Source organism: Mycobacterium sp. 23 (genome assembly GCF_048287075.1).
Classification (GTDB): Bacteria; Actinomycetota; Actinomycetes; order Mycobacteriales; family Mycobacteriaceae; genus Mycobacterium; species Mycobacterium gordonae_B.
The window spans coordinates 910368-968038 of sequence record NZ_JBLVUX010000005.1 but is presented as its reverse complement, the minus strand read 5'-3'; the positions used below and the strand labels follow the sequence as shown (position 1 = coordinate 968038).

General features: G+C 66.8%; 34 protein-coding genes and 1 riboswitch (2 of these 35 cut by a window edge). Of the genes, 17 read left to right on the top strand and 17 right to left on the bottom strand.

All coding sequences use genetic code 11. The features are described 5' to 3' along the window. Positions 1-2087, bottom strand: the 5' portion of a protein-coding gene (locus ACNQS7_RS05535; RefSeq protein ID WP_418015895.1) for an RND family transporter. The gene continues 1405 nt to the left of window position 1, outside the view; 2087 of the gene's 3492 nt are visible here — the first part of the coding sequence; the start codon lies at positions 2085-2087; its stop codon lies beyond the left edge, outside the window. A gap of 266 nt (positions 2088-2353) precedes the next feature. On the opposite strand from ACNQS7_RS05535, the gene ACNQS7_RS05530 reads away from it, so the two are divergent. Next, a complete protein-coding gene (locus ACNQS7_RS05530; RefSeq protein ID WP_418011767.1) occupies positions 2354-3139 on the top strand; it encodes a phthiotriol/phenolphthiotriol dimycocerosates methyltransferase in 786 nt (261 codons plus the stop codon). A gap of 18 nt (positions 3140-3157) precedes the next feature. Then, positions 3158-4411, top strand: a complete 1254-nt coding sequence (locus ACNQS7_RS05525; RefSeq protein ID WP_418011766.1) for a glycosyltransferase — start codon at positions 3158-3160, stop codon at positions 4409-4411. A 33-nt stretch (positions 4412-4444) separates the two neighbouring features. On the opposite strand, the gene ACNQS7_RS05520 is transcribed toward ACNQS7_RS05525, so the two are convergent. The 7 genes from ACNQS7_RS05520 to pks2 (ACNQS7_RS05490) all read right to left on the bottom strand — a co-directional run bounded on the left by ACNQS7_RS05520 (position 4445) and on the right by pks2 (ACNQS7_RS05490) (position 29359). Further along, positions 4445-5224, bottom strand: coding sequence for a GAP family protein (locus ACNQS7_RS05520; protein ID WP_418011765.1), 780 nt, complete (start codon positions 5222-5224; stop codon positions 4445-4447). A gap of 213 nt (positions 5225-5437) precedes the next feature. Continuing rightward, positions 5438-6271: a glycosyltransferase family 2 protein gene (locus tag ACNQS7_RS05515; RefSeq protein WP_418011764.1), complete on the bottom strand. Its 834-nt coding sequence runs from the start codon at positions 6269-6271 to the stop codon at positions 5438-5440. 101 nt (positions 6272-6372) lie between these two features. Further along, a complete protein-coding gene (locus tag ACNQS7_RS05510; RefSeq protein WP_418011763.1) occupies positions 6373-7635 on the bottom strand; it encodes a glycosyltransferase in 1263 nt (420 codons plus the stop codon). Further along, positions 7632-13898 (bottom strand): sulfolipid-1 biosynthesis phthioceranic/hydroxyphthioceranic acid synthase, encoded by a 6267-nt coding sequence (pks2, locus tag ACNQS7_RS05505; protein WP_418015894.1) that lies wholly within the window; start codon positions 13896-13898, stop codon positions 7632-7634. The genes ACNQS7_RS05510 and pks2 (ACNQS7_RS05505) overlap by 4 nt, the downstream gene beginning before the upstream one ends. Positions 13899-14824: 926 nt before the next feature. Beyond that, positions 14825-16300 carry a condensation domain-containing protein gene (locus ACNQS7_RS05500; RefSeq protein ID WP_411580298.1) on the bottom strand — a complete coding sequence of 492 codons (1476 nt, stop codon included), beginning with the start codon at positions 16298-16300 and terminating at the stop codon, positions 14825-14827. 25 nt (positions 16301-16325) lie between these two features. Next, complete coding sequence (gene pks2, locus ACNQS7_RS05495; RefSeq protein ID WP_418011762.1) at positions 16326-22613, bottom strand: sulfolipid-1 biosynthesis phthioceranic/hydroxyphthioceranic acid synthase; 6288 nt, start codon at positions 22611-22613, stop codon at positions 16326-16328. A 440-nt stretch (positions 22614-23053) separates the two neighbouring features. Next, complete coding sequence (gene pks2 / locus ACNQS7_RS05490; protein WP_418011761.1) at positions 23054-29359, bottom strand: sulfolipid-1 biosynthesis phthioceranic/hydroxyphthioceranic acid synthase; 6306 nt, start codon at positions 29357-29359, stop codon at positions 23054-23056. Positions 29360-30080: 721 nt separating this feature from the next. Here pks2 (ACNQS7_RS05490) and ACNQS7_RS05485 point away from each other — a divergent pair. From ACNQS7_RS05485 to ACNQS7_RS05460, 6 genes are all read left to right on the top strand, one after another. Next, positions 30081-31832: an AMP-binding protein gene (locus tag ACNQS7_RS05485; protein WP_418011760.1), complete on the top strand. Its 1752-nt coding sequence runs from the start codon at positions 30081-30083 to the stop codon at positions 31830-31832. An 8-nt stretch (positions 31833-31840) separates the two neighbouring features. Further along, a complete protein-coding gene (locus ACNQS7_RS05480) occupies positions 31841-32422 on the top strand; it encodes a carboxymuconolactone decarboxylase family protein (RefSeq protein WP_418011759.1) in 582 nt (193 codons plus the stop codon). Between the two features lie 17 nt (positions 32423-32439). After that, on the top strand, positions 32440-33558 hold the full coding sequence (locus ACNQS7_RS05475; protein ID WP_055576191.1) for an NAD(P)H-dependent flavin oxidoreductase: 1119 nt from the start codon (positions 32440-32442) through the stop codon (positions 33556-33558). A gap of 175 nt (positions 33559-33733) precedes the next feature. Further along, positions 33734-33903, top strand: a riboswitch (M-box (ykoK) riboswitch). A 277-nt stretch (positions 33904-34180) separates the two neighbouring features. Further along, positions 34181-34411 (top strand): Rv1535 family protein, encoded by a 231-nt coding sequence (locus tag ACNQS7_RS05470; protein WP_418011758.1) that lies wholly within the window; start codon positions 34181-34183, stop codon positions 34409-34411. Positions 34412-34788: 377 nt separating this feature from the next. Then, on the top strand, positions 34789-37980 hold the full coding sequence (gene ileS, locus ACNQS7_RS05465) for an isoleucine--tRNA ligase (protein ID WP_418011757.1): 3192 nt from the start codon (positions 34789-34791) through the stop codon (positions 37978-37980). A gap of 24 nt (positions 37981-38004) precedes the next feature. Next, complete coding sequence (locus ACNQS7_RS05460) at positions 38005-39225, top strand: peptidoglycan DD-metalloendopeptidase family protein (RefSeq protein ID WP_418011756.1); 1221 nt, start codon at positions 38005-38007, stop codon at positions 39223-39225. Here ACNQS7_RS05460 and ACNQS7_RS05455 read toward each other — a convergent pair. Continuing rightward, a complete protein-coding gene (locus ACNQS7_RS05455; protein ID WP_418011755.1) occupies positions 39209-40219 on the bottom strand; it encodes a hypothetical protein in 1011 nt (336 codons plus the stop codon). The genes ACNQS7_RS05460 and ACNQS7_RS05455 overlap by 17 nt on opposite strands. 132 nt (positions 40220-40351) lie before the next feature. Between ACNQS7_RS05455 and ACNQS7_RS05450 the strand changes: the two genes are divergently transcribed. After that, positions 40352-41314: a dTDP-glucose 4,6-dehydratase gene (locus tag ACNQS7_RS05450; protein WP_418011754.1), complete on the top strand. Its 963-nt coding sequence runs from the start codon at positions 40352-40354 to the stop codon at positions 41312-41314. A gap of 10 nt (positions 41315-41324) precedes the next feature. On the opposite strand, the gene ACNQS7_RS05445 is transcribed toward ACNQS7_RS05450, so the two are convergent. Beyond that, positions 41325-42734, bottom strand: coding sequence for a PE domain-containing protein (locus ACNQS7_RS05445; RefSeq protein ID WP_418011753.1), 1410 nt, complete (start codon positions 42732-42734; stop codon positions 41325-41327). A gap of 268 nt (positions 42735-43002) precedes the next feature. Between ACNQS7_RS05445 and ACNQS7_RS05440 the strand changes: the two genes are divergently transcribed. Beyond that, entirely contained in the window at positions 43003-44403 is a 1401-nt protein-coding gene (locus ACNQS7_RS05440; RefSeq protein ID WP_418015893.1) for a DNA polymerase IV, read from the top strand. On the opposite strand, the gene ACNQS7_RS05435 is transcribed toward ACNQS7_RS05440, so the two are convergent. Continuing rightward, positions 44368-45306, bottom strand: a complete 939-nt coding sequence (locus tag ACNQS7_RS05435; RefSeq protein WP_418015892.1) for an asparaginase — start codon at positions 45304-45306, stop codon at positions 44368-44370. The genes ACNQS7_RS05440 and ACNQS7_RS05435 overlap by 36 nt on opposite strands. Positions 45307-45380: 74 nt before the next feature. Here ACNQS7_RS05435 and lspA point away from each other — a divergent pair, with 74 nt between their 5' ends. Then, the gene (lspA, locus tag ACNQS7_RS05430; RefSeq protein ID WP_418011752.1) at positions 45381-45986 is read left to right on the top strand and encodes a signal peptidase II; all 606 of its coding nucleotides are present in this window, start codon (positions 45381-45383) and stop codon (positions 45984-45986) included. Next, positions 45979-46905, top strand: coding sequence for an RluA family pseudouridine synthase (locus tag ACNQS7_RS05425; protein WP_055576199.1), 927 nt, complete (start codon positions 45979-45981; stop codon positions 46903-46905). Before lspA ends, ACNQS7_RS05425 begins: the two co-directional genes overlap by 8 nt. Here the strand turns inward: ACNQS7_RS05425 and ACNQS7_RS05420 are convergent. Together ACNQS7_RS05420 and ACNQS7_RS05415 are read right to left on the bottom strand one after the other, a co-directional pair. Beyond that, complete coding sequence (locus ACNQS7_RS05420; protein WP_418011751.1) at positions 46888-47670, bottom strand: class I SAM-dependent methyltransferase; 783 nt, start codon at positions 47668-47670, stop codon at positions 46888-46890. The genes ACNQS7_RS05425 and ACNQS7_RS05420 overlap by 18 nt on opposite strands. Before the next feature lie 2 nt (positions 47671-47672). After that, positions 47673-48431 carry a class I SAM-dependent methyltransferase gene (locus ACNQS7_RS05415; protein WP_418015891.1) on the bottom strand — a complete coding sequence of 253 codons (759 nt, stop codon included), beginning with the start codon at positions 48429-48431 and terminating at the stop codon, positions 47673-47675. A gap of 96 nt (positions 48432-48527) precedes the next feature. Between ACNQS7_RS05415 and ACNQS7_RS05410 the strand changes: the two genes are divergently transcribed. Further along, positions 48528-48908: a YciI family protein gene (locus ACNQS7_RS05410; RefSeq protein WP_418011750.1), complete on the top strand. Its 381-nt coding sequence runs from the start codon at positions 48528-48530 to the stop codon at positions 48906-48908. After that, a complete protein-coding gene (locus ACNQS7_RS05405) occupies positions 48874-50127 on the top strand; it encodes an RNA polymerase sigma factor (RefSeq protein ID WP_418011749.1) in 1254 nt (417 codons plus the stop codon). Before ACNQS7_RS05410 ends, ACNQS7_RS05405 begins: the two co-directional genes overlap by 35 nt. 34 nt (positions 50128-50161) lie before the next feature. Here the strand turns inward: ACNQS7_RS05405 and ACNQS7_RS05400 are convergent, their stop codons facing one another. Further along, complete coding sequence (locus ACNQS7_RS05400; protein WP_418015890.1) at positions 50162-50977, bottom strand: AraC family transcriptional regulator N-terminal domain-containing protein; 816 nt, start codon at positions 50975-50977, stop codon at positions 50162-50164. 335 nt (positions 50978-51312) lie between these two features. On the opposite strand from ACNQS7_RS05400, the gene ACNQS7_RS05395 reads away from it, so the two are divergent. Then, positions 51313-52383, top strand: a complete 1071-nt coding sequence (locus ACNQS7_RS05395) for an NAD(P)-dependent alcohol dehydrogenase (RefSeq protein WP_418011748.1) — start codon at positions 51313-51315, stop codon at positions 52381-52383. 4 nt (positions 52384-52387) lie between these two features. On the opposite strand, the gene ACNQS7_RS05390 is transcribed toward ACNQS7_RS05395, so the two are convergent. Further along, positions 52388-53032, bottom strand: coding sequence for an MliC family protein (locus ACNQS7_RS05390; RefSeq protein ID WP_418011747.1), 645 nt, complete (start codon positions 53030-53032; stop codon positions 52388-52390). A 483-nt stretch (positions 53033-53515) separates the two neighbouring features. On the opposite strand from ACNQS7_RS05390, the gene ACNQS7_RS05385 reads away from it, so the two are divergent. Further along, the gene (locus ACNQS7_RS05385) at positions 53516-54532 is read left to right on the top strand and encodes an SDR family NAD(P)-dependent oxidoreductase (protein ID WP_418011746.1); all 1017 of its coding nucleotides are present in this window, start codon (positions 53516-53518) and stop codon (positions 54530-54532) included. Beyond that, entirely contained in the window at positions 54529-55332 is an 804-nt protein-coding gene (locus tag ACNQS7_RS05380) for an SDR family NAD(P)-dependent oxidoreductase (RefSeq protein ID WP_418011745.1), read from the top strand. Before ACNQS7_RS05385 ends, ACNQS7_RS05380 begins: the two co-directional genes overlap by 4 nt. Before the next feature lie 16 nt (positions 55333-55348). Here ACNQS7_RS05380 and ACNQS7_RS05375 read toward each other — a convergent pair whose 3' ends face one another. After that, positions 55349-56926 carry a hypothetical protein gene (locus tag ACNQS7_RS05375; RefSeq protein ID WP_418011744.1) on the bottom strand — a complete coding sequence of 526 codons (1578 nt, stop codon included), beginning with the start codon at positions 56924-56926 and terminating at the stop codon, positions 55349-55351. After that, on the bottom strand, positions 56926-57671 hold the end of the coding sequence (locus ACNQS7_RS05370) for a protein kinase domain-containing protein (protein ID WP_418011743.1). Its footprint extends 1135 nt past the window's final position; 746 of the gene's 1881 nt are visible here — the last part of the coding sequence; its start codon lies off the right edge, out of view; its stop codon occupies positions 56926-56928. Before ACNQS7_RS05370 ends, ACNQS7_RS05375 begins: the two co-directional genes overlap by 1 nt.

Genomic DNA, 57671 nt, shown 5'->3' with positions numbered 1-57671 from the left:
ATCTGCTTAAGTTGGTCGTCGAGCTTGCCTACCGTCTGCGCCAAGGTCTGATATTGATCGGTCTGCTGCAGCGTGACCGCGAACGCTTGGATCGAGCGGAGCAGGCCGTTGTTGCCGGACTCGACGATGGCAGCCAGCTGTCCGCGCGATCGCACACAAGCTGGGTCGGCGTTGCAGGACGGGCTTTCATTGAGGGCCGTCACCATGGGGGCGGCCCATACCGCAGTGGTTTGGGCGTCGCTGACGGTCCCGCTCAAATTGTTGCCGAGCGCCCGCATGCGTGAGACGGCGCCGGACGCCTGGTCGAGTTGCTGGATGGTTTTGTCTCCACCCATCAGCTGCAGCATATTTTCCAACATGCCGACCAGGTCAGCCGAACTGGCCACAGCTTCATTGACCTGCCCGCGGATCTGACCAAGAGCGTCGGCCAATTGCCGGGAACCACCGACCAAATGGTCCAGTTCGCCACCGTGCTCGGAGATCGCGGAGCTTGCCTCGTTGAGCTTGCTGCCAACCTCACCGGCCTGGAATGACACTTTTGTTTCTTTCAAAGGCTCACCGTTTGGCCGAGTCAGGCCACGGACCATGACGATGTCCGGAAGGTCTGCGATCCGGCGGGACAACATCTCCAAGTCTGCCAGCGCGGCGGGTGTGCGCAGGTCGTGCGAGGAGTGGACGAACAAGACCAATGGACTCATCGAATTCATCGGAAAATGGCGGTTCAAGGCGTTGAAGCCTCGGACGCTGTCCATGTCTTGCGGGACGGTCTTGAGGTCGTCGTAGTTAAACCTGATCAGACTCGTACTGCCCGCCAGCGCCAGCAGAATGACCAAGCTGCCGACCAAGTGGATCACCGGCCGCCGGACGATACGCGATCCCGAAATTCGCCAGAAGCGGGTGGTCAAATCGCGGCGGGGCTTGATCCAGCCTCGTCGCCCGACGAGCACCAGGATCGCCGGCAGGAACGTGCACGCGGCCAACAAGGTCACGACGATGGAAATGGATATCGCCGGGCCGACGGCCGAGAACACCTCCAACTTGGTGAAGATCATCGCGAGGAAGGTAACGGCGACGGTGGCTGCTGACGCGGCGATGACCTTGCCGATGGACATCAGCGCCTTCTTCACCGCCACGTCCGAGGTTTCACCATGTCGCACGAAGTCGTGATATCGGCTGATCAGGAAGACTGCGTAATCTGTACCGGCGCCGATCATAACGGCGCTCATGAATACGATGCTTTGCATGTTGACCACGAAGCCCATTTCGGCTAACGCGGAAAGCAAACCCTGTGCACCGACGATCGACACACCGATAGTGGCCAGCGGCATCATCATCGTGACCAGGTTGCGATAGACGATGATCAAGATGACCAGCACGCTGATGATGGTGCCCATCTCGATGATCTGAACGTCTTCTTCGCCAATTTTCTGGACATCCGCGACGGTCGCAACCGGTCCGCTCATATAAGCGTTCAGCGAGGTACCTGCGACCGTTTTCTTGACGATCGCGGTCACGTTCCTGAGAGCTTGTTGGCTCTCAGGAGAGGCCGCTTCACCTGGGAACTGAATAGGTAGGTTCCAGGCCTTTTTGTCCTTGCTTTCGAAGACCTCTCGCGCCTGCGGTGTGCCCATGAAATCCTGCACCGACATCTTGTCTTGAGTGTCGGCGTGCAGGTTGTCGATTAACTTGTGGTAGGTCTCCTCGTCGGCAGCGCTTAACCCTTTTTCATCGGTCAGGATGACAAGCAGCAGGGCGCCACCCTTGCCGCCCGCGGCGCTCGGGCCGGCGTCGCTGCCGCCGCTGCCGCCATTGTCGCCCGTTGGGGCGGGGGCGGCCGCGAAGGCCCGGGCCATGTCTTGCTGGGCAACCATTGTCGGCGCATCGTCAGGGACCTGTTTTGGTTCATGCTTCGAGGCCTGAACCTGCAGGGGAGGAAAGCTCAGGACGAGAACGACCACCACCGCGATCCACGATGCCAGGACGAGCCAGGGCTGCTTGACGACGAAGTCGCCTACGCGGTCGAAGATCCCCCCGACCTTGGCTTCGTCGTGTGATTTAACCTGCCGCGCCACGTAACAACCGTACAGGGGGGAAGGCCGCTCAGGTGGGGGAATGGCAAATCGCTTCGCCTCGTTGGCGTTGGCCCAACTCGGGCATCGCAAACCTGACTTGCGCGGCAAAGATGCAGATCAGGGGTTTTTCCGCCTTCGGGTGGCTGTGATCGGGATTCCCTCGGATGGGAGGGCGGGGCTTCAATTTTAGGGACAAAGTTGCACGGGCGTGCTGATCTCGGCGGCCTCGATGTTGGTGCTTTCGGCCCGCCGGGCCGTGGACTCATGCGACACTTCTCCGCGTGGCTCTGAAATACCGCCTGCAATCCAACCCGCTTGTCGGGAAGATCACCACCAAGTATCTGCTGCCTCTCGGCACCCGCCAAGTCGGCGACGACGTGGTCTTCTTCAACTTCGGGTACGAAGAGGACCCGCCGATGGGCTTGCCGTTGGATCCCTCCGACGAGCCCAACCGGTACTGCATTCAGCTTTACCACCAGACGGCAAGCCAGGTAGATCTCACCGGCAAGAAGGTGCTTGAGGTCAGCTGCGGCGCAGGAGGCGGCGCTTCCTACATCACGCGGGCCCTCAAGCCAGCGTCGTACACCGGTCTGGATCTGAACCCTGCGAGCATCGACCTCTGCCGGAAGAAGCACCGCTTGCCGGGCCTGGATTTCGTCCAGGGCGACGCGCAGAGCCTGCCGTTCCCGGACGAATCCTTCGACGCGGTGGTCAACGTCGAGGCGTCACATCAGTACCCCGACTTCCCCGGCTTTCTCGCCGAGGTGGCACGCGTGCTGCGCCCCGGCGGGCACTTCCTCTATACCGACTCGCGTCGCAATCCGGTTGTCGCCGGTTGGGAAGCGGCGCTGGCCGACATTCCCTTGCGCAAGGTTGCCCAACGGGATATCCAAGACGAGGCCAAGAGGGGGCTGGACGCCAATACCCGTCGGACCCAGGAGATCATCGGTCGCAAGGCTCCGGCATTTCTTACCGGTCTCACCCGTTACGCCGTCAATGTGCTGGATCGTGACCTCAAGCGCGGCGGCGGATTCACCTACCGCATCTACCTTTTCGCGAAGGATTGACGCGGCGCCGCACAGCCTATGAAATTTGTCATTGCCAGCTATGGAACGCGTGGCGATATCGAACCCTGCGCCGCGGTCGGACTTGAGCTTCGGCGCCGTGGACACGACGTCTGTCTTGCGGTACCGCCCAACCTGATTGGCTTCGTCGAGTCAGCCGGGCTCACGGCCGTCGCTTACGGCACCCGTGACTCTCAACAACAACTCGACGAGCAATTCCTGCACAGCGCGTGGAAGATACAGAATCCGGTGAAGCTGGCGCGGGAAGCCATGGCGCCGGTCACCGACGGCTGGTTGGAGCTAAGCGCCATGCTCAGACCGGTGGCCGACGGCGCCGACCTGCTCTTGACCGGCCAGATCTACCAGGAAGTCGTCGCCAACGTGGCGGAGCACTTCGACATGCCGCTCGCCGCGCTGCATTTCTATCCGATGCGCGCGAACGGACAGATCGGCTTCTCCGGCATCCGGTTACCGGGACCGATTGCCCGCTCGGCGTTTGCGACCACCGACTGGCTGTATTGGCGCATGACCAAAGGGGTGGAGGACGAGCAACGCCGTGTGCTCGGCCTGCCGAAGGCGTCAAGTCCTTCTCCCAAGCGCATGGCCGACCGCGGAGCACTCGAGATCCAGGCCTACGACGAGCTCTGCTTTCCCGGGTTGACCGATGAGTGGGGCGGACGCCGGCCCTTTGTCGGTGCGTTGACAATGGGCCTGCCGACCGACGCCGACGACGAGGTCATGTCGTGGATCGCCGGCGGCACTCCGCCGATCTACTTCGGTTTCGGCAGCATGCCCGTCGGATCGCTGCCAGATCTAGTGGAGAAGATCGCTGCAGCCTGCGCACAGCTGGGTGAACGGGCCTTGATCTGCTCCGGCCCGGGTCATCAGACGCATCTACCGGAGTACGACCATGTCAAGGTGGTGCGGGCGGTGAGCCACGCGGCCGTCTTCCCATCATGCCGCGCGATTGTGCATCACGGAGGGGCTGGGACTACTGCCGCTGGGCTGCGAGCCGGCGTCCCCGCGCTGATCCTGTGGATCACTTCCGACCAGCCCTTCTGGGCGGCACAGATCAAGCTGTTGGACGTCGGTCGTGGCCGCCGGTTCTCCAGCGCCACCACAAAATCGCTGGTCACCGACTTGCGAGCAATTCTGGCGCCGGAGTGCATTACCCGCGCGCGAGAAATAGGATCCCGGATGACTAAGCCGGTCGAAAGTGTAGCCGCGACTGCGGATTTGTTGGAGAACGCGGTGCGGGAAAGCTGTTCCAGCTGAGTCGGTTCTAGGCCAACCCCGGGGCCAGATCGATCAGATACCGCCCAGGCCGCTGAACACCAGCATGACACCCATGGCCCCAGCGGTAAGCGGGAGAAACCTCTTGCCGATGTTTCGCAACCAGCCCTGCAGTCGCAGGATGAAGTCCTGAGTTTTCGTCGGCGACAATAGGCAGCTGACCAGCACGACCTCAAGCGTCGCCATCACCACCAGCACAAACATGATCGAAGCGCCGAGTTGCGCGCCGAGGCCCTCATCGGAGGCCATAATCGTGGTCAGCGCCGCTTGATGCTCAACCGGCGGCAGCGCCGTCATGATCCCAGCCACAAACGACACCCTGGGAGATCCGGACCCCAGCGCGTGCCAGACTTTAGCCGTCAGCCGCGAGATCATCGCCGGAGTGACGCGCTGGACAAGGGTGCGGAACTGCTCCAGCAAGGAAGCGCGCGGCTGCAATGCCACGGCCGACGGGCTGACGGCGTCCATCGCCACGCCCACCGGCTGACGACGCAGCATCTGTGCTGCGATCCTCGCCGCAAACAGCAGAGCGACGATGCCGAGGGCGATGCGGACATACCCGCCGGTTAGATCCGACACGGTGGACGTCACAGTGCGCATAATCGGTGCCGCGATATCGCGCAGGAAGAAGATAACGGCGATGCTGCTGACGATGCCGCCGCTGACACCGCCCACCCAATAGGCGACCAGGTTTGGCAGTGGCCGTTCGCGGGTTACCAGGAACGTAGCGATGACTAGGCGCATCGGGTCGTTCACTGCCATCCACAGTGCAAGCATCAGAACCGTCGCCCACATGCCTCAGGACGCTACCGTGTTGAGACGAATGTTGTTGCAAAACGAAAAAATTCGGCGATTTTCGTAAGCCAGTACCATTTTCGCAGGCTGCGCGCGTGTCTGCCCGTACGCGGATGCGCCGCGGGCTGTATTCGCGCAGGTAGGCAGGTCGACACGCCGGTATGAGCTCGATCGGGTGGCAGATCGCTGACGCGCAGGTGAAGTACCCGCGAATCAGTGATCAGTGAGAAAACGCAAGATTCCGTATTTGCGTAGCAGGTACATCGACGCCTTGTTCACCCACTTCTGGCGATTCTTGCCGCGCACGTCGACCTCGTGGTGGACGACTTCGATGCTCGGATCGAACTGGCGACCGACCCCGAGTTTCTCCAGACGTATTGCGAGATCCTGAGCTTCGTGGGCGCGTAGTACCGGGTCGTAACCACCCATTGATTTGAACAAAGTGGAGTTGACGAGCATGTTTCCTTCGTGCACCCAGTACACCGGGGTCGGAGCCGGCGGCTCGAGGATGTTCGGCCAATCCTTGACGATCGGTCCGGCCGCTCGCCGGACTGCCCGTGCCATCTTGGGGTTCTTCTTCCGCAGGCTGTCGATCAGCAGCTGGACAACGGCAGTGGAATTACCCCAAAGCGAGAATACGGCGCCGAAATTGTCGAGTTCCTGGCTACCGTCCAATCGTGTCACCAGTCCGCCGACCAGTCCGACGCCCCGGTCTGCGTATCGACCCATCACTTCCCTCGCGACTGTCGGAGTCTCGTGTGTCGCTAGGTCCATGTCCGCGTCGATGAAGTGGATGATGACGTCGTCTTGGACGTGGTCGATGATCTGATTGCGGTTGGCGGCGGGTCCGCCGTTTTCGCGCCCGCGTATCAACGTGACATCGCCGCCGAAGTCTTTGACGACGTCGACAGTGTCATCCGTTGAGCAATCATCGAGGACGTATACGCCGTCATAGGACTGCGCTAAAACCTGAGGCAGCAGCCGACGAAGATTTCCGCTCATGTTGTAGTTCGGGATAGCGACAACAACGGGCGCTCGTGTGGACATGTTTCTCGCGATCTACATCAGCCGGCAGTGGGAGAGACGTTCTTGATACGTGGTCTGACGGCTCAAATTACACAACCGTTCGGCTTGCACGGGGTTGTTCGTCATGCGCGTTGACCGGCGGTTCGTTGCTCGGCAGTCCTCTCGAGGAGATCTGCCGCCTCGGCAACCGCATCCGCAGGGTTGGCCATGTCAGTGGAGAGTTTCTGGGCGCGGGCTGCGTACTCCGGCTGCAGGATGGTCTTCACGCCGCGCAACAGCGACTTGCGGTTGACGTGCGCGAAACGCTTTGCGGTACCGACCTTCACGCGTTGCACCGCAGCCGCCCAGATCGGTTGATCGGCGACGTCCCACAGGATGAACGTGGGCATCCCGGCGCGCAGGCCGGCGGCGGTGGTGCCGGCCCCGCCGTGGTGCACCACCGCGCGGCACCGCGGCAGCACCGTCGAATAATCGACCAGCCCAACAAGTTTGACGTGCTCAGGCTGGACGGCGAGCGTCGCGCCGGCGGGGGCGTACACCAGCGCGCGTTCGCCCAACTCGGCGCATACATCGGCGATCATCTCGACCGTCTCGGCGGGCGACTGCACCGGGGTGCTGCCGAATCCGAAATAGATCGGGGGACTACCCGCTGCGATCCAGTCGTCCAATTCCGCGTTGGGCTCGGTGTGCAACCGCATCGACAGCGCACCGACGAAGGGCCGCCGCACTTTCCACTCCTCCGCGATCCCGGGGAACAGTGCGGGGTCGTAGGCCTGGATCTCGGGTGCGCCGCGACCCACGATCCGCTGCAGCGCCGGGACCGAGGTGGGGGACAGGCCCAGCTCGCGGCGCTGGGTGCGGTCGGCGTCACCGGTGGTGTACGAGTACAGCCGCCAGGACGCCTTGGCGACGGTGCGCACCACCGTGCCGGGCAGCGGTAGCGACGGGATGCCGACCTGCCCGTTGACGTGCATCGGGAAGTGATGCAGCGCCGCCAGCGGAATGTCATGGTACTCAGCGACATTCGCGACGACGCCGTGATAGGTCTGCCCCGTCATCATTAGGTCGGCACCCTCGGCCAGCTCGGCCAGCGTCGCACCCATCTCGGCCCAGCCCTCGACGAACAGCTCCTTGCCGGCCTGCGCCAGGTTGAGCGGGTTCTGCGCCTTGGTGAGGTTACGGACGAATGCCGCGACCTGGTTGATCTGGATCCCGGAGTCCGGCCCGTACGCGACACCGCTCAGGCCCGCAGCCTCGACAAACCCGATCAGGTTGGGCGGCACCGCCATTGCCACGTCGTGGCCGCGCCGCTGCAACTCCATCCCCACGGCGGCGCAGGGCTCGACATCGCCCCGGGTGCCGTGGACTGCCAGTACGAACTTCACGCCGACGCGACTGCTTCCCCCGCCAGCTCCTCGTACAGCAGGTCGGCCAGGCTGCGCACCGTGGTGTTGATGTTGGTGGCGGTGATGCGCACACCCGTCTCGGACTCGATGCGGGTGCGCAGCTCCTGGCTGCTCAGCGAATCCAGGCCGTACTCGGTCAGCATCTTGTCGACGTCGATGGTCCGGCGCAGAATCAGCCCGATCTGCTCGGAGACCATGCGCCGCAACCGGGCCGGCCACTCCTCCTGCGGCAGCTTGTCCAGCTCGCTGAGGAACTTGCTGTTCCCGCCGTGCTTCACGGTTGCCTTGAACGCCTCCGCGAACGGACTGTGCTGGGCGAACGCGTTCAGCCACGGCGACCCGATGATAGGGGCGTAGCCGGTGTAGGCGCGGTTGTGCCGCAGCAGCGCCTCGAATGCATAGGCGCCCTCCTCCGGCTGGATGGCGTCGCCGGCCGCCTCGGCGAAGGAGGTGGCGCGGCCGATCTCACCCCACGGTCCCCAGGCGATCGAGGTGGCCGGCAGGCCCTGGGCCCGCCGCCAGTGGGTGAAGGCGTCCAGCCAGCTGTTGGCCGCCGCATACGCCCCCTGACCGGGTGACCCGACCAAGGCTGCCGCCGAGGAGAACGAGCAGAACCAGTCCAGCGGCTGATCCGCTTCCATCTCTTGCACGGCTTCATGCAGGTTCCACGCACCGTGCACCTTGGGCGCCCAGTCCCGGCGGATGAGTTCCTCGGTGATGTTCGGCAATGTGGCGTCTTCGACCACGGCGGCAGCGTGCAACACCCCGCGCAGCGGCAGACCCGTTGCCGTGGCGGTGGCCACCAGCTTCTCCGCGGTACCGGCTTCGGCGATGTCGCCGCACTCCACCACCACGTCGGATCCGATCGACCGGACCAACTCGATTGTCTCCAAAGCCTTTTGGTTGGGCTGGGAGCGTGAGGTCAGGACGATCCGGCCGGCGCCGGCGCTGGCCATCTTCTCGGCCAGGAACAGGCCGAGACCACCGAGACCGCCGGTGATGATGTAGGAACCGTCGCCCCGGAAGACCGGCGCCTGCTCGGGCGGCATCACCACGCTGCTGCGCCCGACGTGCGGGACGTCGAGCACCAGCTTGCCGGTGTGCTCAGCCGCGCTCATTACCCGGATCGCGGTGGCCGCGTCGGCCATCGGGTAGTGGGTGACTTCCGGCGTCGGCAGCACGCCGTCGGCGATCTGCTGATAGACGGTGCTCAGCAGCTCGTGCACCTGCGCCGGGTGGCTCTCAACCATCAGGGCCAGGTCGACACCGTGGAACGCGAGATTCTGCCGGAAGGGGAACAACTCCAGCCGGGTGTTGGAGTAGATGTCACGCTTGCCGATCTCGATGAAGCGTCCACCGAGGGCGAGCAGCTTGATCCCGGCCTGCTGAGCGGCGCCGGTCAGCGAGTTGAGCACGATGTCCACGCCGTAGCCGTCGGTGTCGTGGCGGATCTGTTCGGCGAACTCGGTGTCGCGGGAGTCGTAGACATGCTCGATTCCCATGGCGCGCAACTTCTCCCGGCGCTCAGGGCTGCCTGCCGTGGCGAAGATCTGCGCCCCGGCCGTGCGTGCGATGGCGATGGCTGCCTGGCCGACTCCACCCGTGGCCGAGTGGATCAGCACCTTGTCCCCGGACCGGATCCGGGCCAGGTCCGTCAGGCCGTACCAGGCGGTGGCGTACGCGGTGGTCGCCGCGGCCGCCTCGGCGTCGGTCACGCCGTGCGGCACGGCTGCCGCCAGGCGAGCGTCGCACGTGACGAAGGTCGCCCAGCACCCGTTGGTGGACAACCCGGCGACATGGTCGCCGACCTTGAGGTCGGTGACGTCAGAGCCCACCGCGGTCACCACGCCGCCGAAGTCGAGGCCAAGGTCGGGGATTCGACCGTCGAAGGTCTGGTAGCGGCCGAAGGTGGCCAGTACGTCGGCGAAGTTGATGCTGGACGCGCTGACCGCGACCTCGATCTCATTCGGCCCCGGCGGCACCCGGTCGAACGCGGCGAACTCGAGCGTCTCCAGGTCCCCGGGAGTGCGGATCTGCAGGCGCATGCCGGCGTCGGCGTGATCGACGACGGTGGACCGGCGCTCCTCGGGCTGCAGGGGAGTGGGCAGCATCCGCGCGGTGTACCACTCGTCGTTGCGCCACGCGGTCTCGTCCTCGGCGGTGTTCTGCAGCAACTGCCGCGCGACATGGTCAGCGCCCTGTTCGCCAAGGTCGTTCGGCAGGTCGATGTAGCTGACCTTCAGCTGCGGGTTCTCCGAGCTGATCACCCGTAGCAGGCCACGCAGGCCGCCCTGCTCGAGGTTGGCCTGATCCTCGGGAAGCACTGTCTGGGCATTACGCGTCAACGCATACAGCCGCGGCGGCGAGCCCAGCAGGTCCGGCAGCTCCCGGGCGATGCGCACCACGTGCTCGACGTACTGCCCGCCCCGGTCACCGGACTCGTTGACGGCGTTCTGCTGCGGCGCGGTGACCAGCACCACCCCGTGGAACGCGCCCTCCTGCAGTTGCGTGCGCAGCTGCTCGGCGTGCACGGCGTGGTCTCCGCCGAACGGCCAGAACAGCGTGGTTGCCTGCGCATCGTGCACCTTCAGCGCGTCGGTCAGCGCCGTCGCCGTCAGGTCGGCGGCATCGGAGGTGGTGACCAGCAGCCAGTTGCCGGGTTCGGTGACCGTGGCGTCGGGCAGCTCGCGCGGTTGCCACTCGACGGTCAGCAGCCGCTCGCCCAGGACGCGGTCGCGCTCGCTGTCCGGGGAAGCCCCGGTGCCCAGCTGCAGGCCACGCACCGTCATCAGCACGGCGCCGTTCTCGTCGACGATGTCCAGGTCGGCTTCCACGCCGCCGGCGCCGCACGCGGTCACCGTCGCGTAGCAGTATCGCGCGTGCCGTGCCGAGCCGTAGGCGCGCAGCCTGCGGATGCTCAACGGCAGCAGCAGGCCACCGTTGAGGGCGCTGCCCACACTGGGATGGGCGGCGACCGCCTGGAAGCAGGCATCCAGCAGCGCGGGGTGAACCAGGCCGTAGGTGCCTTGCTGCGGCCGCAGCGGACCCGGCAACGAGACTTCCGCCAGCACCGTATTGCCGGCGTTCTCGGCGATGTGCGCCCCGCCGAGGCCCGCGAATGCCGGTCCCAGCCGGTGGCCGCGCCGGTCCATCCACTTGCGGATGTCGTCGCCGTCCACCGGACGCTGGTGGTTTGCCAGCAGCTCGCCCAGGTTGAGGGCGGATGGTTGGTCCGCCGGGTCGGCCGCATGCAGCACCGCCGTGGCCTGCCGCTCGTAGCGCCCCTCGCGGTTGCTCTCCACGGTGAAGTCGACGACGTCGAGGCCCTGGAATGTCGCGGTGATGCCGACCGGGGTCTGCTTATCCAGCGGCAGCGACTGCTCGAAGCGCAGGTCGCGCACCTCCACCGCGTCGCCGAGGACGGTGCGGGCCGCGACCAGCGCCATTTCGCAGTAGGCCGCGCCGGGCAGCACGTCGGCGTTACGGATCTGGTGGTCACCCAGCCAGGGCAACGCGTCGGTGCCGACCTCGCCCTGCCACACGTGGCGCTCCGGTTCCTCGGGAAGCCGCACGTGCACGCCCATCAGGGGATGCGCGGGCACCAGCGCGCTGCGGCGCGCCACCGAGTCCAGACCGCTGGTGGCCAGGAACAGTGACCGCTGACTCCAGGTGGGCAGCGGCGCGTCCAGCAGGCGTCCGTCGGGGTAGAGCACGGCCCAATCGAGGGCGGCGCCCGCGGCATACAGGTCGCCCAGCAGCCCGCGCAGGCCATGCGGCAGTGGCTGCTCGCGGCGCATGCTCGCCAGCGCGGCGGCCGCCTTGTCCAGGCTGCGTGCGGTCTGGTCCACGGCGTTCGTCAGCAGCGGGTGCGGGGACAACTCGGTGAACACCCGGAAGTCATCCTCCAGCGCGGCCTGGACCGCGGCGGCGAAGCGCACGGTGTGGCGCAGGTTGTCGGCCCAGTAGCCGGCGTCGCAGTACGGTTCCTCGCGCGGGTCGAACGAGGTGGCCGAGTAGTAGGGCACCTCCGGCTCCAGCGGCTCGATGTCGGCCAGCACCTCATAGAGTTCGTCGAGGATCGGGTCGACCTGCGGCGAGTGCGAGGCAACGTCCACGGCCACTTCGCGGGCCATCACGCCGCGTTCTTCCCAGGCGGCGACCAGGTCGCGTACGGACTGGGTGTCGCCGCCGATCACGGTGGACTGCGGCGACGCCACCACCGCCACCACGACGTCGCTGACACCGCGCGCCACCAGTTGGGTGATCACTTCCTCGGCGGGCAATTCCACCGATGCCATGGCGCCGGCGCCGGAGATGCGGGTCATCAACTTGGAGCGCCGGCAGATCACCTTGACACCGTCTTCCAGCGACAACGCGCCGGCGACGACGGAAGCGGCGGACTCGCCCAGCGAGTGCCCGATGACCGCGCCGGGGTTGGCGCCGTAGGACTTCATCGCCGCGGCCAGTGCCACCTGCATGGCGAAGATCGTTGGTTGCACGCGGTCGATCCCGGTCACCTTCTCCGGCGCGGTCATCGCCTCGGTGACCGAGAAGCCGGACTCCGCGGCGATCAGCGGCTCGATCTCGGCGACCTTGGCAGCGAACACCGGCTCGGTGGCCAGCAGGTCCTTGCCCATCTCGGCCCACTGCGATCCCTGCCCGGAGAACACCCAAACCGGGCCCTTGTCGTCCTGCCCGGTGGCCGCCGGGTAGGGCACCTCGCCCCTGGCGACCTCGCGCAGTCCTTCGACCAGTTGCGCACGGCTGTCGGCCAGGACGGTGGCGCGTACCGAGCGCGGGGTACGCCGGCGGGCCAGCGTGTAGGCCAGGTCCCGGATGTCCAGCTCCTCCTGGGCGTCCACCCAGTCGGCCAGCCGGGTAGCGGTCTGGTGCAGTCCGTCTTCGGAGCTCGCCGAGATCGGGAAGATCAGTGCGCCCTGCAGGGCGGTGGCGCCGTCCGGCTCGACGGTCTTGGGCGACTGCGGCTCCGGTGCCTGTTCGATCACGGCGTGCACGTTGGTGCCCGAGAATCCGTACGACGACACCGCGGCCCGGCGCGGTGCCGCGTCATCGCCGCCGGGCCAAGGCGTATTGTCCTGTGGGACAAAAAGATTGGTTTCGATCTCGGCGAACTTCTCGGGCAGCTTGGTGAAATGCAGGTTCTGCGGGATCACGCCGTGCTGCACCGCCAGCACCGCTTTCATCATGCCCAGCGCGCCGGCCGCCGACTGGGTGTGGCCGAAGTTGGTCTTCACCGATGCCAGGGCGCACGGTCGGGTGGTGCCGTAGACCTCGGCGAGGCTGGCGTATTCGATGGGGTCGCCGATCGGGGTGCCGGTGCCGTGTGCTTCGACCATGCCGATGGTGGTCGGGTCGATGTCGCCGGCGGCCAGCGCCGCGCGGTACGCGGCGACCTGCGCCGGCAGCGACGGCGTAACGATGTTGACGGTGCGGCCGTCCTGGTTGGCCGCGGTGCCGCGGATCACCGCCAGGATCCGGTCACCGTCGCGCTGGGCATCTTCGAGGCGCTTGAGCAGCAGCATGACCGCGCCCTCGCCCGATACGAAGCCGTCGGCGTTCACATCGAACGCGTGGCAGTGCCCGGTGGCGGACAACATTCCGATGGCCGAACCCGACGCGGCCTTGCGGGGCTCCAGCGTCACCGAAGCGCCGCCGGCCAGCGCGATGTCACTCTCGCCGTCGTGCAGGCTCTGGCATGCCAGGTGGATGGCCGACAGGCCTGACGAGCACGCGGTGTCAACGGTCATCGCCGGACCGCTCAGGCCCATTGCGTAGGAGACCCGGCCGGACCCCATCGCGAAACTGTTGCCCATGTAGCCGTAGGGGCCGCTCAGGGTGTCGGCATCGGCATGCATGAACAGGTAGTCGTCGTGCATCAGACCGACGAAAACGCCGGTCTGGACGGCGGTCAGCGCATCGCGCGTGAGACCGGCGTGTTCCATTGCCTCCCAGGACGTCTGCAGCAGCAGGCGGTGCTGCGGGTCCATCTCGGTTGCTTCACGCTCGGTGATGCCGAAGAACTCCGGGTCGAAGTCGGCGACGTCGTCCAGGAAAGCGCCCCATTTACAGACCGTCCGGCCCGGGACGCCGGGCTCCGGGTCGTAGAACTCCTCGACGTCCCAGCGGTGGGAGGGAACCTCGGTGACGAAGTCGTCGCCGCGTAGCAACGCTTCCCACAACCGTTCCGGGGAGTCGATGCCTCCCGGCAGTCTGCACGCCATACCGATGACGGCAACCGGAGTGACACCCGTCCTGTCCACGTCTTTCACCTCTCCATACCCCGCGCGTACCACCGGGCTTCGGTGCAGCTTTTCCCAGCGATCAGCTCGAATCTCATTCGCTTGCGGGGCGCCGCTGCGCTGCGCGAGCGAGCGAACCCGTCGACCAAGCCCTGCCCCCGCGCCGAAGCCAACCTCACATTCGTGAGGTGATCGCAGCGTATCCGGTTTGCTCGGTCGATGTGGAAAAATCGTGCAGACGTACAAGAATTGTGCGTATCTTCACGCGGCCGCCGGGAGCCGCCCGGCCACCGCGGCCGAGTCGGCCGACGCGCCCGAATCAGCGGGCTGCGGGCTTGCCGCGGGCGGGTCCGACAACCTCCCGCAACCCTGCCCGGCGGCTCAAAATCGCTGGTTAACAGCGTAAGATCCGCAATGCGGCGCGCCACGGGGCGGTCCCCGAGTGTGGTTCGGCGCCTCGCGCGCCAGCGCCCGCGCCGACGGTCGAAGCGGGTCCTCGGGACTGGACTTAGCGGAGGTTGGCTCCGACGCCACACCTCTGTTCGTAAGGAGGAACCGCCGTACCGGCCCGTCCGGAAAACGTAGCTACCGGGTAGTTGCGCGGGCGTGAGGCAGACGCCGATCAGGCTGGTGGAGGCGGGCGGAGTTGAGCGGATTTTGCGAAACCGCCCACGCGCGTGCCCGCGGCGGCATACACTTCGATTCTCAGTACCGCAGCCTGCCAGCAGGCGCGGCGCTACTACGGGATTGTTGCTGAGGTTTCGCTCGAAGCTAGCGGCATTTATATTTTTGTGCGTGCAATTCGGCTTATTTATGGCGCTCGAATGCGGCTCTTGTTCCACACCCTTTTCGTTTTGCGGCCCCGCCATTCGGATCACTCCGAAGGACGGGGCCGCAAAACAAAGGGCTTATTGCGCCAGCTGAACAGCCGCCTTTGCGTACTGACCCTCGCAGGCGCGCGCGAACACCGACTTGAGAACCTCGAGGTAACGAGTCACCGATTCGCGAGCGACCGGGTTGTTCGGGAAGTTCACCATGATGGAAACCTCGTCGAAAAGCCGGATCACCGAGAAGTACAGATAAGCGGGGTTCCGGCCGTCGTTGTAAGCCGTCGCATTTGCACCCTTCAAAGCGGTGGCGACCACGGCGGAAAGGGGCGGCAGGCCGGCGTCCATGTAGTTCGTCATGAAGAACTGCGATGAATTCCGCTTGAGCCAGGGCGCCAATTCCAGAACACGCTCGTACGGCACGTTCGCCATATCCATGTTGTCGTCGAATGACGCCTGAGTGGAGCGAGCCGTCTCTTCGAAGGAATTCGGGTCGATGGCGACCGTGAAAGGCACCGCACCGGTGAACCAGCCCATCGACAGATACTCCTCGGGGGAATTCCGCTTGTCGACCGGAGTCATGCCGTTGTAGGTTTCCTGGCCGGTCAATTCGTAGTGCGCCAATGCAACGCAGCCGAACAGGCCGCCGCTGAAGCGGGCGTTCGCCGCCATGCAAGTGGCCTCGAACTTGGCCGTTTGCTGCGGAGTCATCAACTTCTCGATCATGATGTCGCCACCGCACGCGTGCGACTGCTCACCCAGCGGCAACGGGAACTCCGGCAGACCGCCTCCGTTGTTCTCGGCGAAGTCGATCCATTTGCGGACCTCGGGAGTGTCCAGCGTCGCTTCGGCCGAGATCTTCGCCTCGCGAAGGCAGAAATTGTCGTGGCTGCCCGGCTCCGGCATGACCAGAGGCGGTTTGCCCTCGAGCAATGCGCGGTAGTTGGTCAGGATTTCGACGTAGAGCGAGGAAACCACGGCCGGGTCGCAATGCAGGTGGTCGACGATCGCAAACAGCGAGCAGTGGTTCTCGTGCTGAATCAGACCGAAGCGGAAGCAGTCCCATTCCAGCGGCGGCGGCGTGGAGACAACCAGTTCGCGCCATTCCGCCTGTGTCATTTCGCCATGCTGGACCGGAGCCAGTTGAATGTCGCGCGGGTTCTGAATCTTGTGCCGAACAATGTCTTTCGGGCCGTTGTATTCGAACCAGCTGCGGTACGTTTCGTGCCGCCGCGCGTGCGCATTGATGACGTGCGTCATGGTCCGGATATCGCACTTGCCCGGAATCTCCCAGGAGCCCATTACGAGCCTGGAGTAATCGAGGCCACGTTCACCGAATTCCACATAACCGCGCAAATGGCCGGCCTGCATGGAACTGGGCGGCACATCTACCACCGGCGCTTTTGCGGCTTTCGCACGTGATGCCGGCGTTGGCTGCCAGGTGACAACCGAACCTGGGCCGGGCTCCCAGTCGTAGACGATTCCTACGCCGAGAGTGACGTCTGCTGATCCCCCGCCTATGATCACGCTTCCTCCTCGATTTCTGCCGACTGCCAAGCAGCGGCGCTTGGTCTTTTCTACCTCATACAGGTGTTGCTGCGTCGCCTTTTGACGTCAATTGCTCGTAAAGGTGATCTGCCAAGCCCCGAACGGTCGTGATGTCGGTTGTCGTGACGCGGATCTTGACCTCTGACTCGATATGGGTGCGCAGTTCCAGGTTGCCCAGCGAGTCCATGCCGAACTCGGAAATCGGTCGGTCGACGTCGACAGACCTGCGCAGAATCAGGCCCACTTGCTCGGAGATCATCCGGCGCAGCCGGGCCGGCCATTCCTCGCGGTCCAGCTCGGCGAGTTCGGCCAAAAACTTGCTGCCGCCCGACCGGCCCTTGCCGGCGGACTTGAACGCCTCTGCGAACGGAGTGCGCTGAGCGAAGGCGGTGAGCCAGGCCGACCCGATGACCGGGGCGTAGCCGGTGTACGGCCGGTTGTGCCGCAACAGTGCCTCGAAGGCGTAGGCGCCTTCCTCCGGCTCGATCGCGTCGCCCGAGGTCTCAGCGAAGTCGGTGCCGCGGCCGATCTCGGCCCAGGCTCCCCAGGCGATCGAGGTGGCCGGTAGCCCCTGGGCGCGCCGCCACAGGGTGAAGGCGTCCAGCCAGCTGTTGGCCGCGGCGTAGGCTCCCTGCCCCGGTGAGCCGGCCAGCGCTGCCGCAGAGGAGAAGGAGCAGAACCAGTCGAGTTCGTGTCCCTGCGTCGCTTCGTGCAGATGCCACGCGCCGCGCACCTTGGGCGCCCAGTCGCGCTCGATGAGTTCCTCGGTGATGTTGGGCAACGTCGCGTCCTCGACCACCGCGGCTCCGTGCAGCACGCCGCGCAGCGGCAGACCGGTGGCGGTGGCGGCGGACACCAGCCGCTGTGCGGTGCCGGGTTCGGCGATGTCGCCGCATTCCACGACGACATCGGCGCCGATGGAGCGGATCATCTCGATGGTCTCCAGCGCCTTCTGGCTGGGCTGCGAGCGCGAGCTGAGCACGATGCGGCCTGCCCCCGCGCCGGCGATCTTCTCGGCCAGGAATAGTCCCAGACCCCCGAGGCCACCGGTGATGATGTATGAGCTGTCGCCGCGGAACACCTGGGCCTGCTCGGGCGGAAGCACGACGCTGCTGCGGCCCGCGTGCGGGACGTCGAGGATCAGCTTGCCGGTGTGCTCGGCCGCACCCATGATCCGGACCGCGGTCGCCGCCTCGGCCAACGGGTAGTGGGTGGCCTCGGGCATCGGCAGCACGCCGCTTGCGGTCTTTTCGTAAACCTTCTCGAGCAGTCCCCGGACCTGCGCGGGATGCGTCCGGGACATCAATGCCAGGTCGACACCGAAGAAGGCGAGATTCTGCCGGAAGGGGAACAGGCCCACTTTGGTGTCCTGGTAGATGTCCAGCTTGCCGATCTCGACGAACCGTCCGCCCATGGCCAGCAGCCGGATCCCGGCCAGTTGTGCCGCTCCGGTCACCGAGTTCAGCACGATGTCGACGCCGTAGCCGTCGGTGTCACGGCGGATCTCGTCGGCGAACTCGGTGCTGCGGGAGTCATAGACGTGCTCGATACCCATGTCGCGCAGAATCTGCCGCCGCTGCTCGCTCCCGGCGGTGGCGAAGATCTCGGCGCCGGCGGCGCGCGCGATGGCGATGGCGGCCTGGCCCACCCCACCGGTGCCGGAGTGGATGAGCACCTTGTCGCCGGAGCGGATCCGGGCCAGCTCCTCGAGGCCATACCAGGCCGTGGCCGAGGCGGTGGTGACAGCCGCGGCCTGGGCGTCGGTCAGCCCGGCGGGCAATGTGGCGGCCAGGCCGGCGTCACACGTGACGAAAGTTGACCAGCAGCCGTCCGGGGACAGACCGCCCACGTGGTCACCGACCTTGTGGTCGGTGACGCCGGAACCGACCGCGGTCACCACGCCCGCGAAATCGAGGCCGAGTGGCGGCTGCTTGCCGTCGAAGGTCGGGCAACGCCCGTAAGCCGCCAGCACGTCGGCGAAGTTGATGCTGGCCGCGCTGACCGCGACCTCGATCTCGTTCGGGCCCGGTGGCACCCGGTCGAAGGCGGCGAACTCCATGGTCTGCAGATCACCGGGGACACGGACCTGCAGCCGCATGCCCCCCTCCTGATGGTCGATGACGGTGTTGCGGCGTTCTTCGGGCCGCAGCGGAGTCGGGTACAGGCGTGCGGTGTACCACTGGTCGTCGCGCCAGGCGGTCTCGTCTTCGTCGCTGGCCAGCAACAGTTGTCGCGCCACATTTTCGGCGCTCTGGTCGCCAAGCTCGTTCGGTAGGTCGATGTAGCTGACCTTCAGGTTCGGGTGCTCGGCACCGATCACCCGCAGCAGGCCGCGCAGCCCACCCTGCTCGAGGTTGGGGGAGTCGTCGGCCAGCACCGTCTGGGCGTTGCGGGTCACCACGTACAGCCGAGGCGATTGGCCTACCAATTCGGGAAGTTCGCGGGCGATGCGAACCGCCAGCTTGACGTACTCCTGGCCGCGGACGATCGAATCCTCATCCGCACCGCTTTGCCGTTCGGTGAGCACGACTAAACCTGAGAAGGCGCCGGATTCGAATTGAGCGCGCAGCCGCGCGGCCGCGGCGTCGTGGTCACCATGCAGCGGCCAGGACATCGTGGTGCTCTGCGCGTCGTGCATCTTCAGGGCGTCGGTCAGCTGGGTGGCCACCATGTCGGTGGTTTCCGCGGTGCTGATCAGCAGCCAGTTGCCGGGCTCGGTCACCGTCTTCTCGGGCAGTTCGTGCTGCTGCCACTCGATGGTCAGCAGTCGCTCGCCCAGGACGCGGTCGCGTTCGCCGTTCTGGGAGACGCCGGTGCCCATCTGCAGGCCGCGCACCGCCAGCAGCACGGTGCCGTGTTCGTCGAGGACGTCGATGTCCGCGGTCACCCCGGTGCCGTCCGGGGTCACCGTGGTCAGGCAGTAGTGGGCGTTGCGGGCTGGACCGAAGGAGCGGATACGGCTGACGCCCAACGGCAGAAGCAGGCCGCCGTTACCGACGGTGCGGACGCTCGGGTGCGCGGCGACGGACTGGAAGCATGCGTCCAACAGCGCCGGGTGAATCCCGTAACCGCCCTGCTGTGAGCGGATCGAGCCCGGCAGTCCGACCTCGGCCAGCACGGTCTCTTCGGTTTCGGCGGTGTAGGCCTCGGCCAGGCCACCGAAAGCCGGTCCGAACTGGATGCCGCGCAGGTCGGCCTCAAGCCGAAGATCGTCACCCGCGATCGCGACCTGGTGGGCAGCCAGCAGGGCCTCGATGTCGCGCGGTGCCGGCTGGTCTGCGGCTTCTTCGTCGTTCAGGGCGTGCAGCACGGCCGACGCCCGGCGCGAGCGCTCCCCGCCCTGGGTGGTCTCCACCGAGAACGGGACCAACCCGGGCGCCTCGACCGTGGCGGTGGCGCCGACGTAGGTTTCCTCGTCCAGCAGCAGCATCTGCTCGAACTTCACGTCGCGGACCTCGGCCGCGTCACCCAGGACAGTGCGGGCCGCGGTCAGCGCCATCTCGCAGTACGCGGCGCCGGGCAGCGCGGCAGCACCGTGAATCTGGTGGTCGGCGAGCCAGGGGAGAGCCTCGGTGCCGATGTCGCTCTGCCAGACGTGGCGCTCCGGCTCTTCGGGCAGTCGCACGTGCGCGCCCAGCAGCGGATGCACGGCGAGGGCGTGGGTGTGCGCGAGGCGGTCGGTGCTTTCCAGCAGCATCAGGCGGCGATGGGTCCACGCCGGCAGCGTCGCGTCCAGCAGGCGCCCACCCGGGTAGAGCGCAGCGAAGTCCACCGCGGCGCCCGCGGCGTACAGGTCGCCGATGAGGCCGCGCAGGCCGTGTGGCAGGGGCTGCTCGCGGCGCATCGCGGCCAAGGCGGCCGCGGTCATGTCCAGGCTGCGGGCGGTCTGATCGACGGCGTGGGTGAGCAGCGGGTGCGGGGACAGCTCGGTGAAGACCCGGAAGCCGTCTTCGAGGGCGGCCTGGACGGCGGCGGCGAAGCGCACGGTGTGGCGCAGGTTGTCGGCCCAGTAATAGGCGTCGCAGTACGGCTCTTCGCGGGGGTCGAACGAGGTGGCGGAGTAGTAGGGAACCTGCGGTTCCAGGGCGGTGATGTCCTCCAGGGCCTCGGTCAGGTCGTCGAGGATCGGGTCGACCTGGGGGGAGTGGGAGGCCACGTCGACGGCCACCTCGCGGGCCATCACGTCGCGCTCTTCCCACGCCGCGACCAGCTCGCGCACCGTTTCGGTGGCGCCGCCGATCACGGTGGACTGCGGCGAGGCGACCACGGCGACCACGGCGTCGTTCACGCCACGCGCCATGAGTTCCGAAAGAACCTGCTGGGCGGGAAGTTCCACCGATGCCATGGCGCCGGCGCCGGAGATGCGGGTCATCAGCTTGGAGCGCCGGCAGATGACCTTGACGCCGTCTTCCAGCGACAGGGCGCCGGCGACGACGGAGGCCGCCGACTCCCCGAGGGAGTGCCCGATCACCGCGCCGGGGGTGACGCCGTAGTGCTTCATGGTGGCGGCCAGGGCGACCTGCATGGCGAACAGGGTGGGCTGCACGCGGTCGATGCCGGTGACCTTCTCGGGGGCGGTCATCGCCTCGGTGACCGAGAAGCCGGACTCCGCGGCGATCAGCGGCTCGATCTCGGCGATCGTGTCGGCGAACACCGGCTCGGTGGCCAACAGGTCCTTGCCCATCTCGGCCCACTGCGAGCCCTGCCCGGAAAACACCCAGACGGGTCCCAGCTTGTCCTGGCCGGCTGCGGGCGGGTACGGCGTCTCACCGTCGGCCACCGCGCGCAACGCGTCGCCCAGCTCGTCGGCCGTCGCGGCCAGCACAGCGGTGCGCACCGGGCGGTGACTGCGACGGCGGGCAAGCGTGTAGGCCAGGTCGGAGATGTCCAGATCTTCCTGGGCGTCCACCCAGTCGGCGAGCCTGCCGGCGGTCGTACGCAACGCCTCCTCGGAACTGGCCGAGACCGGGAAGAGCAGGGCGCCTTCCAGCCCGGTACTGCCGTCGGGCAACACGGTTTGGCCGGCCGGTGCGGGCGCTTGTTCCACAATGGCGTGCACGTTGGTGCCCGACATGCCGTATGACGACACCGCCGCCCGCCGGGGGGTGGCCCGGTCATCCTTCGGCCACGGCGTAACCTCCTGCGGCACAAACAGATTGCTCTCAATCGCGGCAATTTTGTCCGGCATGGTGTTGAAGTGCAGGTTCTGCGGAACCACGCCGTGCTGCACGGCCAGCACCGCCTTCATCAGCCCCAGCGCGCCGGCGGTGGACTGGGTGTGGCCGAAGTTGGTCTTTACCGACCCGAGGGCGCACGGGCCGTTGTTGCCGTAGACCGCGGCCAGGCTCTCGAATTCGACCGGGTCGCCGACCGGCGTGCCGGTGCCGTGGGCTTCGACCATGCCGACGGTGTCGGGGTCGACGTCGGCGGCGTCCAGCGCGGTGCGATACACGGCCTCTTGGGCGTCGACGGACGGGGTCACGATGTTGACGGTGTGGCCGTCCTGGTTGGCCGCGGTGCCGCGCATGACGGCCAGGATCCGGTCGCCGTCGCGCTGCGCGTGGTCAAGCCGCTTGAGCAGCAGCACCACGGCGCCCTCGCCGGAGACGAATCCGTCGGCCTCGACGTCGAAGGCGTGGCAGCGGCCGGAGCGCGAGAGCATGCCGTTGGCCGAACCCGAGGCGAAGCGGCGGGGTTCGAGCATCGCGTAGACGCCGCCGGCGAACGCCAGGTCGCTCTCGCCGTCGTTGATGCTGCGGAAAGCCAGGTGCGCCGCGAACAGGCCGGAGGAGCAGGCGGTGTCGACGGTGACCGAGGGTCCGCGCAGTCCCAGCGCGTAGGAGACCCGGCCCGACGCCATGCAGGAGTTGGTGCCGGTGTTGCCGTACGGACCTTCCAGGGTGCCGGTCTCGGCCTGCACGAACTGGTAGTCACCGTGGTTGAGGCCGATAAACACCCCGGTGGGCGTGTTGGCCAGCTGCGCCGGCGTCATGCCCGCGTGTTCCATGGCCTCCCAGGAGGTCTCCAGCAGCAGGCGATGCTGCGGGTCCATGGCGACCGCTTCTTTTTCCGCGATGCCGAAGAACTCGGGGTCGAAGTCGCCGATGTTCTCCACGAAGGCGCCCCACTTGCAGTGGGAGCGACCGGGCACGCCGGGTTCGGGGTCGTAGTACTCCTCGACATCCCAGCGGTCCAGCGGCACCTCGGTGACGAAGTCTTCGCCGCGCAGCAACGCCTGCCAGAGCTGTTCGGGTGAGTTGATGCCCCCCGGCAACCGGCACGCCAGACCAATGACCGCAACCGGTACGCGTGTCTTATCCACGGTCGTACGTCATCTCCTTAGCCCGCGCTTTGAACCCTCTTCGGCAAGTTCTCGTCGAACTTCGGTCCGCGCTGCCCCAGCCCGCAGCGATGGACGCGTACACCGACCCCCAGATTTCGGCGCCAACTACATAGTTGGGCGCGCTCAGAAGCGTAACCAATTGATTCGTCGCATGTAGAAAAATCGTGCGAACGTACAAAAATAATCAGCCGAGGTGACATCAATCACATCAGCTCGCCGCACCGCATTGTGGCGTGGTGCAAAGGTAAAACAGCAGTTCATAGCCCTGCAATGGCCGCACGGCGGCTAGTTGGGCGGTGATCGGCCGCCGCGCGGTCCGCTGCGCCTTTCCCTGCCCCGTGATGGTGAAGGACCTTCGACGGGTGCGCCGATTTAGGTAGCTGGGTGGTTTCCTGGATCGGTCATTTTTCCGTCGGCCGTCAGGCGGACGCCGGAACATCCTGAGCGGCAGCGAGCCTTTCGGAAATCCGGTCAGCCAGGTCGCGAACCGTGGTGATCTCGTTGGACGTCAGCCGTACTCCGGTCTCCGTCTGGATGTGGGTGCGCAACTCGAGGTTGCCCAGCGAATCGAGTCCGTATTCCGACAGCGCCCAGTCCGGGTCGACGGCACGCCGCAGGATCAGGCTGACACCCTCGGATATCACGCGCCGCAGCTGGCCGGGCCACTCCTCGACAGGAAGCTCCATGAGCTTCGCGACGAGCTTGTTGGTGCCCGAGCGGCCCTTCGAGGATTTGAACAACTCGGCGAACGGGCTGCGCTGAGCAAAGGCGTTGAGCCAGGGCGAGCCGATCACCGGGGCGTAACCGGTGTACGGCCGGTTGTGACGCAGCAACGCCTCGAACGCGTACGCGCCTTCGTCGGCACCGATGGCCTCGCCTTCACCGGACTGCTCGGCGAACGTCGTGGCGCGACCGACCTCTTCCCATGCACCCCAGGCGATCGACGTCGCGGGCAGCCCCTGCGCCCGCCGCCAGTGGGTGAAGGCGTCCAGCCAGCTGTTGGCGGCCGCGTATGCGCCCTGACCGGGCGAGCCCACCAGCGCCGCCGCTGAGGAGAAGGAGCAGAACCAGTCGAGTTCGTGTCCCTGGGTCGCTTCGTGCAGGTGCCAGGCGCCGTCCACCTTCGGTGCCCAGTCGCGCTGGATGAGCTCGTCGGTGATGTTCGGCAGGGTGGCGTCCTCGACGACCGCGGCCCCGTGCAGGATCCCGCGTAACGGCAGACCGGTGGCGGTCGCAGCGGACACCAGTCGCGGTGCGGTGCCCGCCTCGGCGATGTCGCCACACTCAACGACCACGTCGGACCCGATCGAACGGATCAATTCGATTGTCTCCGAAGCCTTTTCGCTGGGGGCCGAGCGTGAGCTGAGCACGATGCGACCGGCGCCGGCCGCAGCCATCTTCTCCGCGAGGAACAGGCCGAGACCACCCAAACCGCCGGTGATGATGTAGGCGCCGTCGCTGCGGAACGCCTGTGATTGCTCAGGTGGCAGCACCACGCTGCTGCGACCGGCGTGCGGCACCTCGAGGATCAGCTTGCCGGTGTGCTCGGCCGCGCCCATCACCCGGATCGCGGTGGCCGCATCGGCCAGCGGGTAACTGGTGCTCTCGGGTATCGGCAGCACGCCCTCGGCGCTCGCGTTGTACACCGTGGTCAACAGCTCGCGAACCGCTCCCGGATCGGTGGCTGACAGCAATCCCAGGTCAAGACCGTGGAACGAGAGGTTCTGCCGGAACGGGTAGAGGCCGAGCTTGGTGTCACCGTAGATGTCGCGCTTGCCGATCTCGACGAACTGCCCGCCGCGCGCCAAGAGTTTGATCCCCGCCAACTGGGCGGCGCCGAACACCGAGTTGAGGACGATGTCCACCCCGTAGCCGTCGGTGTCGTTGCGGATCTGCTCGGCGAACTTGACGCTGCGGGAGTCGTAAACGTGCTCGATTCCCATGTCGCGCAGCAGTTCTCGACGCGACTCGCTGCCCGCAGTGGCGTAGATCTGGGCGCCGGCGGCACGCGCGATCGCGATGGCGGCCTGGCCCACTCCACCGGTCGCGGAATGGATCAGCACCTTGTCGCCGGCCCTGATGCGGGCCAGATCCTGCAGGCCGTACCAGGCGGTGGCCGACGCGGTGGTGATCGCGGCAGCCTGGGCGTCGGTCAGCGCGTCGGGGATCGGGGTGGCCAAGCGTGCATCGCAGGTGACGAAGGTTGCCCAGCAGCCGCTGGCCGACAGGCCGCCGACGCGGTCGCCGACTTTGAGGTCGGTGACGTCGGGTCCCACCGCCGTCACCACCCCGGCGAAGTCGGTGCCCAGCTGAGGCTGCTGTCCGTCGGCGGTCTGGTAACGGCCGAATGTGACGAGGACGTCGGCGAAGTTGATGCTGGACGCACCGACGGCGACCTCGACCTCGCCGGGTCCGGGTGCGACGCGTTGGAAGGCGGCGAATTCCAGCGTCTGCAGATCACCGGGGTTGCGGATCTGCAGGCGCATGCCCTGGTGCTCGTGGTCCACCACGGTGGTCTGACGCTCGTCGGGCCCGAGTGGGGTGGGGCTCAGGCGCGCGGTGTACCACTCGTCGTTGCGCCAGGCGGTCTCGTCTTCTTCGGACTCGGTGAGGAGCAGCTGACGGGTCACCTGCTCGGCGCCGGTGTGTTCGTCGACGTCGATGTAGGTGACCTTGAGGTGGGGGTGTTCGGCGCTGATCACCCGCAGCAGGCCGCGCAGCCCGCCCTGTTCGAGGTTGGGGCAGTCGTCGGCCAGCACCGTCTGGGCGTTGCGGGTCACGACGTACAGGCGGGCGGTTTGGCCCTCGATGTCGGGCAGTTCTCGCGCGATGCGCACGACGTGCTCGACGTACTCTCTGCCCCGATCGACCGGGCTCCCGGCCTCCGTGTCCGCGCTCTTCGGTGCGGTGAGGACGACCACGCCGCTGAAGGCGTTGGCGCTGAGCTGTTCGCGCAGCACCGCGGCCTGGGCCTGGTGATCGTCATTCAGCAGCCAGGAGATCGTCGTGCTGTCCGAATCGTGCATCTTCAGCGTGTCGGTGAGCTGAGTCGCCATCATGTCGGCGGCGTCGGACGTGCTGACGAGCAGCCAGTTGCCGGGCTCGGTCACGGCCTTGTCCGACAAGTCGCGCTGTTGCCATTCGATGGTCAGCAGCCGCTCGGCCAGTACGCGGTCGCGTTCGCTGCCCGGCGACGCACCGGTGCCCATCTGCAGGCCGCGGACCGCCACCAGCACGGTGCCGTGCTCGTCGAGGATGTCGATGTCGGCGGTCACCCCGGTCGCGTCCGGGGTCACCGTCGTCAGGCAGTACCGGGCATGCCGGGCCGAAGCGTAGGCGCGCAGCCGGCTGACCCCCAGCGGCAGCAGCAGGCCACCACCTCCGGCATTGCCGACGCCGGGGTGCGCGGCCACCGATTGGAAGCAGGCGTCCAGCAGCGCGGGATGCACCCCGTAGGCGCCCTGCTGCGCGCGGATCGAACTGGGCACGGCGACCTCGGCCAGCACGGTGTCACCGGCTTCCTCGGTGACGTGCGCCGCGGTCAGGCCGCTGAATGCCGGACCGTACTGGATGCCCCGGCTGTCGAACTCGTGGCGAAGGTCGTCGCCGTCGGCCGGGTTGGTGTGCGATGCCAGCAGAGCCTCGATGTCGTGCGGGGCCGGCGGCGCCGCGTCGGTGTCTGCGGCATGCAGCATCGCCGAGGCGCGCCGGGAACGTTCGCCGTTCGCTCCGTTCTCCGTGGTCTCCACCAGGAACGGGACGACACCGGGCGCCTCGACCGTCGCGGTGGCCCCGACGGGACTCACCTCGTCGAGAAGCAGCAGCTTCTCGAACCGGATGTCGCGGACCTCGGCGTCGTCACCGAAGACGGTGCGGGCGGCGGCCAGCGCCATCTCGCAATAGGCCGCGCCGGGAAGTGCTGCGGCACGGTGGATTTGGTGATCGCCCAGCCATGGCTGCGATTCGGTGCCGACATCTCCCTGCCAGACGTGACGCTCCGGCTCCTCGGGCAGTCGCACATGCGCGCCCAGCAGCGGATGCACGGCCACGGTGTTGGCGTGCGCGAGTCGGTCGGTGCTCTCCTCGAGCAGCAGCCGGCGATGGGTCCACGCCGGCAGCGGCGTCTCCACCAGGTTGCCGCCCGGGTAGAGCACCGCGAAGTCCACCGCGGCGCCAGCGGTGTACAGGTCGCCGATGAGGCCGCGCAGGCCGTGCGGCAGGGGCTGCTCGCGTCGCACGGAGGCCAGGGCGGCGGCGGTCATGTCGATACCGCGGGCGGTCTGGTCGACGGCGTGGGTGAGCAGCGGGTGCGGGGACAGCTCGGTGAAGACCCGGAAGCCGTCTTCGAGGGCGGCCTGGACGGCCGCGGCGAAGCGCACGGTGTGGCGCAGGTTGTCGGCCCAGTAGTAAGCGTCGAAATAGGGCTCTTCGCGGGGGTCGAAGGAGGTCGACGAGTAGTAGGGGACCTCGAATTCCTGGGCGCTGATCTCTTCCAGGGCCTCGGTCAGGTCGTCGAGGATCGGGTCGACCTGGGGGGAGTGGGAGGCCACGTCGACGGCCACCTCGCGGGCCATCACGTCGCGCTCCTCCCACGCGGCGATCAGCTCGCGTACTGCGTCGGTGGCTCCACCGATCACGGTGGACTGTGGTGAGGCGACCACGGCGACGGTCACATCCGTGATGCCGCTGCCCAGCAACTCCGAAAACACCTGCTGGGCGGGAAGTTCCACCGATGCCATGGCGCCGGCGCCGGAGATGCGGGTCATCAGCTTGGAGCGCCGGCAGATCACCTTGACGCCGTCTTCCAGCGACAGGGCGCCGGCGACGACGGAGGCCGCGGACTCCCCGAGGGAGTGCCCGATCACCGCGCCGGGGGTGACGCCGTAGTGCTTCATCGTGGCGGCCAGGGCGACCTGCATGGCGAACAGGGTGGGCTGCACGCGGTCGATGCCGGTGACCTTCTCGGGGGCGGTCATCGCCTCGGTGACCGAGAAGCCGGACTCGGCGGCGATCAGCGGCTCGATCTCGGCGATCTTTTCGGCGAACACCGGCTCGGTGGCCAACAGGTCCTTGCCCATCTCGGCCCACTGCGAGCCCTGCCCGGAAAACACCCACACCGGCCCGCGGTCGTCCTGACTCACGGCGGGCGGGTGGGGCAATTCGCCGCCGGCGATGTCGCGCAACGCGTTTGACAGCTCGGTGGCGGTGTCGGCCAGCAGTGCCGTCCGCACGGTGCGGTGACCGCGGCGGCGCGCCAGAGTGTAGGCGAGGTCTTTCAGCGCGACATCCGGCTGGGTGTCGATCCATTCGGCAAGCCGCCCCGCGGTTTCGCGCAGCGCCTCCTCCGAACTCGCCGACACCGGGAAGACGAGCGTGCCTTCAAGTCCCGTGCTGCCGTCCGTTAACACAGTCTGGGCAACTCGGACCTGCGCCGGCGCCTGTTCCACGATGGCGTGCACGTTGGTGCCCGACATGCCGTACGAGGACACCGCGGCCCGCCGGGGCTGGTCGGTGTCACTGATCGGCCACGGCGTAACTTCCTGCGGGATAAAGAGATTGGTGTCAATCTCGGCCATCTGGTCGGGCATGGTGTGGAAGTGCAGGTTCTGCGGCACCACGCCGTGCTGCACGGCCAGAATGGCTTTCAGCAGTCCCAGTGCTCCGGCGGTCGACTGGGTGTGGCCGAAGTTGGTCTTCACCGACCCGACCGCGCAGGGCCCGTCGGTGCCGTAAACCGCCGCCAGGCTGGCGTATTCGAGCGGATCGCCCACCGGGGTGCCGGGGCCGTGGGCTTCGACCATGCCGACGGTGCTGGGGTCGACGCCGCCCGCCGCCAGCGCCGCCCGGTACACAGCCTCCTGCGCGTCGGCCGAGGGGGTCACGATGTTGACGGTGTGACCGTCCTGGTTGGCTGCCGTTCCGCGAATGACGGCCAGGATCCGGTCGCCGTCGCGCTGCGCGTCCGGCAGCCTCTTGAGCAGCAGTACGACGGCGCCCTCGCCGGAGACGAACCCATCGGCCTCCACGTCGAAGGCGTGGCAGCGGCCGCTGCGCGAGAGCATGCCGTTGGCCGAACCCGAGGCGAAGCGGCGGGGTTCGAGCATCGCGTACACGCCCCCGGCGAAGGCCAGATCACTCTCACCCTCGCTCAGGCTGCGGGCCGCCAGATGCGCGGCGAACAATCCCGACGAGCAGGCGGTGTCGACGGTGACCGCGGGCCCGCGCAGTCCCAGCGCGTAGGAGACCCGGCCCGACGCCATGCAGGAGTTGGTGCCGGTGTTGCCGTACGGACCTTCCAGCGCGCCGGTCTCGGCCTGCACGAACTGGTAGTCGGCGTGGGTGAAACCGATGAAGACACCGGTCAGCGAGTCGGCCATCTGCGTGGGGGTCAGGCCGGCGTGTTCCATGGCCTCCCAGGAGGTCTCCAGCAGCAGTCGGTGCTGGGGGTCCATGGCGATGGCTTCTCGTTCCGAGATGCCGAAGAATTCGGGGTCGAAGTCGCCGAGGTTGTCCATGAACGCGCCCCACTTGCAGTGGGAGCGACCGGGTACGCCGGGTTCTGGGTCGTAGTACTCGTCGATGTCCCAGCGGTCCAGCGGTACCTCGGTGACGAAGTCTTCGCCGCGCAGCAACGCCTGCCAGAGCTGTTCAGGTGAATTGATGCCACCCGGCAGGCGGCACGCCAGACCAATGACCGCAACCGGCGTAACGCGTGCTTTCTCCACGGTGGTACGTCATCTCCTTAGCCCGCGCTTCAAGCCATCTTCGGCAAGTTCGTGTCGAACTCCGCTCCGTGCCGCCCCAACCCGCAGCAGCGGACGCACTCGCCGACCCCCACACTCCGGCGCCTACGTCGTAGTCAGGCGCGATCAGAAGCGTATCGGGTCGCTTCGCCGCATGTAGAAAAATCGTGCGAACGTACAAAAATTTTCGTTCAAGGTGACGTCAATCACACCGCGTCGTGGCTGTCGGACGGGCGCGGCAAACGGCGGCAAAAGGCCAGCTTAGGGCGCTCGAACCGGAGAATGGGACGCTCGCGCAACCGGAGCCGGGCTGGGCGGCGTTCGGTGTGGCCTTCCCTGCCTGGAGATGGTGAACAGCCATCGGTGTGCCGACGGCCGCGGCACCCGGATCGGGCGGCCCGCGGCTGCGGTTGCGGGCGGCGCCGCGAACCGTGTGACCCGCGACCGACCCGCAGACGATCTGGTCGCCCGGGAATGAGCCGGGCCCCGTCGTTTCCTCGTGGAACATGTTGACCCACACGCAGACCCGCGCCCGGTTCGATACGGCCGAGATGACCGGCGAAAGTCGAGGTACGAGCTCATTCAGCAACCCCGGCGCGGGGACCGGCGCACCGATGCTCCGGGCGGGATCGGCAGGTGGGGTGATTCGACTTCAGCGATACGGACCACGTGGGGCGTGTTCCGGCGGGTAGTGTGCGATCCCGTGGTTGGCTCTTCTATCCCCGCTGTGCTGCGCGAACGCGCCAGCCTGAATCCCAACGGCCCGGCGCTCACCTACATCAACTACGACCAGGAGTGGGAAGGCGTCGAAGAGACGCTGACCTGGGCGCAGTTGCACCGCCGCACGCTCAACATCGCCGAGCAGCTCAAGCAGAACGGTGCGCCCGGTGACCGGGCGCTGATCCTCGCGCCCCAGGGCCTCGAGTACGTCGTCGGATTCCTGGGCGCGCTGCAGGCCGGTTTCATCGGTGTCCCGCTGTCGGTGCCCTACGGGGGCGCCCACGACGAGCGGACCATCTCCGTGCTGGCCGACACCGCACCGTCGGTGATCCTGACCACTTCGGCCGCCGTCGCCAACGTCAAGGAATGCGTTGAGCCGCAGGCGGGTGAAAATCCGCCGGCGATCCTGGAAGTCGATCTGCTGGACCTCGATTCGCGGCCGAAGTCGTCCCGCCCGGGCAGTGCCGCCGACGAGGGGTCGCGAACGTCGTACCTGCAGTACACGTCAGGCTCGACGCGCACACCCGCCGGCGTCACGGTCTCCAACGCCAACGTGTTCGCCAATTTCGAACAGATCATGGCCGACTTCTTCGTCAACGAGGGCGGTGTGCCGCCCGCGGACCTGGACGTGGTGTCCTGGCTGCCGCTCTACCACGACATGGGCCTGCTGCTCGGGGCGATCATGCCGATCCTGGCCGGCCGGCGTACGGTGCTGACCAGTCCGGTGGCGTTCCTGCAGCGTCCAGCCCGCTGGACGCAGCTGATGGCCCGCTACGGGACCACCATCTCGGCCGGACCGAATTTCGCGTTCGACATCGCCGTCCGCAAGACCTCCGACGAGGATCTGGCCGGGTTCGATCTGAGCGGCGTGCACACCGTCCTGAACGGAAGTGAGCGGGTACAGCCGGCGACTCTCAAGCGATTCGCCGATCGGTTCGCCCGGTTCGGTTTTGCCGCCAAGGCGTTGCGGCCGGCCTACGGCATGGCCGAAGCGACGGTGTACATCGCCACCCGCAAGGTCGGCGACCCGCCCGAGATCGTGGATTTCGATTCCGAGAAGCTGCCGGACGGCCAGGCGGTACGGGTCGAAAAGGGAAGCGGCACACCGCTTGTCAGCTACGGCGTGCCGAAGTCGCAACTTGTCCGGATCGTCGACGGTGACACCCGTACCGAGTGCCCGGAGGGTACGGTCGGCGAGATCTGGGTGCTGGGTGGCAACGTCGCGTCCGGTTACTGGGAGAAGCCGGAGACGACGGCACACACGTTCGGGGCGACGATCGTCAACCCGTCGGAAGGCACGCCGGCGGGTCCGTGGCTGCGCACCGGGGATTCCGGATTTTTCTCCGGCGGTGAGCTTTTCATCATGGGCCGGATCAAGGACCTGTTGATCGTCTACGGCCGCAACCATTCACCCGACGACATCGAAGCGACCATCCAGGAGATCAGCGCCGGCCGGTGCGCGGCGATCGCGGTCCCGCAGGACGGCGTCGAGAAGCTGGCCGCCATCGTCGAGATCAAACAGAAGAGCGAGGAGTCGGCGGAAGACCTGGCGGAGCGCCTCGGGGTGCTCAAGCGCGACATCACCGCCGCGATCTTCGACTCGCACGGGCTGAACGTTGCCGACCTGGTGCTGGTGTCGCCCGGGTCGATCCCGATCACCACCAGCGGCAAGATCCGCCGGCAGCAGTCGGTGCAGATGTACGAGGACAAGGCGTTCGCCCGGCTGGACGCCTGACCGGCCCCATGAGCAAGCCCGCCCGGATACCGCTGCTGCCCGTCGACGAGGCCACGGCCGCCGCCGATGAAGCCGGCGTGCCGGACTACATGGCCGAGCTCAGCATCTTCCAGACGTTGCTGAACCACCCGCAGTTGGCCCGGGTGTTCAACGACCTGCTCGCCACCATGCTCTGGCACGGCACCCTCGACCGCAGACTGCGTGAGTTGGCGATCATGCGCATCGGGTGGCTGACCGGGTGCAACTACGAGTGGACCCAGCACTGGCGGGTGGCCTCGCGCCTCGGCGTGTCTGCCGAGGACCTGTTGGGTGTGCGGGATTGGCAGGGCCACAACGGGTTCGGGCCTACCGAGCAAGCCGTGCTGGCGGCCACCGACGACGTCGTGCGCGACGGTGCGGTCAGCGCCGCGAGCTGGGCGGCCTGCGAACGCGAATTGGGTGGTGACAAGACGGTTCTCATCGAGCTGGTCACCGCGATTGGTGCGTGGCGGATGGTCGCGTCGATTCTGCAGAGCCTGGAGGTTCCGCTGGAGGACGGTGTGGCCGCCTGGCCGCCCGATGGCCGGGCCCCCTCGTCGCCTGATCGGTAGGGCGTAGCGTCGGCGGCATGCGAACCAGAGTTGCCGAGATGCTCGGCGTCGAGTTTCCTATCTGCGCCTTCAGTCATTGCCGCGACGTGGTGGCCGCGGTGACCAACGCGGGCGGGTTCGGTGTGCTCGGCGCGACCGCCCACAGTCCGAAGCGGCTGGAGAGTGAGCTCACCTGGATCGAGGAGCAGACGCACGGTAAGCCCTACGGAGTGGATCTGCTGCTGCCGCCGAAATACGTCGGGGCTGACACGGGCGGCGTCAACTCACGACAGGCCCAGGATCTGTTGCCCGCCGAGCATCGGGCGTTCGTCGACGACATCCTGACGCGTTACGGCGTCGCGCCGCACGCCGAGCAGGAAGAGGTGATCAGGGGAGGGCTCAACATCTCACCCAAGGGCTATGAACCGCTGCTCGAAGTCGCCTTCAACCACAACATCCGGTTGATCGCCAGCGCGCTCGGGCCGCCGCCGCACGACCTGGTCGAGCGGGCGCACAGCCACGACGTACTGGTGGCTGCGCTGGCCGGTACCACCGAGCACGCACGACGGCACGCGGCGGCGGGGGTGGACCTGATCGTCGCGCAGGGCACCGAGGCGGGCGGGCACACCGGCGAGGTGTCGACCATGGTGCTGGTTCCCGAAGTGGTGGATGCCGTGGCGCCGACGCCCGTGCTGGCGGCGGGCGGCATCGCCCGCGGCCGGCAGATCGCGGCCGCGCTGGCGCTGGGCGCCGAAGGAGTGTGGTGCGGATCGGTGTGGCTGACCACCGAGGAAGCCGAGACCGCACCGGTGGTGAAGGACAAATTCCTGGCCGCGAAATCGTCGGACACGGTGCGATCCCGGTCAATGACCGGAAAGCCGGCCCGGATGCTACGCACGGCCTGGACAGAGGAGTGGGAACGGCCCGACACTCCGGACCCGTTGGGGATGCCGCTGCAGACGGCCCTGATCACCGACTCCCAGGTGCGGATCAACCAAGCCGCCGCCCACCCCGGGGCGAAAGCCCGGGATCTTGCGACCTACTTCGTCGGCCAGGTGGTCGGCTCGCTGGACCGGGTCCGGCCGACGCGTGCGGTGGTGCTCGACATGGTCGAGGAATACATCGACACCATCACCCGACTGACCGATGTGACATAACGAACTCATAGCGGAACGTAACCTGGAGATCAGCTCGGGGCAGGTGCTGTTTTACCAGCTCAGGGCCGTTATTGCTGGGGGAAGGCTGTGGGCGCCCGTAGTGAAAGCATAAAGATCGCGAAACCCTGGGGTGCCACGTTGACCGAGGCCCGCGAGTGGTGCATTATCGGTCAGGCAAGCACCTCGTTAGGTGAGGCGGCTACACGAACACAGGCCACTGACCCCGAACGTCGAAAGACGCCCCGGGTCAGGACAGCTCCTCCCGGCTTAAGGGTTGAGCCCAGGTGGCTTCCGGTTTACCGGACACGTCGGGTAGTGCCAAAGCTCTGACGAGAGGGGTGCGGATTTCCGGCGGATCGCCGGCTATCTGTTCTCCTTCGTGCGCGCAGTGAATCGCGCGGATACCCGCGTGGGTCGTGAACCGAGAGGAGGTGAGGGACGCATGAGTTCCAGTGGCAGTCCGGGTCGATATCCGGGCGATGTTTCGTCCCTGACCGGTCTCCGGTGCGACGTTCTCGGCTGAGCCGTCAATCACGCTCCGATCGGAACCGTTGCGGGACGGGACTTCCCAAGAATCTTTGAAGGTCCACCTGTCAACGTTTGATCCTGTTAGGAGGCGATCATGACCGCTGCCCTGTATGACGAAGTCGTTACCGTAACCGCCGCACCCAAGCTGCACGTGGTACGTGATGTCCCGGCCGCTCCGGCGCCGAAGAAGGCCCGCCGCGCCGATGAGGTGCTCGCCGCCGGAGGCGACCCACTGGTGGCCGGCGCCGCCCGCCTGCTGAACATCCCGCTGCGGCACATGTACGCCGCGCTGTGGCGCATCGGTGTGCTCGAGGTGCAGGCGTAACGCATGGACATCGCGCTACCCGGGACTCCGAGGGGTTAGCCGACCGCAGGTGCGTCCTGCGGCGGGCCAACCCCTCGGAGTCCACGGGGTTTCATGGTCGCGACCCGCGGCACCCGGCTTCGCCGGGTTTGCGATCGCAACTAGAATCAACACCGCAGCATCAATCTAGAATCACCACACCAGCGTCGATCCGGCCATCACCGGGGAGCTTTCGGAAGAACGGCCATCCGGCCCAGTAGAACCGAACGGGCAGGCCCGTCACAGCCTTTCGAGTGGTCACGCGGGAGCGTGGCAAGCGGGGTGGTACCGCGGCGCTCGCGCACCAGCGCAACCGTCGTCCCCGTGCCTGAACTCATCGAGGCACCGGAGACAACCACGTGAGCGACGAAGCTGAACTCGAAGCCGACCGCACCGGCTATCCGAAGCTGGCCAGCGGGGCACCCGACTTCCCGGCGCTCGAGCTCGAAGTGCTCGACTACTGGTTCCGCGACGACACCTTCCGGGCCAGCATCGCCCGCCGGGACGGCGCCCGCGAGTACGTGTTCTACGACGGGCCCCCCTTCGCGAACGGCCTGCCGCACTACGGGCACCTGTTGACCGGCTATGTCAAGGACATCGTGCCGCGCTACCGCACCATGCGCGGCGACAAGGTGGAGCGCCGATTCGGTTGGGACACACACGGTTTGCCCGCCGAGCTGGAAGTCGAGCGGCAGCTGGGCATCACCGACAAGTCACAGATCGACTCGATGGGGATCGCCGCCTTCAACGACGCCTGCCGTGCCTCGGTGCTGCGCTACACCGACGAATGGCAGCAGTACGTCACCCGCCAGGCGCGCTGGGTGGACTTCGACAATGACTACAAGACACTCGATCCCAGCTATATGGAGTCGGTGATCTGGGCGTTCAAACAGCTGTGGGACAAAGGCCTGGCCTACGAGGGCTACCGAGTGTTGCCGTACTGCTGGCGCGACGAGACCCCGTTGTCCAATCACGAACTGCGGATGGACGACGACGTGTACCAGAGCCGCCAGGACCCGGCCCTCACCGTCGGCTTCCCGGTGGTGGGCGGCGAGTCAGAAAATGGACTGGCTGGTGCCTTCCTTCTCATCTGGACGACGACGCCGTGGACCCTGCCGTCGAACCTCGCGGTCGCGGTCAATCCCGACGTCACCTACGTCCAGGTACGGGCGGGCGAACGGCGATTCGTGCTGGCCGAGGCCCGGCTGGCCGCATATGCCCGCGAACTCGGGGAAGAGCCCGAAGTGCTCGGCACCTACCGGGGCGCGGATCTGCTCGGCGCCCGCTACCTGCCACCGTTTGCGTACTTCATGGACTCGCCCAAGGCTTTTCAGGTGCTCTCCGCCGATTTCGTCACCACCGAGGACGGCACCGGCCTGGTGCACATGGCGCCGGCCTACGGCGAGGACGACATGGCGACCACCGACCCCGTCGGCATCGTGCCGGTCACCCCGGTGGACGCCAAGGGCCGCTTCGACGCGACGGTCCCGGACTATCAGGGCCAGCACGTCTTTGAGGCCAACCCGCAGATCATCCGCGACCTGAAGAACGGAACCGGTCCCGCCGCGGCCAACGGAGCGGTGTTGCTGCGACACGAGACCTACGAGCACCCGTACCCGCACTGCTGGCGCTGCCGCAACCCGTTGATCTACCGCGCGGTGTCGTCGTGGTTCGTGCGGGTGACCCAGTTCCGCGACCGGATGGTGGAACTCAACCAGCAGATCACCTGGTATCCCGAGCACGTCAAGGACGGACAGTTCGGCAAGTGGCTGCAGGGTGCCCGCGACTGGTCCATCTCACGAAACCGGTACTGGGGCACCCCGATCCCGGTGTGGAAGTCCGACGACCCGGCCTACCCCCGCATCGACGTGTACGGCAGCCTCGACGAGCTGGAACGCGACTTCGGGGTGCGGCCGGAGAATCTGCACCGGCCCTACATCGACGAACTCACCCGCCCCAACCCCGACGACCCTACCGGCAACAGCACGATGCGCCGGATCTCCGACGTGCTCGACGTGTGGTTCGATTCCGGCTCGATGCCGTATGCGCAGGTGCACTACCCGTTCGAGAACAAGGAGTGGTTCGACGGGGTGCAGAGCGACGACCCTGACAAGCAGGTCGACGGCCACTACCCGGGTGACTTCATCGTGGAGTACATCGGTCAGACCCGCGGCTGGTTCTACACGTTGCATGTGCTGGCCACCGCGTTGTTCGACCGGCCGTCGTTCAAAACCTGTGTGGCCCACGGGATCGTGCTGGGTTCGGACGGGCAGAAGATGAGCAAGTCACTGCGCAACTACCCGGATGTGACCGAGGTGTTCGACCGCGACGGGTCCGACGCCATGCGGTGGTTCCTGATGGCATCGCCGATCCTGCGCGGCGGCAACCTGATCGTCACCGAACAGGGCATCCGGGACGGAGTCCGGCAGGTGCTCCTGCCGTTCTGGAACGCCTACAGCTTCCTGGCTTTGTACGCACCGAAAGTCGGTGTGTGGCGCACCGATTCGGCACACGTGCTGGACCGCTACATCCTGGCCAAACTGGCGGTGCTGCGGGACGACCTGACTGCGTCGCTGGACATCTGCGACATCTCCGGTGCCTGCGAACAGCTGCGCCAGTTCACCGAGGCGTTGACGAACTGGTATGTGCGACGGTCCCGTTCGCGGTTCTGGGTGGAAGACGCGGACGCGATCGACACTCTGCACACCGTGCTGGAGGTGACCGCGCGACTGGCTGCCCCACTGCTGCCGTTGATCACCGAAATGATCTGGCGCGGACTGACCGGCGGGCGTTCGGTGCACCTGACGGACTGGCCGCAGGCGGGGGAGGTGCCGGCCGATGCGGGACTGGTGGCCGCGATGGACCAGGTGCGCGACGTGTGCTCGGCGGCGTCCTCCCTGCGCAAGGCCAAGAAGTTGCGGGTGCGCCTACCTCTGCTGAAATTGACTGTGGCAGTTGAGGACCCGGATCAACTCCAGCCGTTCACCGAGTTGATCGGCGACGAACTCAACGTCAAGCAGGTCGAGTTGACGGACGCGATCGACACCTACGGCCGATTCGAGCTCACCGTCAATGCGCGGGTCGCGGGCCCGCGGTTGGGCAAGGACGTGCAGACGGCGATCAAGGCCGTCAAAGCGGGGGAGGGCGTGGTCAACCCGGACGGAACCCTGTCCGCCGGACCCGCGGTGCTGCAACCGGAGGAGTACAGCTCGCGACTGGTGGCCGCCGACCCAGAGTTCACCGCGGCGTTGCCGGGTGGCGCCGGGCTCGTGGTTCTGGACGGCACCGTGACGCCGGAGCTCGAGGCAGAGGGCTGGGCCAAGGACCGCATCCGGGAACTGCAGGAGCTGCGCAAGTCGACCGGGCTGGACGTCTCCGACCGCATCGCCGTGGTGATGTCGGTGCCCGGCGAGCGTGCCGCGTGGGCGGCGACGCATCGCGACCTCATCGCCGGGGAAATCCTGGCCACCAGTTTCGAATTCGGGGAACCCGCAGACGGAACGGAGATCGGTGACGGCGTGCGGGTATCCATCCAACGCGTATCGGCTTAATACACAGCCAGAACGGAGGGGACGATGCGGGTGCTGGGAATGTTCCGCGTGCACAACGGTGCGGACATCCTGCCTCGGGTTCTGGACTCGTTGTCCGGTTGGTGTGATGACATCTACGCGATCGACGACCGCAGCACCGACGACTCTGCCGACATTCTGGCTCAGCATCCGGCGGTGACCAACGTCGTTCGCGCCCGGTCGGATCTGCCGCGGACGCCGTGGCTGATCCCGGAACCGCCGGGGCTGGAATTGCTTTACCGCATGGCCGATTTCTGCCGGCCCGACTGGGTCGCGATGATTGACTCCGACCAGGTGGTCGAGGCCGACGTCGACGTGCGCGGCATGCTGGCCGATGTTCCGGCCGACGTGGCGGCGCTAATGTGCCCGATGGTCCCGACGTGGCATGACCCGGAGTTTCCCGAGATGATCCCGATCATGGGGCCGGCGGAGTCGGTACGCGGACCGTTCTGGCGCTGGCATCCGGGCCTGCGGGCGGGGACACGGATGATCCACAACCCGCACTGGCCGGCGAACATCACCGAGCACGGTCGCATCGGAATGGTTTACGACGTTCGCCTGGTGCACCACGGTTGGTCCACGTTGGCCGAACGAGTCGCCAAGGTCGATCACTACCGCAGAATCGATCCGGACTGCCGGCTGAACTACGGTGTCCCGTACGACCGTGCGCTGTTGTTCGGTTATGCCCGCGACGAGGTCGACCTGCTCGAGGCCGACTACCGCAGGCGTGTCCAGGGCGATTTCGATCCGGCCGAAGTGGGTGCGTGCCTGCCGATCGAGCGAGAGCACCTCGCAATCGGAGCCGGCTACGGTCCGCGCGCGGGCGCTTTCCACCCCGGTATCGACCTTGCCGCCGCCCCGGGCACCGCTATCCACGCTGTGTCATCCGGGACCGTCAGTCGCACAGCCGATCTCGATGACGACGGGCTGCGGCGGGTGGTGGTGTCGAACGCCGGCGTCGACATGGTGTACGTGTTCCGCCCCGACCGCGAGCACCGGGTGGGCGACGACATCGTCGCGGGCGCGCAGATCGGCGTCGTCGGCCCGGAAGCCGAGTCGGCCGACGGCTACCTGCATTTCGAGGTTCATGCCGACGGCAGACATACCAGCCCGCTGCGGTACCTGGGCAACCTGGGCCTGCTGCCGTGGCCGCCGCGAGGGCGGCCCCGTCCGGTGTCGGGTACCTATCCGGCGGTGACGCCGTGCAGTATCACGATTCCTGTGTGAGCCGCTCGGCGACGGCGCGCGCGGAACGGATGGCCGACCGCGCCTCCTGCAAGATCTTGGCCGGATGCTGCTCGTCCAGCTCGCCCAGCCGGTTGTACCTATCGACCCCGAATCCCGCCGACTCCAAACGGATGTCGAACGGCAGCACCAGTGTTCGCAGCGCCTCGAAGTGCAGATAGGGAACCACCGGCTGGCCGGTCACCAGCAGGCACGTCGACCGGTGCATACCCACCGTTTGCGCGGCGAAGGTGTAGGTGTCACCGGAATTCGCCCGCCGGTTGTCCGGGTCGGGCGATGGTGTTTCGAGCAGTGTGACCGGGACGCCGAGGTCGTTGCTGTCCGGCGGAAACCGCCAGACGGCCCGGTCGCGGTGCGGCCGATCGATCCGGCGTTGTGCGTGCTCCTGAACCTCGTGGATGTCAAGCCCGAGCGCGTCGGCGGCGGCCGCGGCCAACAGGTCGAACTCGGTGCGGGCCTGCGGTGCGATGAGGGCGACGGCGTCTCGTTCGGAATCCATGAGTTCGCGCGAGGCGGCGGCCAGCACCACGTGGCCGATGCGCCGCCCGGTCGCCACCTCGCGTGCGTAGGCCACCCGCAGCCGGTTGGTGTACCGGCCGCCGCCGATCACCAGCAGGTAGTCGAAATCGGTTGCACTGGGCAGTGATTCGCCGATGAGCCCCAGTTCGTCCGCAAGCGCCACGATCTTGTCCAGCTGCGCAGCAGGCATGTTCAGCCGGGGGATCAGCCACCGGACCGCGCCGGCAGCGTCCTGGCTGTGCACCCGGCCCGCGCCCGCCCGCGCCCGTGCCCGGTAATCCCACACCGTGCTGAACTCGTCGAGCCACGCCAACCGCGCCGCGAGACCGAGGCCGGGCGGGACGGCTCCGCCGAACATCTCCACCAACTCGCTCAGCGCCGGATGGGTGGCCCAGGCCTGGATCTCCCGGCGAACTTCGGTCGCGACGTCAGCGGATCCGGTATTCGACGGACACACCGAGGAACCCCCCTCTCAGTCTCTACGGCCACCGTACGTGTCGGGGCCGGTTAACCCGGTGCGCCACGACGGGCCAGTAAGCTATGAGCCGGTTCAGCGAAGAACGGCACGGAACGTGGGGGGCTTTGTGCGGTGAGGATTCTCGTCACTGGGGGAGCTGGTTTCCAGGGAAGCCACCTTGCCGAGGCGCTGCTCGCCACGGGGCATCACGTGACCGTTCTGAATACCCTGTCGAGCGCCGCCAAGAGGAACACCCGTCGATTGCGAGCCGACGAACGGGCCGATGTGGTGTTCGGCTCGGTGACCGATGCCGAACTGACCGCCAAGACGGTGCCGGAGCACGACGTCGTCTTCCACTTGGCCGCGAACGTCAACGTCGACAAGTCACTGAGCGATCCGAAAAGCTTTCTGGACACGAACGTGATGGGCACCTACAACATCCTCGAGGCGGCCCGGCGCAGCGGTTCGCGCGTCATCTACGCCTCGACCTGCGAGGTGTACGGCGACGGCCAGAACCTGGGTGAGGACGAAGTTCTCGACGAGACCGCGGAGCTGATGCCGAACAGCCCGTATGGCGCGTCGAAAGCCGCGGCAGACCGGTTGTGCTACTCCTACTTCCGTTCCTATGACATGGACGTCAGCGTGGTCCGGCCGTTCAACATCTTCGGAGAGCGGCAGAAGAGCGGTGCGTTCGGCGCGTTGATTCCGATACTCGTACGGCAGGCGATGGCAGGTCAGGATCTCACGGTCTTCGGTGAGGGCACCGCGACGCGCGACTACCTCCATGTCAGCGACGTGATACGTGCCTACCTGTTGGTCCTGGCCAATCCGGGCCTCAAGGGTCGCGCGATCAATTTCGCCAGCGGCATCAACACCAGCGTGCGCGACATCGCCGAGCACATCGCGGGCAAGTTCGGCGTGCGCGTCGTCAAACGACCCGCGCGGCCCGGAGAGGTCGCGCGCTATCCGGCGAACATCGAGTTGGCGCGCAGCATCGGCTTCGCGCCGCAGGTCGAAATCTGGGCGGGTATCGACCGCTATGTGGACTGGGCAATGAACGAGTCCGACAACGAGATTCAGCTAGCCGCGACCTGATCGGGAGCGGCTACAGCAAGCCGCCCAGCAACGGCGGAAGCGGTGAACCCGTCAGCCCGGGCAGGGACGGGAGGCTGAGTCCCGGTAACAGCGATCCCAGCGACGGCAGACCCGGCACGGTGATCTGCGGCAACGGAAGAAGCGGGCTGGGGAGCGGCGGGGCGCCGATCGCCTGGGCGAGTTGTTGCGGCGCGTAGAGCAGTAGCCCGGGCAGAATTCCGCCGGTGGGCGTGCCGCCCATCGGGACGCTGACGACTGGGCTCCCCGGTAGCGGATCGACGTTCACCGTGACCGTCGACAGGGGAGTGAGTATCCCGCCGAACGGAATGCTGGCGTGCAGTGGCACGGTGAGGGCAGGCAGTCCGCCGAGCACGGGCAGGGGCACCGCCGGCAGCGTCACGCCCCAGGTGTACTGGCCGTTGAGAAAGCCGTCCGTGACGACGGCGGGAGCGGTGAGCACCGCGACGGCAGCCCCGAACCCGTCGCCGCTCTGAACCGCATGGCTGAAGGCCGCGCCCACGGAGGCTATCGCGTTCGCGGTCGTGACGGGCGAACCGATGGCGTCGATGCCGAGCGCTATCGGGAGCCCGAAGAACGCGGACCCGATTTCCAGCGGATCGGCGTAATTTACGCCGAATGAGTACGAGAAATCGGTGAGGGTGGCCAGCACATTCACCGCGTTCTGACCGATCCGGCCCGGTATCGACGCGATCGGGGCCAGGTCAGCCAGTATCTGAGTTGCGGGGGCCCCGCTGTTCAAGTGTTCGCCCGCACTGGTGAATGCCGCAGAGATGATGTGGCCGTAGTTCGACTGGTTGGAAATGAACTGCCGCAGGAATGGAAACGGGTTCGCCGCCAGACCATTGCCGAGGCTCTGCAGGTTGGTGATGGTGTTGGATATCAACTTTTCGTAGGGCCCGGTGATGGCGGCCAGACTGGGGGGTGTGGGCCCGGGCGCCGCGCCGACTATGCCGGGCAATAATGATTGCAAGGACGGGAAAACTCCCACGCCGTTCAAGATGCCGCCGAAGCCGCCCAGCAATCCGCCGAGGTTCCCGAGTCCGGGGAAACTGTCCAGGATCGAGGCCGCCGGGGCGGCCGCCAACGAGGGCACGATGCCAGCGAAAACCCTTTCGGCGTTGGCGATCTCGGCGCCGAGATACGCGCCGACGCTTGAGTTCAGCGTCCTGACGAACTCGGCGTGGAAGGCCTGCGTCTGTGCGCTCAGTGCTTGAAACTCTCGGCCGAGGTCGCCGAACATCGCGGCTATCGCGGAGGAGACCTCGTCCGCGGCGGCAGGGGCAATGGCGGTGGTGGAACCAGCGATGGATTCCGAAGCCTGCGCAATCGCCGATCTGAGTCCGGACAATTCCTGGGCTGCATTTTCGACCCATTCAGGAGCGACAAAAACGGACACCATTGACCCCCTCGACCCGTGTCATCGGCCAAGCGCTTCGCCTATTTGCAAATGACCCGAAGTCAGCGCTCTTAAACATGCGCATAACGACAAGTTTTCAACCGGGACACGCAGTGTTTACGTCCTATATTGGATATATGCTTCGCAATTAGTCTTTTCGGCCCCAAATCGCGAAGCCGTAGTCCGCGAAACGGAACTCGCGGTCGAGGCGCCTTCGGGGCACCGCCTCGCGGCCCGCCCCCTACCATCGTTAGCCGTGGAGTCCCGTTGGGTGCTGCACCTGGACATGGACGCGTTCTTCGCGTCGGTGGAGCAACTCACCCGGCCGACCCTGCGGGGTCGTCCGGTGTTGGTGGGCGGCCTGGGTGGCCGAGGGGTGGTCGCCGGAGCCAGCTACGAATCGCGGGTGTTCGGCGCCCGTTCGGCAATGCCGATGCACCAGGCCCGCCGGCTGGTAGGCGTCAGCGCGGTGGTGCTGCCGCCGCGGGGGGTGGTCTACGGCGTGGCCAGCCGCCGTGTCTTCGACACGGTCCGCAGCCTGGTGCCCGTGGTGGAGCAACTGTCGTTCGACGAGGCATTCGGGGAGCCGTCGCAGTTGGTCGGGGCGTCGGCGTCGGACGCCGAGGAGTTCTGCGAATTGCTGCGGCGGCGGGTTCGCGACGAGACCGGATTGATCGCCTCGGTCGGAGCGGGCTCGGGCAAGCAGATCGCGAAGATCGCCTCGGGGCTGGCCAAACCCGACGGCATTCGCGTGGTCGGCCGCACCGAGGAGAGGCTGCTGCTCGATGGTCTGCCGGTGCGGCGGCTGTGGGGCATCGGCCCGGTCGCCGAGGAGAAGTTGCACCGGCTCGGCATCGAAACCATCGGGCAACTGGCCGCGTTGAGCGACGCAGAGGTGGCCAACATCCTGGGCGCGACCGTCGGACCCGCGTTGCACCGCCTGGCGCGCGGCATCGACGACCGCCCGGTCGCCGAACGCGCCGAAGCCAAACAGATCAGCGCCGAGTCCACCTTCGCAGCGGACCTGACCACGTTGGACCAGTTGCGGGAGGCGATTGAACCGATCGCCGAGCACGCGCACCGGCGGCTGCTCAAAGACGGCCGTGGCGCGCGGACGGTGACGGTGAAGCTGAAGAAATCCGACATGAGCACCCTGACCCGTTCGGCGACGCTGCCCTACGCGACGGCCGAAGCGAGTGCCCTGACGGCGGTGGCCCGCCGGCTGCTGCTGGATCCGTTGCAGATCGGTCCGATCCGCCTGCTGGGCGTGGGGTTTTCGGGTCTCAGCGATGTGCGCCAGGAATCGCTGTTTCCCGAGTTGGACCTGTCGCCCGAGACGGAGGCGCAGCAGGATTTCGAGACGATGCGCGCCGCACTGCTCACCGGACAGGACGGGACGTCATGGCGGATCGGCGACGACGTCACCCATCCGGAGTTCGGGCACGGGTGGGTGCAGGGAGCGGGTCACGGCGTCGTCACCGTCCGCTTCGAGACCCGCGGTTCGGGCCCGGGCCCGGCCCGCACGTTTCCCATCGACACCGCCGACATCAGCGCGGCCAACCCGGTCGACAGCCTGGACTGGCCCGACTACGTCGGCGAATTGCGCCAGCAGGAACCGGAATCGATGCCGGCGCCGTCAGCCCCAGCGGCCGACGACGTCGGCAACCGGTAATCGTGCCGTCAGCGCCGCCATCACCAGGACCCTGGCCTGCGGTGGCGCCAGTTGCCGCACCAGCACCGCGCCAGCCTCCATCAGGTCGTGCCCGGGCCCGTAACCCGCGCTGACCCGGCCAGTCGGGACCCGGGTCGACACGGCGACCGCCACGCCGTCGCGGCAGAGGCGGCGTACGCCTTCGACAACGGCTACCCCGGCATTGCCCGATCCCAACGCTTCGAGCACCACGCCGCGGGCACCGGCCGCCGCGAACGCTTCCAAAGCCACCGCGTCGCTGCCCAGGTAGACCGCCGCGATATCGACGCGCGGTGCGGCGGCGGCGTCGAGGTCGCCGAGGAACGGCCGCACCTTGGCGCCGGTCAGTGTCACGTCGCCGGCGACCGTCCCAAGCAGGCGCCCGGCGAATCCAGTCAGATCCTGGGTCGCTGCTTTTCGCAGGCCCAGAGGCTGCAACACCCGGCCGGCGAAACACAACAGCACCCCGAGGTCACGCGCTTCCCGGCTGCCCGCGACCGTGAGGGCGTCGCGCAGGTTAGCCGGACCGTCCGCGTCAGGTGCGTCCGCGCTGCGCATCGCCCCGGTCAGCACCACCGGCACCGAGCCCGCGTACCCCAGCTCCAGCCACAGCGCGGTTTCTTCCATCGTGTCGGTGCCGTGGGCGACGACTATTCCCGCGGCGCCGTCGTCGGCTGCGGTAAGGACCGCTGCGCGGATCCTGTCCCAGTCGGTTGGGACCACCTCGGAGCTGTCAACCGCCATCAGGTCCACAACGTCGAAGTCGAATGCCGGTCTGAGACCGCTGGTGAGCTGGTCGCCACCGAGGGCGGGCCGACGGACGCCGTCGGCGCCGGTGGTGGTCGAGATCGTCCCTCCGGTGGTGATGACGGTGATGCGGCCCATCAGGGGATCATCCCGCACGCGGGTCAGCCCATCCGCGTGCCGGGCATGAACACCTATTAGTGGATGATGGTGGGGTGCCTGACGAACCAACGGGATCCGCTGATCCGCTGACTTCAGCCGGTGACGCCGAAGAAGCCCCGGCTTCGGCAGCGCAGGCGCCGCACCGGCGTTTGCGCCTGCTCCTCTCGGTTGCCGCAGTGGTGCTTGCGCTCGACATCATCACCAAGGTTCTGGCGGTCAAACTGCTGCCCCCCGGCCAGCCGGTCTCCATCATCGGCGACACCGTGACCTGGACGCTGGTGCGCAATTCCGGTGCCGCGTTCTCGATGGCGACGGGATACACATGGGTGCTCACCCTGATCGCGACAGGTGTCGTGGTCGGCATCTTCTGGATGGGTCGGCGGCTGGTATCGCCCTGGTGGGCGCTGGGTCTCGGCATGATCCTGGGCGGCGCCATGGGCAACCTGGTCGATCGCTTCTTCCGGGCGCCCGGCCCCCTGCGCGGTCACGTCGTCGACTTCCTGTCGGTCGGATGGTGGCCGGTGTTCAACGTCGCCGACCCTTCGGTGGTGGGCGGCGCCATCCTGCTGGTCGTCCTGTCCATCTTCGGCTTCGATTTCGACGCCGTCGGCCGCCGGAAGCCCGACGGCGGCAACGAGGATCAGGGCGCAGTTGACTGAGCGCTCGATGCCGGTCCCGGACGGATTGGCGGGCATGCGCGTGGACGCCGGCCTGGCCCGCCTGCTGGGGCTGTCCCGCAGCGCCGCGGCGGCCATCGCTGAAGACGGCGGTGTCGAACTCGACGGGGTGACGGCGGGCAAGTCCGACCGCCTGAACGCCGGGGCCTGGTTGCAGGTGCGACTGCCGGAGCCGCCCAAGCCCCCGGAGAACACCCCCGTCGACATCGAGGGCATGACGATCCTCTACTCCGACGACGACATTGTCGCCGTCGACAAGCCGGCCGCGGTGGCCGCGCACGCCTCGGTGGGCTGGACCGGCCCCACGGTGCTGGGCGGCCTGGCGGCCGCCGGCTACCGGATCACCACCTCGGGTGTGCATGAGCGCCAGGGGATCGTGCATCGCCTCGACGTCGGAACCTCCGGGGTGATGGTGGTGGCCATCTCCGAACGCGCCTACACCGTCCTCAAGCGGGCGTTCAAACAGCGCACCGTGGAAAAGCGGTATCACGCTTTGGTGCAGGGCCATCCGGACCCGTCCAGCGGAACCATCGACGCCCCGATCGGCCGCCACCCCGGCCCGGAGTGGAAGTTCGCGGTCACCCGGGATGGCCGGCACAGCATCACCCACTACGACACCATGGAGGCGTTCGTCGCGGCCAGCCTTCTCGACGTGCACCTGGAAACCGGTCGTACCCATCAGATTCGGGTGCACTTCTCCGCGCTGCACCATCCGTGCTGTGGTGACCTCGTCTATGGTGCTGACCCGAAGCTCGCGAAAAGACTTGGGCTGGAACGTCAATGGTTGCACGCGCGATCTCTGGCCTTCGCGCATCCGGCCGACGGCCGGCGGATCGAGATCGTCAGTCCCTATCCGGCGGATCTGCAGCACGCCCTGGACGTGCTACGCGCCGAGGGCTGACCGCCCGGGTTTCCGGGCCTCCACCAGCACCCGCGTCGGATGGGTGACGAAGCGGCCTTCGGCGGTGATCAGATCGTGCAGTTCGCGCAGTCGCGAGTAATACGGCTCGGCGGTGAAATCGGGCACCGTCCAGATCAGCTTGCGCAGGAAGTAGATCACCGCGCCGATGTCGAAGAACTCCGCCCGGAGCCGTTCCATGCGCATGTCCACCACCTGCAGTCCGGCGGCCTGCGCGCCCGCCCGCTGGGCGGCCGGCTCGTAGAGTGCCCACAGCTGCGGTTGCGGCCCGACGACGTGGGTCACCAACTCCGACACCGTCGCCGGACCGGGATGCTGCGCGAAATAGGTGCCGCCGGGCTGCAGCAGCCGCGCGATCTCGCTCCACCACACGGCAATCGGATGGCGGCTGATCACCAGATCGAAGGCTTCGTCGGCGAACGGCAACGGTGGTTCGTCGCCGGTGGCAACCACCACCACACCGCGGGGATTCAGTCGCTTACTGGCCAATGCCGCATTGGGAGGCCATGATTCAGTGGCTGCCATGGTCGGCGGGAACTTCTCGGCCCCGGCGAGTACCTCGCCGCCACCGGTATGGATGTCCAGCGCCGCCGACGCACCCGCCAATCGCCCGCTCATCAGCCGCTGATACCCCCAGGACGGCCGCTGCTCCGTTGCGCGGCCGTCCAGCCAGGAGAAATCCCAACCCTCCACCGGCGCCGCCACCGCCTCAGCGACCAGGTCCTCAAACGAGCGCATGCCCAGCATTGTCACTCAGGCTTGCGGGCCTCGACGAGAACCCGCGCCGCATGCGCGACGAACGGTCCCTCGGCTTCGATGCGCTCGTGGAGTTCGCGCAGTCGCTCGCGATAGCGCTCGACGGTGAAGCCGGGCACGGTCCAGATCACCTTGCGCAGGAAATAGACGACGGCGCCGACGTCGAAGAACTTCTGGCGCAGGCGCTCGAGTCGCATCTCCAAGATCTGCAGGCCGGCGGCCTCTGCCTGCGCGCGCTCAGTTTTCGGGTCCCGTCGGGCCCATGCCTGCGGCTGTGGGCCGATGAAGAATTCGGTCAACTCGGCGACGGTGGCCGGGCCGATGTGCTGGGCGAGATATGTTCCGCCGGGCCGCAACACCCGGGCGATCTCAGCCCACGGCACGCTGTTGGGGTGCCGGCTGGTCACCAGGTCGAACACGTCACCGGCGAACGGCAGTGCCTTCTCGTCGGGCACGGACACCACCACGACCCCGCGCGGGTGCAAGCGTCTGGTGGCCAGCGCGGCGTTCGGTGGCCACGGTTCCACGGCCGCCATGGTCGGCGGAAATCGCGCGGCCCCGGCCAGTACCTCACCGCCGCCGGTCTGAATGTCCAGTGCTGCCGAGACTTTCGCCAGCCGGTCGCTCATCAACCGCTGATAACCCCAGGACGGCCGCTGTTCGGTCGCCCGGCCGTCCAGCCAGGAGAAGTCCCAACCGTCGACCGACGCCGAATCTGCTTCTGCCACCAGTTCTTCGAAAGTCCCGCCCATCTCAGGCATTCTCGTCTGGTAGGCGGCCCCGATGTCGATCGGGCGCGGTGTCGGTCGTCATACCGTTGACATCTTCCAACAGATTGGGGACCACGTATGCAGTACTGCCTGCTCATGCACTATCAGGACGGCGGCGAGATCGGGTTGTCCGACGAAGACATGGCACCCGCGCGGGCGGCATTCGCTCAATACGCCGACGACCTGGACGCGGCGGGCGTCCTGATCGGCACACAGGTGCTGGAATCAGCTGCCGTGTCCACCACGTTCACGGCGCGCAACGGAGCGCCCGAGATTCAGGACGGTCCGTTCGCCGACACCAAGGAACGTCTCGGTGGGGTCTTCGTCATCGAGGTGCCCGATCTGGATGCCGCATTGGAGTGGGCGAAACGATGCCCGGCCGCGGCGTGGGGAACGATCGAAATCCGGCCGGTGGGTGTGACGTATGCGAGCGGAAGGGGCTGGTATCAACCCGAGTGAGGTAGGTGCCCGATTGGGCGCCTTCGTTCGTACCTCCTACGGTCGGCATCTGGCGCTGCTGGCCGCACCCACCGGCGACATTCCGGCGGCCGAGGATGCCATCGCCGACGCGATGGAGCGGGCGCTGACCCGATGGCCGCTGGATGGGATCCCGGCCAATCCAGAGGCCTGGATCCTGACGGTGGCCCGCAATCGGCTGCGGGACCGCTGGAAATCGCATGCCTACCGAATGAGCCGACCGATGCCCGAAACAGATTTCGCGGCAGAAGAATTCAGTGAAGACCTGACCGTCATTCCAGATCGCCGGCTGGAGCTGATGCTGGTGTGCGCGCATCCCGCGATCGCCGCGAACTGCCGAACACCGTTGATGCTGCAGACGGTGCTCGGCGTCGACGCTGCCGCTATCGGGCGCGCATTCTCAGTACCGGCTCCCACGATGGCGCAACGACTGGTGCGCGCCAAGCGCCGAATTCGGGACGCGGCGATCCCGTTCGCGATGCCGGGACGTGCGGATCTCGACGTCCGTTTGCCCGCCGTTCTGGAGGCGGTCTACGGCGCCTTCGCGATCGATTGGCAGCTGGAGCCGGAGGGCGACCCGATCGAGTCTTTGGCGGCCGAAGCGCTGCATCTCGCACTGGTCCTGGTCGAGCTGCTACCCGGTGATCCCGAGGTGCTCGGGTTGGCCGCACTGATGTACCTGTCGGAAGCCCGTCGAGCCGCGCGGCGCACCGGTGACGGCGAGTTCGTACCGCTGGACGAGCAGGACAGCAGGTTGTGGGATCGGACGCTGATCGCGCGCGGCGAAGACTTGCTGCATCGCGCCTACGACGTGGGTCGCCCGGGCCGCTACCAATATGAGGCGGCGATCCAGTCGGCGCACTGCGCCCGCGCCGGGGACGGCAGCGTGGACAAGGTTGCGCTGCGAACGCTGCATCGCGCACTGTTTCGGCTCGCGCCGTCGCTGGGCGCTGCGGTCGCCCTGGCGGTGATCGATGCCGAAATCGAAGGGCCGCAGGCGGGGCTGCGGGCTCTGGACGCCATGACCGCCACCGACAGCTTTCAGCCGGCCTGGACCGCCCGCGCCCACCTGCTGACGTCCGCCGGCGAAGTCGAGGCCGCGGCGCAGGCGTACCGTCGGGCCATCGAGCTCACCACAGATGCCGGCGTCGTCAGGTATCTGGCCCGACGGCTCGACGCGCTGGCTGACGATCAGGTGTGAATGATTTCTCTTCCAGCCCGGGACCGCCGCTTTGTTATACCGACGTCCCGGGTCGACCACCGACGTATTCCCGGGGTGTGGCGCCGAACCGGGTACGGAATTCCTTGATGAAGTGCGAGGCGCTGGTGTAGCCGACCTGATGCGCGACGTCGGCGACGCCGACGTGTCGGTCCAGGATCAGCTCCCGCGCCCGGTTCAGTCGTACTTCCTTGACGTACTGGTACGGTGACGAACCCGTCAGCTCCCGAAACGCCCGAGTGAACGCCGACGGGCTCAGCCCCACCTGGGCGGCCAGGGTGGTGACCGTGATCGGTTCGCTCAGATGCGAATTGATGTAAGTCAGTGCCGCACCGATGGGATTGCCCGCCGCGTGCTGCGCGGCGAAGTGCAGCAGGCGCGCGAATTGTTCACGTTGCAGCACCCGGTAGACCAATTCACCCAGATAGAGCGGCGCCAGGACGCGCCGATCGACATCGGTGCCCAGCGACCGCACGAATCTCAGCACGGAACTCATCACCTCGTCGTCGAGCGCGGAGACCATGCAGCTGTCCGCGAGTTCGCGTACCGACGCCGGTTCGACGCGATTGCGGCCCGGCATCTTCTCGGAGATGCTGCGCACCGTGGAAGGATCGATCTCCAACACGAGGCACAGGCAAGGATGGTGCGGTGATGCCTCGAGAACCTCGCTCTGGAACTCCAGATCGCCGTTGATGACGAGGTAGTTGAACTGGTCGTAGACGTGGCGTCTGCCCTTCTCCGTCACCGCCTTGCGGCCCTGGGCGACGATCCCGATGGAGAGCCCCTGGATCTCCTGCCATTCGGGTTGCGTTGGCCGGCTGAAGCGGTAGATCGTCAGCCCCGGCCACAGCCCGGCGTTCGGGCCGTCGTGGACTGCGCGGGCGGTCAGTTCGGCGACGAGTTCACTCGATGTCGAGCGCCGCTCGACGTACTCGGTGGCGGTCAGATCGGCACCTCCTCGAGCAGCAGCAGCGACGAGTTGGGAATTGCTTTGTAGAAAAAGGTATCTGACCGTGTGATCACCCGCTGGGTCCGTGGGTCGCCGTCGTCTCGGAATGAGACAGGCATCGAGCAGGAATCTGCTACCGCGACAGTCGTCGGTCCGGTTTGCTGTGACTATCGGGCACGCATCATCTTCCCCATGCTTCAGCGATCGAAGGAAAAATCATGAAAATGAGGGCAGCGCGCATGCACGGCTACAACCGGCCTCTCGAGATCGATGAAGTTCCGGTGCCCGACGTGGGGCGCAACCAGGTACTGATCAAGGTTGCCGCGACCGGCATGTGCCGCAGCGACTATCAGCTGGTGGACGGCTATTTCCGGGACGGCCTTCCCGTCGAATTCCCCTTCATCCCGGGACACGAAGTGTCCGGCACCGTCACCGAGGTGGGTCCCGACGTTCCGGAGTCGGCCGGCATCGCCGAAGGAGATCTCGTCGTTGTCGACCCGAACTGGGGCGACGGTACCTGCCGGCAATGCCATGAGGGCAACCAACAACTCTGTGCCAATGGACAACTCGTCGGTTTCGGGCCCAACGGCGGTTTCGCCGAATACATGGTCGCCCCGTACGACCACGTCATTTCCTTTGGTGACCAACCGGATCAAGAGCCCCGGTGCCTTGCCCCGCTGACCGACGCCGGTCTGACCCCCTACCGCGGCATGAAGAAGTTGCGCGACGCGGGCAAGCTCGGCGCCGGACGCACCGTCGTGGTCAACGGCATCGGCGGGCTCGGCAGCTACGGCGTGCAGTACGCACGACTTCTCGGCGCCGGTGCCACCGTGTTCGGATTTGCCAGAAGTGATGAAAAGCTCGATGTCGCAAGGGAACACGGCGCCGACCACACGATCAACGTGCGGGACAAGTCAACCGAGGACGTCCAGAACGAACTGGCGGACCTGACCGGTCGGCGCACGGTCGATGCGGTGCTGGACTGCGCCGGGTCGCCGGAATCGCTGGGGTTGGCGGCCGCCATCCTGGAAACCGAAGGCGCGCTGTCCCAGGTCGGCCTCATGGGCGAACGCGTCGAACTGCCGTTGTTCCCGTTCGTGAGCGGAGAAAAGTCTTACTTCGGCTCGTTCTGGGGCAACTACAACGACCTCAGAGAGGTGCTGTCGCTGGCCGGCCAGGGTCTGATCAAACATCACGTGGTCCCGGTCGGCCTCGACGACATCAACGACAACCTCGAGGCGCTGGGTCGCGGCGACATCGTGGGCAGGGCAGTGGTTGTGTTCGACTGACCAGTCACCGGGTGTGGCAGACGAACTTGGTGCCGCCGAGGTCGAGCGTCACCTCGCCCTGGTGCTCCCAGTACTCCGAACCTTGACGGCCATATCGGGCGCCGCTGCCTGAGGGCTGCAGGAACAGGATGACGCGTACACCCTTCCAGTCCAGAACCGCCGTCTTCGGATCGAGCTGGTTGTAGAACTGCGCGGTCAACGTGCCGGCATCGGCGGGGCAATCGTAGCCGACCACCGGAGGCGCGACGGTGGCCGGGTCGGCGATGGCCAGCTCCACAAGCCGCGTCTGATAAGCCTCCAGCACGCAGGTTCGCACCTCGACGAGATCGGCGCAGCCGTCGCGGGTCGTCGCGAACGCGCTCTGGGCGGTGGTCAGAGTGGCCTGATCGGCACCCGGTCGTGCCAGCGCCTGTTGGTAAGCCGCCTGCAGGCGACGGTCGAGGTCGCTCAATTGTGGCTCGTCGCAAACCAATTGCTGTGCCTTGTTCGCCGGTTTGGCGCAGTCGAACGTCATCGCCGGGGCGGCGGGCTGGGTGGTGGTCGAAGATGAAGGGGTACTCGAAGACGCCGCGGGCCGCGACGAGCCGGACCCGCCGCCGTCGCAGGCGCTGACAAGCAGTACGGCCAGGATGGCGACCAGCAGTCTCATACCTGCTGACTACCGGCTCCTGGACGGGAGCGGTGCCGCGACACGCCGTGGACGGCGGGCATACTTTCGCCGCCGCTGTTGGGTTGGGCGGCGCTGTCGTTGGCCAGGGGCCGCAAAGTGCCGGGCGTGGCGGCGTGTTGTTGGCGACATGCGGGCGCTCGCCGGGGTGGGGGTGGGTTGGGCGGCGCTGTCGTTGGCCAGGGGCCGCAAAGTGTCGGGCGTGGCGGCGTGTTGTTGGCGACATGCGGGCGCTCGCCGGGGTGGGGGTGGGTTGGGCGGCGCTGTCGTTGGCGAGGGGCCGCAAAGTGTCGGGTGTGGCGGCGTGTTGTTGGCGACATGCGGGCGCTCGCCGGGGTGGGCAGCCCGGCGCAGGGCGGCGCGTCATCTTGTCCTGAGCTGTGTATCTATTCACCGGCCGATGTCCTAGGTTGGCTTCATGACCGTCCGTCACACCTTCCACACCGCCATCAGGAGCAACTGTCGATGAATCTCGGTGACCTCACCCATCTGGTCGAAAAGCCTTTCGCGGCGATGTCGAACATGATCAACACGCCGAACTCCGCGGGTCGGTACCGGCCTTTTTACCTGAGGAATCTGCTCGACGCCGTGCAGGGCCGCAAGCTCAGCGACGCGGTCCAGGGCAGGGTGGTGCTCATCACGGGCGGGTCGTCAGGCATCGGCGAAGCCGCTGCTCACAAGATCGCCGAGGCGGGCGGCACGGTGGTGCTCATCGCGCGCACCCTGGAAAACCTCGAGAAGGTTGCCGACGACATCCGAGCCAACGGCGGCACCGCACACGTGTACCCGTGCGATCTGTCCGACACCGACGCGATTGCCGCGATGGCCGACAAGGTGCTCGAGGACCTCGGTGGGGTCGACATCCTGATCAACAACGCGGGCCGCTCGATCCGGCGTTCGCTGGCGCTGTCCTACGACCGGATCCACGACTACCAACGCACTATTCAGCTGAATTACCTGGGCGCGGTCCAGCTGATCCTCAAGTTCATCCCCGGTATGCGCGAACGCGGCTTCGGGCACATCGTCAACGTGTCCTCGGTCGGCGTGCAGACCCGAGCGCCGCGGTTCGGCGCATACATCGCCAGCAAGGCCGCGCTGGACAGCCTGTGCGACGCGCTGCAGGCGGAGACCGTGAGCGACAACGTCCGGTTCACCACCGTGCACATGGCGCTGGTCCGCACGCCGATGATCAGCCCCACGACGATGTACGACCATTTCCCGACGCTGACGCCCGATCAGGCGGCCGGGGTGATCACCGACGCGCTGATCCACCGGCCCCGGCGGGCGAGTTCGCCGTTCGGCCAGTTCGCCGCGGTCGCCGACGCCGTCAACCCGGCGGTGATGGATCGCGTGCGTAACCGCGCATTCGGCATGTTCGACGACTCCTCGGCCGCAAAGGGCAGTGAAAAGCCAAGCGGGGAAACAGATCTCGACAAGCGGAGCGAGACCTTCCTGCAGGCGACCCGAGGGATCCACTGGTGAGTCTCCCTAAACCAACCGGGCAGACCACGGTCGTCATCACGGGCGCCTCGTCGGGAATCGGTACCGAACTCGCGAAAGGCCTTGCGCGGCGAGGGTATCCGCTGATGCTGGTGGCCCGGCGCCGCGAGCGCCTCGACGACCTGGCCGACCGGTTGCGGGACAGCGACAAGATCGCAGTCGAGGTGCTGCCGCTGGACCTTTCGGCCGCCGAATCGCGGGCCGAGCTCGCGCAGCGGCTGAGCACCGACCCGATTGCCGGATTGTGCAACAGCGCGGGATTCGGCACCAGCGGGCGCTTCTATGAACTACCGGCCGAACGCGAGAGCGAGGAGGTCACCCTCAACGCACTCGCGTTGATGGAGCTCACCCGAGCCGTGCTGCCCGGCATGGTGGAGCGGGGTGCCGGCGCCGTGCTGAACATCGCGTCGATCGCCGGGTTCCAGCCGCTTCCGTACATGGCGGTGTATTCGGCCAGCAAGGCGTTCGTGCTGACCTTCTCCGAGGCGGTTCAGGAGGAGTTGCACGGGACGGGAGTGTCGGTCACGGCGCTGTGTCCCGGGCCGGTTCCCACCGAGTGGGCCGAGATCGCCAGTGCCGAGCGGTTCAGCGTCCCGCTCGCGCAGGTCTCGCCGGAGGAGGTCGCCGAACAGGCAATCCGGGGCATGCTGTCGGGCAAGCGTGGCGTGGTACCGGGATTGGTGCCCAAGGTCGCCAGCACCAGCGGCCGGCTGTTACCGCGCAGTGTGCTGCTGCCGGCGATCCGGATCGGAAACAAGCTGCGCGGCGGTCCCAGCCACTGATCCTGCTTCGGGCGGGCTACTTCTCCGGGACGACCTTGAGCACCTGACCCGGTTGCACCGTCTTGTCTGATTGGTTGGCAACCGCGCCGGTCAGTACGTAGAGATTGTCGGCCGAGTCGACAGCAACACCGTGCGAGCTTGCGGGAATCGGTAGCGAGATGGCACTGCCGCCGCCAGCCGGCAATTCGAAGAACCGTCTGCCGAAACCGTCGGCGACGAAGGTGTTGCCCGCGCTGTCGAGAGCGATCTGGCGAGGCTCCAAGATATCGGGAATGGGCAACGCGGTGGCAGAGGTGGCGCCCGGGGCCAGTTTCAACACCTTGCCGTGGCCGGTGTTTTCGATGCCGGAACTGACGTACACGTTGCCGGCTTTATCCACCGCAATGCCTTTGGGCACGTAGAGGCCACTGAATGACAGGTCAGTCGGCCGGTTTTCGCCGCGGGCGAGTTTCTTCACCCCGTATTTGAGTTTGAGGTCGGACGACATGATGCCGCCGACCGCATAGACGTTGCCCGCCGCATCGAAGGTGATGGCATCGATCCGCGAGAAGCCGCGGAACTGCAACCGCATCGGGCTGGTTTTGCCGGCCTCCAGGAACCAGACCTGGCTGCCCTCGCTGTAATAGATGTTGCCGGCCTGGTCGACCGCCAGGTCCGTTGCCGAGCGCACATTGACACCCGGAATATCAAGGGGGACAGCGTCCCCGGCGCCGGGCGCCAGCTTGAACAGCATCGTTGGCAAGGAATCGAATGACCCCTCGCTTATCAGCGAAGCCAGCGCGTACACGTTGCCGGCCCCGTCGACGCCAACGCTTTTGGTCGCGCCCAGCGCGGGAAACGGCAGTGCGGTGGGCAGCGCGGTATAGCTGCGCTTGGCCGGGGTGGTCGTCGTGGTCGGCGCTGCCGACATGGATTTGCCCGGGCGGTGAACGAGTTTGGGAATCGCGAAGGCGGCCGCCACCACCGCCACCACGATCGCCACGACCGCAATCGCCGGGCCCAGCCGCCGTCGTCGTGGCCGCGGCGGCCGCAGCACCACCGGATGCGTGTGCGGGTAGGACACCGTACGTCCGGTATTCCATTGTGGCGGTGAGGGGTTGGTTGGCGTCGGGGGCAGCTGGACCGTCTGCGTGGTCGCCGCCGCGAGGGCACCTTGGGCAGCTTCGGCCAATTCGGCGGCGCTGCGGTAGCGGTCATCGGGATTGTCGGCCAGACCCCTGGCAATGACGGCGTCCAGGCCGGCCGGGATGCCCGGCCGCTGTCGGCTCGGCGGTGGTGCCGCAGCGTCCGGCGGGCGCCCGGTGAGGCACTCGTACAGGACCGCGGCCAACGCGGTGATGTCGGCGCGGTAGCGGGCTTCGGTGTCGGTGACCAGTGCGCGGGTGCGCTCCGTGGACGGAGTGGCGCCGGTTGCATCCGCGAGATATGCCGACCCGCCGTCGCCCAGCAGGATGGTGGCGGTGGTGACGTCGCGGTGGACGGTCTTTGAAGCATGGCTGTCGTCGATGACCGCGGCGATGCGACGTACCACCTCGACGGCATGACCCGGATTCAGGGGGCCGTGTTGGGCCAATTGGGTTCTCAGGTCACTCATCAACCGGCCCCCACCTTGAGCAGTCGATTGTTCTCAGTCAGGTAGACGTTGCCCGCCGCGTCGACAGCTATGCCGCCGAAAGACTGGTTCTCGGGCACGGTGGGTGTTGTCGACGTCGTGGCGCCGGCGGGGAGCTTCAGTAGTTTGCCCAGGTTGTCGGAGTTGTCGATCACATAGACGGTCGACTTGGCGTCGACGGCAATGCCTTGTGCCCGGCCGAGCTGAGAGAAGGGCAGCTGCGTGGGACTGGTTGCGCCGGGTGCCAATTTCAGGACGCGGCCCATCTGTAGGCCATAGACGTTGCCGGCGCCGTCCAGCGCGACGCTCTCGAACAAGCCGGCCCCGAACGGAAGCACCGTGGGGGCAGGCGCATCGACCGCGAGCCGAAGCACCTGGTCCCGCGCGCTGACGTACACGTTGCCTGCGCCGTCGACTGCCATACCCGAGGGAAGAATCGTCCCGAAGGGCAGTTCGACGGGTGAGGTGGCGCCGGGAGGGAGTTTCCACACCTGGCCCGTACCGGCAGTGGACCAATCGGTGATGTAGAGGTTGCCGGCGGAGTCCACAGCCACGGCCTTGGGCTTGGTGAGCCCGCGAATCGGGATCGCGGTGGGGGCATTCGTGTTCGCGGCGAGCCTGAACACCTCCTTGGTGCCCGTGTCGACGACGAATACGTTGCCGGCGCCGTCGACTGTCACTCCGCTCAGATCGCCGTATCCGATTGTCGTCAACGGGGTGGCGTTGA

Excerpts from the sequence above, each read along its gene's own strand:
- ACNQS7_RS05525 (WP_418011766.1), top strand. The coding sequence starts at position 3,158 with ATGAAATTTGTCATTGCCAGCTATGGAACGCGTGGCGATATCGAACCC.
- ACNQS7_RS05520 (WP_418011765.1), bottom strand. The coding sequence starts at position 5,224 with ATGTGGGCGACGGTTCTGATGCTTGCACTGTGGATGGCAGTGAACGAC.
- ACNQS7_RS05515 (WP_418011764.1), bottom strand. The coding sequence starts at position 6,271 with ATGTCCACACGAGCGCCCGTTGTTGTCGCTATCCCGAACTACAACATG.
- pks2 (WP_418015894.1), bottom strand. The coding sequence starts at position 13,898 with ATGGCGTGCAGACTGCCGGGAGGCATCGACTCCCCGGAACGGTTGTGG.
- ACNQS7_RS05480 (WP_418011759.1), top strand. The coding sequence starts at position 31,841 with ATGAGCAAGCCCGCCCGGATACCGCTGCTGCCCGTCGACGAGGCCACG.
- ACNQS7_RS05475 (WP_055576191.1), top strand. The coding sequence starts at position 32,440 with ATGCGAACCAGAGTTGCCGAGATGCTCGGCGTCGAGTTTCCTATCTGC.
- ACNQS7_RS05470 (WP_418011758.1), top strand. The coding sequence starts at position 34,181 with ATGACCGCTGCCCTGTATGACGAAGTCGTTACCGTAACCGCCGCACCC.
- ACNQS7_RS05460 (WP_418011756.1), top strand. The coding sequence starts at position 38,005 with ATGCGGGTGCTGGGAATGTTCCGCGTGCACAACGGTGCGGACATCCTG.
- ACNQS7_RS05445 (WP_418011753.1), bottom strand. The coding sequence starts at position 42,734 with ATGGTGTCCGTTTTTGTCGCTCCTGAATGGGTCGAAAATGCAGCCCAG.
- ACNQS7_RS05435 (WP_418015892.1), bottom strand. The coding sequence starts at position 45,306 with ATGGGCCGCATCACCGTCATCACCACCGGAGGGACGATCTCGACCACC.
- ACNQS7_RS05420 (WP_418011751.1), bottom strand. The coding sequence starts at position 47,670 with ATGCTGGGCATGCGCTCGTTTGAGGACCTGGTCGCTGAGGCGGTGGCG.
- ACNQS7_RS05415 (WP_418015891.1), bottom strand. The coding sequence starts at position 48,431 with ATGGGCGGGACTTTCGAAGAACTGGTGGCAGAAGCAGATTCGGCGTCG.
- ACNQS7_RS05410 (WP_418011750.1), top strand. The coding sequence starts at position 48,528 with ATGCAGTACTGCCTGCTCATGCACTATCAGGACGGCGGCGAGATCGGG.
- ACNQS7_RS05405 (WP_418011749.1), top strand. The coding sequence starts at position 48,874 with ATGCGAGCGGAAGGGGCTGGTATCAACCCGAGTGAGGTAGGTGCCCGA.
- ACNQS7_RS05395 (WP_418011748.1), top strand. The coding sequence starts at position 51,313 with ATGAAAATGAGGGCAGCGCGCATGCACGGCTACAACCGGCCTCTCGAG.
- ACNQS7_RS05390 (WP_418011747.1), bottom strand. The coding sequence starts at position 53,032 with ATGAGACTGCTGGTCGCCATCCTGGCCGTACTGCTTGTCAGCGCCTGC.
- ACNQS7_RS05385 (WP_418011746.1), top strand. The coding sequence starts at position 53,516 with ATGAATCTCGGTGACCTCACCCATCTGGTCGAAAAGCCTTTCGCGGCG.
- ACNQS7_RS05375 (WP_418011744.1), bottom strand. The coding sequence starts at position 56,926 with ATGAGTGACCTGAGAACCCAATTGGCCCAACACGGCCCCCTGAATCCG.